This is a genomic window from Agrobacterium sp. MCAB5, from assembly GCF_052114365.1.
Taxonomy (GTDB): Bacteria; Pseudomonadota; Alphaproteobacteria; order Rhizobiales; family Rhizobiaceae; genus Agrobacterium; species Agrobacterium tumefaciens.
On record NZ_JBFREP010000004.1, the window covers coordinates 55738 to 113082 of the forward strand.

Here is a 57345-nt window from a genome sequence, read left to right on the forward strand (position 1 = left end):
AGCGGAGGCGACCATGTCGTCGATCAGGCGGTGCTCATAGATGATGCCGATTTCATCGAACTTCGCCTTGAACTCGGTCTGGTAGACTTCTTCGAAGATGTCCTTGAAGCGGCCGTCATAGGCCTTCAGGATGGTGTTCTTGGTGGACAGGTAAACCGGCCACTTGCGCATCAGGCCGTACATCATGGATGCGCGGGCGAATTCGCGGATGGATTCGTCAAGGTTGTACATTGCCAGCGCAACGCCTGCGCTCGGCGCGTCGAAGACGTCCTTTTCAATGACCTGACCGTCTTCACCGACGAACTTGATCGTCARCTTGCCCTTGCCGGGGAACTTGAAATCGGTTGCCTTGTACTGGTCGCCGAAGGCGTGGCGGCCGACGACGATCGGCTTCGTCCAGCCAGGAACGAGGCGGGGAACGTTCTTGCAGATGATCGGCTCGCGGAAGATGACGCCGCCCAGAATGTTGCGGATCGTGCCGTTCGGGCTCTTCCACATCTGCTTCAGGCCGAATTCCTCGACGCGCTGCTCGTCCGGCGTGATCGTCGCGCACTTGATGCCGACGCCGTGCTTCTTGATGGCRTGTGCCGCATCGACGGTTACCTGGTCGTTGGTAGCATCGCGGTTTTCGACCGAGAGGTCATAATATTCGATGTCGAGATCGAGGTATGGCAGGATCAGCTTGTCCTTGATGAGCTGCCAGATGATACGGGTCATTTCGTCGCCGTCGAGATCGACGACTGGATTGGCTACCTTGATCTTTGCCATGAATTCCTCACCTTCGAAGCTGTGGCGCCTGGTGACGCCGGTATTCGGAAAAATATCCGGTGCGGCTATAGCATCGCGCGCGCCTGAGGCAAAGCCATGGGGGGCGCTTTTTTGGCGCGGTGCAATAACGCTTTGCGCATTGCCAAACCATATTGCCGGAATACAGTCAGGCGAATCGCTTCGCCCGCGCGTCGGGCCTACCTCCGGGATCACATCATGCGGAATATTCTGCTTCTGACTGCCGCCGTCCTCTTTTCCCACAGCGCCCTTGCGGCCGGCCCTGCCGATCCCGTCCAGAAGGTGATGGACATTACCGTCAAGAACTGGTCCGGCGATGCGGAAAACTGGAAATACATCTTCGACGAGGACATGCTGACCAGCCTGTTCAGCAAGGACTTCGTTGCCCAATACCGCGAAGCTTCCAAGAAGCCGGCTTACGAGGCGGAAAGCGGCGAGACCGGCGATCCCTTCGGCTACGATGTGGTGACCAACTCGCAGGATGGCTGTCCGCTGGTGGATGTTTCGGTAACGCCCGGTGAGGTGAAGGACGGCGTGACTGACGTGACGGCGAAGTTCAAGCTCTGGGCCTGCATGGATGAGGCAGAGATGAAGGCAACGGTCGATGAGGTGCATTTCGATGTCATCGAGGAAAACGGCCAGCCTGTCATCAGCGACATTCACCGGGTTGGAGACGAGGGCAGGGATTCGCTGCGCGCAGAGATGGCGGCGATCATCAAGGGCGAATAACAGGGCGTTCTGCCTGCCCCGGCTTTGATTTTGGCGCCGATCTGTGCCAGTGAAGCGCGCTTTAGAGCATTTTCAGGAAAAGCGGCGACCGGTTTTCAGTCTGGAAATGCGCGAAAACCATAAAACGCATCGGCCTGAAAATCGATGCGGCGCTTCAGAAACTGGAAAACGACGATGGCAGGCACAAACAGCGAGCTTGAACTTGTGGCGGAAGGCCCGGCGATCATTCTGGTCGAACCGCAGCTCGGCGAAAATATCGGCATGGTGGCACGGGCAATGGCCAATTTCGGTCTTGCCGAACTTCGCCTCGTCAAGCCGCGTGACGGCTGGCCGAACGAGAAGGCGCGCGCCGCCGCTTCCAAGGCCGATCATGTCATCGACGGGACGAAGGTGTTCGAGACGCTGGAAGAGGCGATCAAGGATCTCAATTTCGTCTATGCCACGACCGCGCGGGAGCGTTACGGTTTCAAACCGGTTCGTGCCCCCGTCACCGCAGCCGGCACGCTGCGCGCGAAGTTCAAGGCGGGTGAAAGAACCGGCATCCTGTTCGGGCGTGAGCGCTGGGGCCTTACCAATGAAGAAGTGGCGCTGGCCGATGAGATCGTGACATTTCCGGTCAACCCCGCCTTCGCCTCGCTCAACATCGCGCAGGCCGTTCTTTTGATGTCCTATGAGTGGATGAAATCCGGCATGGACGATCTGGACGAGACGCTTTTCCAGCCTATCGAGCAGCGGCCCTCGACCAAGGAACAGGTCTTCGGCCTGTTCGAACACATCGAGGAGGCGCTCGATGCGCGCGGATATTTTCATCCGCCCGAAAAAAAGCCGAAAATGGTGGACAATCTGCGTGCGGTGCTGTCGAGACGCGGCTTTTCCGAGCAGGAAATCAGTGTTTTCCGTGGCGTGATCAGGTCACTCGATCGTTTTCCCCGGCAGTGGCCTAAGCAGGCAGGCCGGGCCGGAACGGCGGAGGGACCATTGTCGGAGAGGGCTGGGGAGAATGCTGAAGACGACTGAGGCTCTGGCCGATGTTCTCAAACCGGTGCTGGTATTCGATTCCGGCATTGGCGGGCTCACGGTACTGCGCGAGGCGCGCGTGCTGATGCCCGAGCGCGGCTTCATCTATGTGGCCGACGACGCCGGTTTCCCCTATGGCGGCTGGGAAGAGGAGGCGCTGAAAGCGCGCATTCTTTCGCTCTTCGAAAAGCTGCTTGAAGACTATAGCCCTGAAGTCTGCATCATTGCCTGCAACACCGCCTTCACACTGGCAGGCGCCGATCTTCGGGCGCGCTTTCCTGATATGACTTTCGTCGGCACCGTTCCAGCTATCAAGCCTGCGGCCGAACGCACCCGCTCCGGTCTCGTTTCCGTGCTGGCAACCCCCGGCACCGTCAAGCGCGCCTATACGCGCGATCTCATCCAGTCATTCGCCACGCAATGCCATGTTCGCCTCGTGGGATCGGAAAATCTGGCGCGTATGGCCGAAAGCTGGATCAGGGGCGAACCGATCTCCGATGAAGCCGTGCTGGCGGAAATCGAGCCCTGCTTCATCGATAACGACGGCAAGCGCACCGATATCGTTGTTCTCGCCTGCACTCATTATCCCTTCATGGCCAATGTGTTTCGCCGGCTGGCGCCATGGCCGGTGGACTGGCTCGATCCGGCGGAAGCGATTGCCCGTCGCGCGCGCCACCTGGTGCCGCTGCCGCAGGATGCGGAGCATCCAGATGGTTTCGATTTCGCCGTCTTCACTTCCGGCAAGCCGGATTTCGCCACACGGCGGCTGATGCAGGGTTTTGGCCTCAGCGTCTCGCTGAGCTGAACAGCTTGTTGCATTTTTGCATCTATTCTGCCKGACTTTTGCAATTCGAGATTGCGACCTCTTGTCGCGTCCGGCATCTCGTGTAAGATGCATCTTGTCTGTAACCGCTATAAAAAGGAGGCGTGGAATGACTGACTATATGAATATGCGCCTTACCGGCATGTCTGGCTTTTCCGGCATGGTCATTGGCGGTTACATGTCCCGAGGCATCGACCTCCGATAAGGCTTCCTGCCTGATTTCCCCGCCGTTTGGCATCTTCACTTCGTCTGACAGCTGAATTGTGCGTCCGCGCTACCGCGTGTTGCGCCCGCCGTTCCTGCATGTCGTTTTATCATCGATAAAGGACCTGGCTGCTTCGCCGCGCCGGGACGGATTYCCCATGCAGAAAAATCAACCATTGGTAGCATATGCGCTGCCGGATGCGGTCGACCGCCTGTTCGTCACATTCGGCGTCTGGAAAACCCTGAAAGCGGTTCTCGTMGCGGCAATGGTGCCGCGCCCGCCGCCGACCGATCTTTCCGATCTGCCGGAGCGTCTTCTGGAYGATATCGGCCTGGAGCCGTCCGACCGCAAAATGCGGCGGGAGTGGGCSCCTCCTTACTGGGCGCCGCGGTTTTGATGGCGACAGTCTCTCCGGCGAGAAAATGCCGGGGAGGCTCCGTYGTCCGTTTCACACTTCTAATGATGTTCGAAATGCGCGCCTCCRTCATGCSGGACTYGACCCGTCGTCCACCCACGGCGCGTCTGTGAGGAGTTCATTGCCGCACTTCAGTTTTCCGTAACGGAAGCTGCGGAAAGGCCTGGCATATAGCGCGTTGCACTATTCTCGGGAACGTCCGGGCGGGCGATACCCCTGATCTTGCCCTGCGGCTGGAGCGGGCAGGGGGCAGCGCGGCGCGGCATGGCTTGCCATGCCGTCAAATTACGATCTTGCTCAGGCGATGAAGCGGCGGCAGCAGCCTGTTCGTCCGCGGATGACAAAGCGGCATAGTCTCCGAAAATTTGGCTTGATACCGGGCGCTTTTGGTGGCTTGCTCCAAAGACCGAACGGGGGAGATTGCATCATGCCACTGGAGAACTGGCTGGCCTTCGTGGCCGCATCCGCCATCATGCTTGCCATTCCGGGGCCGACGATCCTGCTGGTGATTTCTTATGCTCTGGGGCATGGCCGYAAGGCGAGCACCGCGACGGTGACGGGTGTGGCGCTTGGTGATTTCACTGCGATGACGGCCTCCATGCTGGGGCTCGGCGCGCTGCTTGCSACATCGGCGGCCCTTTTTACCGGTCTGAAATGGATCGGCGCGGCTTACCTCATCTATCTCGGCATCAAGCTGTGGCGTTCGCCGGTTGGCGTTGAAGGTGGTGAAGCCGCAGGCGTGACCGGCCGTGAGCGGCCGCTCAAAATCTTCCTGCATGCCTATGTCGTCACGGCGCTGAACCCCAAGAGCATTGTCTTCTTCGTCGCCTTCCTGCCGCAGTTTTTGGTGCCGACKCTGCCTTTCTGGCCGCAGGTGCTGATTTTCGAAGCGACATTCCTTGTGCTTGCCAGCTGCAATGCGGCCCTTTATGGACTTCTGGCAAGTGCCGCMCGCAATACGATCCGCAAACCCARGGTTCAGCGCATCGTCAACCGCACGGGCGGCGGTCTCCTGATCGGCGCCGGTCTCATTACATTTGGCTGGAAGAGGGCGGTTTCGGCGTAAAGCGCCCGTCGATCGCCTGAAATTCGGACATAACAAAATGGCGTTGCCGCATATTCTTCTTGCCCTGATCACCGTGTTTTTGTGGGGCTTCAACTTCGTTGCCATCAAGATCGGCGTCGCCGACATGCCGCCTCTGTTTCTGACGGGGGTGCGCTATCTGTTTGCAGCCGTGCCGTTGGTGTTCTTCTTGCCCAAACCCAATGTGCCGTGGCGGCATATGATCGTTTACGGCATGGCGATGGGTTTCGTGCAATTCGGCCTGCTTTACCCGGCCATCAAGCTCGGCCTGCCGGCTGGGCTTGCTTCGCTCGTCATGCAGTCGCAGGCCTTCTTCACGCTGGCGCTGGCCGTGGTGTTTCTCGGCGAGCGGCCGTTGCCGTCACAGATCGTCGGCGCAATCGTTGCCTTTGGCGGGCTSGCGGTCATCGGCGTGGAGCGCATGACGGCTGCAGCGTTGATACCGCTGCTGATGGGCGTCGGCTCGGCYATTGCCTGGGCCTGCGGCAACATCGTCAATCGCCGCATCGGCCAGGTGAATGCGGTCTCCTTTGTCGCATGGACGAGCCTTGTTCCCGTTCTGCCGTTGGTCCTGCTTTCGCTGGTGGTGGAGGGACCTGATGCGATTGCGGAAGGGCTGCACAATGCGACGCCTACGATGGCTCTCGTGGTGATCTACATGGCCTATGGTGCGACCATCGTCGGCGCGGGTATCTGGAGTTACCTGCTTCTGCGTTACCCGGCCGGAACGGTGGCGCCGTTTTCGCTGCTGGTGCCGATTGTCGGTTTCGTCAGCGCCTATCTCGCTTTTGCGGAGCATATTACCGTCTTCGAAGTGGTCGGTGCCGCATTGGTCATCATCGGGCTGATGCTGAATGTGTTCGGCAGGCGGCTATCATTTTCGCGCGTCTCGTCCGGGGCCGCATAGATGTGGCGCAATTGCCTGTGCATTATCGGCACGGGGCAGACGCAATCGGTGATTTTTTGGTAAAGAGCATGTTCGGCCGCCGTTACGGGAATCGGCCGGATGACATGCAGCACGAGGAACGGAACATTGCAGGTCGGCATCGACATGGGAACCCTATCGGGCGGGCAGCAGGCCAAGCTCGATATTGAGGAATTGCTTGCAACGCGTTTGCTGGTGCAGGGCAATTCCGGGTCCGGCAAGTCACACCTCCTGCGCCGGCTCCTGGAGCAATCGGCGCAATGGGTGCAGCAGGTCATTATCGATCCCGAGGGTGATTTCGTCACGCTGTCCGACAAGTTCGGCCATGTGGTGGTGGATGGAGAGCGCACGGAAGCCGAGCTTGCGGGCATTGCCAACCGCATCCGCCAGCACCGCGTTTCCTGCGTGCTGACGCTTGAAGGTCTTGATATCGAACAGCAGATGCGGGCCGCTGCCGCTTTCCTCAAYGGCCTGTTCGATGCGGATCGCGAATTCTGGTATCCCGTGCTTGTCGTTGTGGATGAGGCGCAGATGTTTGCGCCCTCCGTCGGCGGCGAGGTGACCGAGGATGCGCGCAAGGCGTCGCTGGGCGCCATGACCAATCTGATGTGCCGTGGGCGTAAACGCGGGCTTGCGGGCGTTATCGCCACGCAGCGCCTTGCCAAGCTTGCCAAGAACGTAGCGGCGGAAGCCTCGAACTTTTTGATGGGCCGCACTTTTCTCGATATCGATATGGCGCGCGCTGCCGATCTGCTCGGCATGGACCGGCGGCAGGCGGAAATGTTCCGCGATCTGCAGCGCGGCAATTTCGTGGCGCTTGGACCGGCGCTGTCGCGCCGCCCGTTGCCCATCGTCATCGGTGCGGTGGAAACCTCGGCGCGGTCTTCCTCGCCGAAGCTCATGCCGCTGCCGGATGCACCGCAGGATGTGGAGGATCTGATCTTCACGCCGGACCCGGAAGAGTTCACGCGACCCGCCACGCGCCGCACGCCGCCAGCGCCGCGCCCTACAACCGATATTCTCGCTGAACTCTCCCGCTCCACCCCCGCCGCCGCCGGTCCTTCACCGGAGCAGTCGGCGCGTGCAGGTCAGCCGGAGCTGACACCGGAGGAGCGCGAAGAGAAGATCGCGGCAGTGCTGGTCGAAATTCTCGACGATCCGCAATCGGCCTATCGCACGGACGCCGTGCTGTACCAGGATTTTCTGGTGCGCGCGCGCATGCGCCGTATTCCCGGCACGCCGATGACGCTGGCGGATTTCCGCCGGCAGGTGGCGATTGCCCGCTCCGGCGTGGATGCGGCAATGGCGGCCAGCGAAGGCTGGGAGAAGGCGCTGGAATTGTCGWTGTCGGTCTCCGACGATCTGCAGGGGGTTTTCCTGCTGTTGGTCAAGGCGGCGCTCAATGAGGAGCCTTGCCCATCCGACGCCCGTATTGCCCGCGCTTACGGTACCCATTCCGCCCGCCGTGCGCGCCGTCTTCTCGGTTATTTCGAGGAGAAGGAGCTTGTGGTGGTACACGCCGATTTCTCCGGCAAGCGCATCGTGGCGTTCCCCGATCTCGACGCGAAGACCGCACCCGGYGATGCGGATGCGGCTGAGGATGATGCGAGGCTGGCGGCGGAGTAATCGCTATTCAGTCAAAGTCCGCACCGCAAAACTGATCGTCGTGTAGAGACCACTGAGGCTCAGAGCCAGTACGCAAACAATAACGGCTATAAACAGTGCCGAGGTCAATCGATGCGGCCGTTGATAGGGGCGGGTGCTGACATGTGTTTGCAAGGGGGCGAGCCGGGAGAGCTGGGTCGCTGTCCATCCGTCACGTTCGAATTCCGGCGAAGCGATAAATTCAGCAAGATGCCGTTGTCGTCTAATGGAAGAAGGCAATTGCGCCAGAAAGCGTTGCGGTTCACGCCTGTTGCTTCTCGACAGGAATATAGTGATCGCTTCCCTGAAACGCTCGTCGCGTGCACCTGAGCAGAACAACATCCGTCCCGCTTCAATGAGATCGTTCATCTCAAGCAGCACTTCACCGTATTTTTGAAGGAGTGCCAGATCGACGTCGGGATGGCTGAGCCTGCCCTGAAGGATTTCCTTCGCTCGCCAAAGTTTCTTTTCTGAGATTGCCTGATCAACGGTTTCAAAAGTCATTTTTGCGATGAATTGGACATTTGTTTTAATATTGAGAAAATAGATTTCGGTCTAGCTAACAATAATACAGATTATATATTTCATCATCAAAAAAGAAAGAGGAGGCGTAATCGCCTCCTCCTTGCTCATCATTACTCGATAGCCTTTGTTTCCTTGCGCGTTGCAATCAGCGAACCGATGATGCCGGTTGCGAGGATGGCGACGGTGACGCCGAGCGAGACGGCGGGCGGGATCTTGGCGATGCCCAGCATATCCGCGACGAAAATCTTCGAGCCGACGAAGACCAGAACTGCGGCCAGCGCATATTTCAGATAGGCGAAGCGGTGGATCAGGGCGGCAAGTGCGAAATAGAGGGCGCGCAGGCCGAGGATCGCGAAGATGTTAGAGGTATAGACGATAAACGGATCGGTGGTGATCGCGAAGATCGCCGGGATCGAATCGACCGCGAAGATGAGGTCGGCGATTTCGACCATGATGAGGGCCAGAAACAGCGGCGTCACAAAGGTCTTCAGCTTGCCTGTGGCAGCATCGGTCTCCTTGACGAAGAATTTCTCGCCATGCAGCTTCTCCGTTACCGGAAGGCGGCTGCGCAGGAATTTCAGGATGCGGTTATTGCCGATGTCGTTCTCGTCATGGTCGGATGAAAACAGCATCTTGAGGCCCGTGAAGACGAGGAAGGCCGCAAAGAGATAAAGCACCCAGTGGAAGTTTTCGACAATGGCGGCGCCGCCGGCAATCATGATGCCGCGCAGAACGATCACGCCGAGGATGCCCCATAGCAGCACGCGGTGCTGATATTGGCGGGGAATGGCGAAATAGGAGAAGATCATCGCGATGATGAAGATATTGTCCATGGCGAGGCTTTTTTCGACCACGAAGCCGGTGACATATTCCATCGCTGACTGTTCACCGGACTGGTACCAGATCCATCCGCCGAAGGCCAAGCCGATGGCGATATAAAAGCCGGACATCAGCAAGCTTTCACGGATGCCGATTTCCTTGGAATTCTTGTGCAGCACGCCGAGATCGAGCGCCAAGAGGCCAAGGACGAGAGAAATGAAGACCGCCCACATCCATGTGGGGGTACCGAGAAAATCGTTGAGGAGGAACTCCATCAGTCAACCTTTAGCCGGACGAGGTTGGCTTTGCGGATGGGGACGCGTATCAGGAATAAACGTGGGCCCCAACCTTCAAGAGACTCGACATCGCGTGTTGTCCGGTAACACGCCAGAGGGGCCCGAGTCCTGATTACGGCTTAGAAGTGGGTGGGCCTTCCAGCTTTTCAAGGGGTGGTTCGAGAAAAAAGCGGCGGGCTTTGTTTGACAAATTTGTAAAACGTGTTTAGAAGCCGCTCCAACGCCGGGCAGTCATGTCCGGTGTGTTTCGTTGACTGCCTTGCAGTTTATAAGCTGACGTTCGGCGGTCAACATCACCGACATGTCCCGTGGTCTCTCCATTCGCATGTGAGAAACCTGTCAGAGGTCCTGAAACGGGCTTCAGAGGAGGGCGTGTTTCCTCAAACCGGTTTGGCAACAAACCGGCATAACCTATTGAGAAGGAAATACGATGAGCAAGCGCGAATCGGCTAAGTATAAAATTGACCGCCGTATGGGCGAAAACATCTGGGGCCGTCCGAAGTCCCCGGTAAACCGCCGCGAATACGGCCCGGGCCAGCACGGTCAGCGCCGCAAGGGCAAGATGAGCGACTTCGGCACGCAGCTGCGCGCCAAGCAGAAGCTCAAGGGCTACTACGGTGAACTGCGCGAAAAGCAGTTCCGCGCCACCTACGACGAAGCAAACCGTCGCAAGGGCGATACCTCCGAGAACCTGATCGGCCTGCTCGAGTCGCGTCTGGACGCCATCGTCTACCGCGCCAAGTTCGTTCCGACCGTTTTCGCATCGCGTCAGTTCATCAACCATGGCCACGTCACGGTTAACGGCGTTCGCGTCAACATCGGTTCTTACCGTTGCAAGCCGGGCGACGTTATCGAAGTTCGCCAGAAGTCCAAGCAGCTGGTGACCGTTCTCGAAGCTGTTCAGCTCGCAGAACGCGACGTTCCTGATTACATCGAAGTCGATCACAACAAGATGGTTGCGACCTATGCTCGCATCCCGGCTCTGTCTGACGTTCCGTACCCGGTCGTCATGGAACCGCATCTGGTCGTCGAATTCTACTCGCGTTAATCGGCGCGTTTCAGTATTGAGAAAGCCGCCCCTCGGGGCGGCTTTTTTGTTTGCTGGGGAAGGCTTTGCATGCAGGACATTCAGGCGATCGTCGATTCCATTTACGACAGCATGGTGCCGCGCCTGGGCGAGGGCAAAGTTGCGGATTACATTCCGGAACTCGCCAAGGTCGATCCGAACCAGTTCGGTATCGCCATCACCACTGTCGACGGAACCACCTATACGGCCGGCAATGCGCTCACGCCGTTTTCGATCCAGAGCATCTCCAAGGTCTTCATGCTGACGCTGGCGCTCGGCAAGGCGGGCGAGACGGTATGGAACCGGGTGGGGCGTGAGCCGTCGGGGTCGTCCTTCAACTCCATCGTCCAGCTGGAGCATGAGCACGGCATTCCGCGCAATCCCTTCGTCAATGCCGGTGCCATCGTGGTGACGGATATCGTTCTTTCCGGCCACCAGCCGCGCGAGGCGATTGGCGAGCTTCTGCGTTTCGTCCGTTATCTCGCTGACGATGACACGATCAGCATTGATGACACCGTGGCGAAATCCGAGCAGGCGACGGGTTTCCGCAATTTCGCACTTGCCAATTTCATGCGGTCCTTCGGCAATCTGCATCACCCCGTTGAATATACGCTGGGCGTCTATTTTCATCAGTGCGCGCTGTCCATGACCTGCGCGCAGCTTTCACGGGCCGGTCTTTTCCTTGCCAATCGCGGCCGCAATCCGCTGAGTGGTCATACGGTTGTGTCAGACCGACGCGCGCGGCGCATCAATGCGCTGATGCTGACCTGCGGCCATTATGACGGATCGGGCGATTTCGCCTATCATGTCGGCCTGCCGGGCAAGAGCGGCGTGGGCGGCGGCATCATGGCAGTGGCGCCAGGCAAGGCGTCGATTGCGGTCTGGTCGCCGGGTCTGAACAAGGTCGGCAATTCGGCGCTTGGGTCGCATGCRCTGGAAATGCTGGCGACGAAAACCGGCTGGTCGGTATTCGGGGCTTGATATTGCGGGCGGATGCGGGCATTTCCTGCATTGAAAATGGCTGAACGCCAGAGCGGGCTAATCATGAACATTGTCACCAGCATCGCAGATGAGGTCGAGGCCGATCAGGACCTGGCCGGAGAAAATGGCGCTTCGCATCCGCTGTTCGACGCGGCGCCCCGTTCCGTCTCCTTCAACAAGCTGCGCAAGCGGCTGTTGCGCAATGTACGTCAGGCCTTCGGTGATTTTGGCATGCTGAACGGCCAAAAGCGCTGGCTGGTAGGCCTTTCCGGCGGCAAGGACAGCTACGGTCTTCTGGCRCTGCTGCTTGAYYTGAAGTGGCGCGGCCTTTTGCCCGTGGAACTCATTGCCTGCAATCTGGATCAGGGCCAGCCGAATTTCCCAAAGCACGTCCTGCCGGAATATCTGGCGAARATCGGCGTCGCACATCGCATCGAATATCGCGACACTTATTCCGTTGTGAAGGAAAAGGTGCCGGCGGGTGGCACCTATTGTTCGCTCTGTTCGCGGCTGCGGCGCGGCAATCTCTACCGTATTGCGCGGGAAGAGGGCTGCGACGCGCTCGTGCTCGGCCATCACCGSGAGGATATTCTCGAGACCTTCTTCATGAACTTCTTCCATGGCGGCCGTCTGGCTGGCATGCCGGCAAAGCTGATGAACGACGAGGGCGACCTGATGGTGCTGCGCCCGCTTGCCTATTGCGCCGAAGAGGATATGGCGAAATTCGCGGCGGCGATGGAATTCCCGATCATTCCCTGTGACCTCTGCGGCTCGCAGGACGGGCTTCAGCGCAATGCCATGAAGGAGATGCTGGCTGACATCGAAAGGCGTATGCCGGGCCGCAAGGACGTGATGCTGCGGGCGCTTGCCCATGTCAATCCATCGCATCTGCTCGACCCGAAGCTTTTTGATTTCTCGGCGCTTTGTGTCACCGGGGCGTCACCTGAAGAGCGTACGGAGGCCAGCCCTCCCTTATGAAGAAGTGCCCTTAGCGATGACCCTTTCCGATAAAGATATCGACTTTCTGATTTCCACCGTTGCCGCTGCCGGCCGCCAGGAAATCATGCCCCGCTTCCGCAATCTCGACGCAGGCGCGATTTCCGAAAAGACCTCTGCGGTCGATCTCGTCACCGAGGCGGATATTCTGACGGAAAAGGCGATAACCGCCGCTCTTCTGCAACGGTTTCCGAAGGCCCATATTGTCGGCGAAGAGGCCTATGACGCGGATCAATCCGTTATTCCTGCCCTTGCCGATGCACCATTTGCCTTCGTGATCGATCCAATCGACGGCACTTTCAACTATGCTTCCGGTTTTCCAGCTTTCGGCACGCTGCTCGCCGTCACCGTCAAGGGTGAGACGGTCGCAGGCATCATCCACGATCCTGTCATGGGTGATACCATCCTTGCTCTCAAAGGCGAGGGCGCTTATCTCCACCGCAAGGACGGCTCACAGGCAAGGCTCAAGGTTGCCGATCCCCTGCCATTGTCTGAAATGGTCGGCATATTTTCCTGGGGTCACAGCCATGAGGATCGCCGCCCGGTGATCGCCGCCAATATGGCCAAGATCAAGATGGCGCTTTCAATCAATTGCTCGGCTCATGAATATTGGCTTGCCTCGACTGGCAAGCTGCACTTCATCGGCCACGAAAAGCTGATGCCCTGGGATCATCTCGCCGGCGTTCTCATTCATCAGGAAGCGGGCGGCTACACGGCCCGTTTCGACAATACGCCCTACCGGCCAGGACAGACGACAGGCGGCATCCTGTCGGCACCCGACAAGGAAAGCTGGAAGATGCTGCGCCGGGAAATCGTGGCCTTATAATATTGATGCTTAAATAGAAGGATATCGCCCATGGCTATCGAACTCGACATCGCCTCTCTCGCCAATGCGCTTCAGGAGGCGGCGGCAGTGGAAATCCTGCCGAGGTTCCGTAATCTGGGTGAGGGCGACGTCAGGATAAAGAGCGAGGCGATAGACCTCGTAACCGAGGCTGACGAGGCTGCTGAGCGGCTGATCCGCGCCCGCGTGCAGGAAATCATGCCGCAGGCGCTGTTCATCGGTGAAGAGGCGGTTGCGGCGGATGCCTCGCTGCTTGGCAAGCTTGCGGATGCGGATCTTGCCGTGGTGGTCGATCCGATCGATGGCACCTACAACTTCGCGTCGGGCCTGCCGCTGTTTGGCGTGATGATGAGCGTCATCTCCAAGGGCGAGACCGTTGCCGGTCTCATYTTCGATCCGATGGGCAATGACTGGGCGATTGCCGAAAAGGGTTCCGGCGCATGGCTTTGTGCCGCCGATGGTTCGCAGACGCAGATGTCCGTCGTGCCCGCACCGGCACTGTCGCAGATGGTCGGCATCGCCAACACCGGTTATTTTGACGTGGAGACCCGCCGCAAGATTCTCATGAACCTCGCGGATGTGCGGCTCTTCACCAGCTACCGTTGTGCTGCGCATGAATACCGCGTGTTCTGCGGCGGCCACATGCATTTCCTGATGTACAACAAGCTGATGCCCTGGGATCATCTCGCTGGCACCCTGCTTTCGCAGGAAGCGGGCGCCTACGCCGCCCGTTTCGACGGCTCGCCTTACCTGCCGCGCCACCTTGAGGGTGGCCTGCTGCTTGCTCCTGATCAGGAGACATGGGAATTGCTGCGCGAGAAGATTTTCACGGTTTGAGTGAAGTTCGGCTTTGATCAACAAAAAAGGGCGCGGAACCGAGTTCCGCGCCCTTTTTATTTGTCTGTCCGCCCTTAGTGCGTCGGCTTGTTGTGGGCCTGAAACAGCACGCCCTTTTCTCCGATCAGCACGAAGACGAGGCCGATAATGGAGACGGCGAAGAAGCCGGCTACCATTGGCAGCGCCGTGCCATCGAAAGCCTGACCGATAACRGCACCGATCAGCGAACCGCCGACGGTTCCCATGAAGCCAATGACGGACGAGGCCGTGCCGGCGACATGGCCAAGCGGCTCCATGGCGAGCGAGTTGAAGTTCGAGCCGATCCAGCCGAACTGGAACATGGCAAGCGCGAAGAACACGATGAAGATCGCAAAGGGCATCGGTTCCGGCCCAACCATCTGTACCACCAGCCACACGAAGGTGATGGCGATGAAGCCGAGCAGCGACCCGTGCGACAGCTTGCGCATGCCAAACCTGCCGACAAGCCTTGCATTGATGAAGGACGAGAAGGCCATGAACAGGGCGACGCCCGCAAAAGCGGCCGCAAACCATGCGCCCAGCCCGTAGATGCCCTTATAGACCTGTTCGGCGGAATTGATGAAGCCGAACAGCGCACCGAAGATGAATGTGCTGGAGAGCGTGTAGCAGAGCGCGATACGGTTGGTGAGCACGATCTTGAAGCCACCGAGGATCGAACGAACCGTGAAAGGCCTGACGTCATCGGCATGCAGGGTTTCCGGCAGGCGGAAATACATCCAGGCGGTCACGACGGCGGCAATTCCGGCCATGAAGGCGAAGATAAGGTGCCAATCACCGAAAAACAGCACGATCTGGCCAGTGCCGGGTGCGATGACCGGAACGACCATGAATACCATCATGATCAGCGACATGACTTCCGCCATCTGACGTCCGCCATAGATGTCGCGCACGATCGAAATGGTGATGACGCGCGTCGCCGCAGAGCCGATGCCCTGAATGAAGCGCAGAACCAGCAGGCCAGTGAATGACGGTACGAAGACGACGGCAATGGCCGAGACGATGTAGATTGCCAGCCCGACGAGCATCGGCTTGCGGCGCCCGAAACGGTCCGAGATCGGTCCGTACAGAAGCTGGGCAATGCCGAARCCTAGAAGATAGCTGGAAATGACGTATTGACGGTGGTTTTCATTCACGACGCCAAGTGACGCGCCGATTTCCTGAAGGCCGGGAAGCATGATGTCGATGGCAAGCGCATTCAGCGCCATCAGCATCGCGGCAAGCGCGATGAATTCCGTGCGCCCCATCGAAACGGCGCGCGAAGTGGTGGATTGTGAAAGTTCTGTCACAGGATTGCCCCAAAAAGAACGGCAAAGGCGTTGCATGAAGCAACGCCTGGCATAAGTTTTCTGACAATCAGGGTGGGCCGGATGAACCGGCCGAAATCAGGCCGCGCCGCGGACGCTGATACCCTGTTCTTGGAAGTGATTTTGAAGTTCACCGGACTGGAACATCTCTCTTACGATGTCACAGCCGCCGACGAATTCGCCCTTGACGTAGAGCTGCGGGATGGTCGGCCAGTTGGAATAATCCTTGATGCCCTGACGGATGTCGGCATCGGCGAGCACATTGACGCCCTTGTAGTCGACGCCGAGATAATCGAGGATCTGTACGACCTGACCGGAAAAACCGCACTGCGGGAATTGCGGGGTGCCCTTCATGAAAAGAACGATGTCGTTGCTCTTCACTTCGCTGTCGATCATATCGTGAATGCCGCTCATAGGCCTATTCCTTTCACATGCGGTTCAAGGCCGCTGCTTTGACTTTGTCCCTAAATAACATGTCGCGGCGCGATTTCCACCCGGGAAGCGTAAAAAATGCGCTGGTGTGGTATCGCTAAGTGAAGGTCGCAACCCCGCTACCAGCGCGTCGTCCCGGGCGGGTAAGAAAAGTTGAGCATTATCTTCCCGATAGGCTCCCGCCGCCTGAAGACTGATTTTATTATCGGGCCTGATCTGCCGTTATAAATATTGAGTTCCTGTTTGTTGTCGAACGTCATGGTTTCGTGCCCGCTATTCAGTGAGCAGTCATCCTTGCACTTGATTTCGATCTCGCTAGAGAAGCGACCCGCTTTGATATCGATAATTAGTTTTGGACTTTTCTGGTCCACCAGGCGGCAGGTGTTGCCGGTTTTGCAGAAGGCTGTGCCGGATATCCGATCAGCACCATCAAGCTCCACGACGAAGCCGATCTTGATCTCTTTGCTGCTCTTAACCTCTGCGGCACCTTGTAGCGGCCCCGAAATCGCCAACACTAAAAAGGTGGGAAGCASGCKGAGGTGATGCATCATCGAAGCCGCTGTCTGCTGCGGGCGGCGGCGGTGCGTCTTTTGCTCACCTGTTTTTTGGCCGGCTTGGGTTTGACGGCTGCTTTGATTGCCGCTTCCAGCACGGAGCCGACGATGCCGCCTGCGAGGGACGTGTTGCTTTTGGTCCGGCGGCGGATGCGGCGGGTTTTGCGAAGACCTGTCTTGGCGAGGACTTCGGACAGAGCGCCTTTGACGACGCCGTTTAGCAATTGATCGACGATCCCAGACAAAATTCCCTCGCAACAAATAAATCATATTTCCGTCGCGTTTTTTACTATACGTGCATCGCCCACTGTATCAAGCGATCCTTTCGGGTGTCTCCAGCCCGAGGGTTTATGCATGCCGACCGTCAAGTCACGACTTGTTCTTTATTTCCCGGGCTTCGATCCGCTCGATGCGGCTGCGCATCATCTGCGCTATCAGCGGGCGGCAGCGCTTGCTGGCAAGACGTGGGATGTCAATTATGCCGTGGGTGCGCTGGAGAACTCTCCGGCTGGCGAAACATTCTCGGTTGAGGCCTCGGCCGGCGACTGGCGGACGCGTTCCACGATCTTCGTCTACGACCACAATGCGGTGATATCGCGCCTGCGGGATGCGCCACTCTGGCGGCAGATCGCACTAGGCTTTGCGGCTGCGGCCGGTATCGTCGCGGAAGGTGGGGCAGGGCGTTACCTCCGTCATGCCTGGCGTTTCGGCCTGTTCTTCATTTTCCCGTTTCTGCTGATGCTGGTGGGTGGTGCGCTTGCGGCGGGGATCGCGCTCTCGCCATGGCTGTTCGGTTTGCCGCTCTGGTTGCTTGCGATCAGTCTTCCCGCTGCGGTCTTGTTCTTCGTGAAGGCGTTTCTGCCTTTCGCCGAGTGGTTTCATACGTTGCATCTTTATGCCGATTGGCGCTTTGCGCTGGCCGTAGGGCGCGATCAGCCGATTGCCCGCAACTGGATCGAAGAGAAGGCAGCCCTCGTTCTCAAGGCGCTGGAGCAGCCGTCTGAGGAGGTTCTGGTCGTGTCGCATAGCATGGGCGCCAGCCTGGCGCTCGCCGTGATAGGCCGTGTGCTGGAACTGCGGCCAGATGCGCTGGATGGCCGGAAGCTGTCCTTTGCGACGCTCGGTGGCGCTGCGCTGCAATGCGCGCTGCTGTCGAGTGCGGACAGGCTTCGCCAGAGCGTCGGCGTGATTGCGCGTCACCCTGAAGTGACATGGTTCGATATCCAGTGCCTGACGGATCCGATCCACCTCTACCGCTGCAACACCGTGGCGCTGACCGGGCACAAGGATGCGCCGCAGCCGAAGATCGTGCCGATCCGTTTCAAGCACTCGCTTTCACCCGATCGCTACAAAAAGAACAAGCGCAACTTCCTGCGCATGCACCGGCAATATGTTCTGGGGCCGGACCGCAAGTCCGGTTACGATTTTACCCTGCTGACGGCTGGGCCGTTGCCGGCTGCCTCCTTTGCCGATCTGGAATCGCAGCAGCCACCTGTTTTGTAAGCGGCACGCGCCATTTGCCGGAAAAGAAAAGGCCCGCGTGACAGTCTCACGCGGGCCTTTTTCAATCCATGGCTTCAAGCGTTACCGCGGCAAGGACAGTGAAACCGTCCTGCCGGAGACGCTTTTCCGGGCGCAGTCATTCGGGAGCCGAGGTCTGCAGGGCAAGGGCGTGCAGAACACCGCCCATATTGCCCTTCAGCGCGTCATAGACCATCTGGTGCTGCTGCACGCGGGTCTTGCCCTTGAAAGCATCCGCGACGACTTCCGCCGCGTAATGATCGCCATCACCGGCCAGATCGCGGATCGTGACCTTTGCCCCGGGAATTCCCGCCTTAATCATGTCTTCAATGTCGCCGGGTTTCATGGGCATGGTGTATCTCCTTAATTCATTCTGTGGCGATTAGAGTTTCGCCATCCATGAATTGAGGGAACCACGATTCATAGGCCAAGTGCAATTCTTTAATCTCGATAGCGCGTGCCGTGCCCAGCTTTACGCTTGAGCCGCCGGTGACGCCGATCGCCGGGCAGGAAACGCCCGCTGCCTTCGCTGCCGCGCGCACTTCATCCAGATCGCTCTTCTTGACGGTCAGCACATAACGTCCCTGATCTTCGCCATAGAAGGTGAGGACGGGGTTATGGCCCTCGACCGCGTCGATCGTCGCGCCGATGCCGGAGGAAATTGCCATTTCGGCAACCGCGAGAGCCAGGCCGCCCGAGGAGCAATCGTGAACCGCTGTGGCAAGACCGTCTGCGATAAGGGCGCGGACGAAATCGCCATTTCTCTTTTCAGCTTCCAGATCGACATGCGGTGCCGGGCCATCGATGCGGCCATGCACGTCGCGCATGTARACGGACTGGGCAATATGGGTGCCAAGACCGGCAGGCGCGCCCGCCAGCAGCACGACTTCGTCCGMGGCGGCAAAGCGGATGCGCGCCATACGGCCCCAGTCCTTCAGCAGGCCAACGCCGCCGATGGTGGGGGTGGGCAGGATCGCCTGACCGTTGGTCTCGTTGTAGAGCGAGACGTTGCCGGAAACGATCGGGAATTCCAGTACGCGGCAGGCTTCGCCGATGCCCTTGATGGCATGGACGAGCTGGCTCATGATCTCGGGCTTTTCCGGATTGCCGAAATTGAGGTTGTCGGTGGCCGCGAGCGGCAAAGCGCCGGTTGCGGTGATGTTGCGCCAGCATTCGGCCACGGCCTGCTTGCCGCCTTCAAAGGCGTCTGCCTCGACATAACGCGGTGTCACGTCGGAGGAGAAGGCCAGCGCCTTCTTGTCATGGCCTTCAACGCGGACAACGCCGGCATCGCCACCCGGCAGCTGCAGGGAATTGCCCTGGATCAGCGTGTCATACTGCTCGTAGACCCAGCGGCGCGAGGAGTTGTTGGCAGAACCGACCAGCGACACCAATGCGTCGGCAATGTCTGCATCAGGAACGTCGTTCTCCGCAAGCGGAGCCTGAACCCTGGCGGGCGTCCACGGGCGGTCGTATTCCGGAGCCTGATCACCGAGATCCTTGATCGGAAGGTTGGCGACTTCCTCGCCATTGTGCAGCACCCGGAAACGCAGGTCGTCGGTGGTCTTGCCGACGATGGCGAAGTCCAGGCCCCATTTGACGAAGATCGCCTTGGCGACTTCTTCCTTGGAGGGCTCGAGAACCATGAGCATGCGCTCCTGGCTTTCCGATAGCATCATTTCGTAGGCCGTCATGCGCTCTTCGCGCACCGGTACGGCGTTGAGATCGAGTTCGATACCGAGATCGCCCTTGGCGCCCATTTCGACGGCCGAGCAGGTAAGGCCGGCGGCACCCATGTCCTGAATGGCGATGACCGCACCTGTTTTCATCAGCTCGAGGCAGGCTTCCAGCAGGCACTTTTCGGTGAAGGGGTCGCCGACCTGAACGGTTGGGCGCTTTTCTTCGATCGACTCATCAAATTCGGCAGAGGCCATGGTCGCGCCGCCGACGCCGTCGCGGCCGGTCTTCGCACCGAGATACACCACCGGCAGGCCGACGCCCTTGGCTTCCGAAAGGAAGATCGCATCGGACTTGGCAAGTCCGGCGGCAAAGGCGTTGACGAGGATGTTGCCGTTATAGCGGGGATCGAATTCCACTTCGCCGCCGACGGTCGGCACGCCGAAGGAGTTGCCGTAGCCGCCGACACCGGCGACGACGCCAGCCACGAGGTGGCGGGTCTTCGGATGGTCGGGTGCGCCGAAACGTAGCGCATTCATGGCTGCGATCGGGCGTGCGCCCATGGTGAAGACATCGCGCAGGATGCCGCCCACGCCGGTTGCCGCACCCTGATAGGGCTCGATGTAGGACGGATGGTTGTGGCTTTCCATCTTGAAGACGACGCAGTCGCCATCATCGATATCCACCACGCCGGCATTTTCGCCRGGGCCTTGAATGACGCGCGGGCCCGTGGTGGGCAGGGTCTTCAGCCATTTCTTGGAGGACTTGTAGGAGCAGTGCTCGTTCCACATGGCCGAGAAAATGCCAAGCTCGGTAAAGCTCGGCTCCCGTCCGATCAGGTCGAGGATACGCTGGTATTCGTCGGGCTTTAGCCCGTGGGATGCAACGAGTTCCGGGGTGATCTTGATGGAGTTTGGAATCGACATAGGTCTCACGCGGTTCGAGCCGAGGAAAGTTTCCGGTTCTTTAGCGCAAGAGGCCTCTCCGTGCGACAGGAAAATGCGCAGTTTTGCCAGCAAAACGCTGCTTTGTTGGGTTATTCAGAACTTGTAGCCGACCATAAGTCCGACACGCGTCAGCCCGTCATTGGGGCCGTCGCACAGATTGGCATGGGAGGCATGTTCGATCTGGGTCGAAATATTCCAGTTGCTGTTGAAGCGATATCCGATGGCGGCATATTCATGAAAAAGCACGCGGCAACCGAATTCCGCGCCAGTTTCGCCTGGACCGTTTCGCAGCCTGCCGTCATGCCACAGGCCGCCAAAGCCTAGGTCGACGAAAATCTTCGGATTGAGGTCGAAGGTCCAGTTGATACCGCCGTAAATGGTATTTGCTTCGCCCTCGGTGCCGATTTCCGCACCCAGATGCAGACGCGGTCGGGCAAGCTTTTCGCCAAAGGTGACGGCCGAGGCGCTCGCGAAAGGATCGAAATAGGCAGTGAAGGCCGGGAATACACCATCTTCGCCGCCACCACTGCGATCGGCGAGCGAGGTTGTGACCCCGAAACGCAATTCATCGAACACCGTGCCGTCTGCGGCGGCGGCCGGCGTCATGTCACTCAACACACATGCTGCGAAAACCATCGCGAGAGCAACAAATGCCCTGGCGGATATGGAACTGAATGCTGCCATCGAATCATTCCCCGCTCCGAAGTAGGGAAAGGATGGCAGATTCGTCGGCGTGGTAAATAATGAGTTACTGAATTAGGGGGCGTGTTGCAGGAAAGACTCGTTCCCGCTCACGCCTCGCTTTCGTAACCGGCTGAACCATTGTCGAGCAAATGCCGCAGGATACCCAGGGCATGCTTCAGTTCTTCCTGGTTTGACGGCCCGGAAAGGCTGATGCGGACACGGTGGTAAACCTTCTCCGTGCGCCCGGCCTTGAACTCGTCCTCGTCGTCTATCAGCACACCTTCCTTCATGGCRGCGCTGCGGAAGGTTCCAGACAGCCACGGTTCAGGCAGCCTCAGCCACAGAAAGGCGATGTCYGGCAGGGAGTTGAATTCCAGCCCSGCAAARATGCGTCTAGCGAGGGCCTCGCGCTGGTTGATCTCGGCGATACAGTCCTTGCGTATGTCGTCTGCGTCGCCGCTGTTGACGAGGCGTGCATTCAGTTCGGCGAGCATGAACGGTAGTCCGCCGGTTATCATCGAATGCGAAATGCGAATTCTCGAGGCGAATTGCGCCGGGCAGGCGACCCAGCCACCCCTGACGCCGGCGGAAACGGATTTCGACAGGCCGCCGACGACGAAAGTAAGATCGGGCGCGAATTCCGCAATGAGTGGGATCGCATCCCGCGTCATGGCGCCATAGAGATTGTCCTCCACGATCCATACGCCGTATCTGCGGGCGATATCGGCGATCGCCCGCCGCCGCTCCTCGGGCAGGGTGGCGCAGGTCGGGTTCTGGCCCGCCGACATCAGGAAGATCATTTTTGGATGCTGTTGGGCGCAAACGCGCTCGAAATCATCGGGGATGATGCCTTTCTCATCCACTTCCACCAGTGTTACCCGCCGTCCGGCAAGGGCGGCGCTGCGGCTGATATGGGAATAGGTGAGGGGTTCGAAAACGATACGGTCGCCCGGCGCGGTCATTGCCGTTACCACACTCATCACCGCAGCATGGGCGCCAAGCGTCGAAACGATGTTTTCCGGTTTCGGCGACCAGCCGTTCTGTGAAAGCCAGCGAACGCCCGCCATGCACCAGTTGTCGGGAAAGGAGCGGGTGTAGTTGGAAATTTCGAACGGATGCTCTCTCGTCACGGCCTCGACGTGTTTGCTGACCAGCGCGCTCTGCCCGACATCGGGAGCAGCCGTGGTGTTCAGGCGGAATTCGGCGCTGGTGTCCACCGCGTAGCGCGTGCCGCCGAATGCCGATGCCGTCGGTTCCACGCGTGATAACGGGGCGGCAGCCTTACGCTCGTTGACATAGGTGCCACGGCCGACTTCGCCGCTGACGAGGCCGCGTTCGTGGATGAGGGCATATGCCCGGCTGATTGTACCGATTGTAACGCCCAGATCGAAAGCGAGATTGCGTTGCGGCGGCAATTTCGACCCGGCCTGCAAGATGCCATCCGAAATTGCGCCTTCGATCTTGTCCGCGAGGCGAAGGTAGATGGGGCCGTTGCCCTCGGTGATATCAGGAAGCCAATTTGTCATGGTGACAATTTATGCATTGTATCTATCCGCAAGTCAATTGTATTTATCGGATGCAGTCAATGAGATCAAACGCACGGAGACAATAGGTGCAATATGCGCAAGATGGATCAATACCTTTCGACAGCGGATACGCTTTATCCTGACGGCTACGAACGGGAACGCGTGTTCCGCGATACCGGCGACATGGTCGCACCGTCGCCCTTTCCGGCCCGGATCGCTCACACGCTTATTGGCCGCCTGATTGCGGGATTGTCCAACTGGCATGGCAAACGTCAGGGACGGCTTGCCTTGCGGGAATTGTCCGACGATCTTCTGGACGATATCGGCGTTACGCGGGACGAGGCCTTGAAGGAGGCCGCGAGATCGCAGCTGTTTTCATGGCCGTCGCGGCCGCTTTGATTTTCTGCCGGAGAGCGGCGCCATCTTTCCCCGGTGCCTGAACAGCCATTCGGCAGGCCCGCCACGCCAGTCCCAACCGGCGTCGGCGGGTCTTTTTTGTATTTGGYMRGCTTTTAGCGCAGTTTTGCTCGATCAGCAGCCCTTKCCGCCATTCGCCCAGCGTTTGACGTCGGTTGCGATGCGCCCGGAGATGGCTTCGTTCATAACGGGGCCGAAGGCGTCGAGCTTTGCCGGGTTGCCTTCTGCCTGAATAACCAGCATCGGGCGCGATTCCGGGCTGTTGCGCGGTACGAGCAGAATGCGCGGACGGCCCGAGAAGGAGTTGAGTTCGGGCGCCAGGCGATAGGCCTTGAACGCCGGATCGCCCGATTTGAACCAGCAAGCATTGGCGCCAAGCGCGATTCGCTCCATCGTCGGTAATGCCGCACGGGATGCGGAGGACGATGCCGGCTGCGGCTTGGGCTGGCACGCAGCAAGCGCTGCTGCGGCGAGAAGCAATCCAGCGGCCTTCGGGCTGTGGGAACGGAGCAGGCGGTTCATCGCGTCATCCAAGGTAAGGGCCAAAAACTGGAGCCATAAAGAGCATCATCGGGAAGAGGGCAGGCGGATGGCCCGCCCGCTTGTCAGGCTGCGATAACGCCAAGCGCCGAGGCGAAGAGGCCACGGCCGTCATTGCCGCCATGGGCAGCTTCGATCAGGTTTTCCGGGTGCGGCATCATGCCGAGAACGTTGCCCTTGGCGTTGATGACGCCGGCAATGTCGTTCAGCGAACCGTTCGGATTGGTGCCATCTGCATAACGGAAAACGACCTGACCGTTGTCTTCGACGGACTTAAGCTCATCCGTATCGAGGAAATAGTTGCCGTCGTGGTGGGCGACGGGGCAGCGCAGAACCTGGCCCTTGTCATAGGCGCGGGTGAATTCGGTGTCGTTGTTGACGACTTCGAGTTTCACTTCGCGGCAGACGAATTTCAGCGAGGCGTTGCGCATCAGCGCGCCCGGCAGCATGCCCGCTTCGACCAAAATCTGGAAGCCGTTGCAGACGCCGAGAACCTTGACGCCCTGTTCAGCCTTTTCGCGAATGGCCTGCATGACCGGCATGCGTGCAGCAATYGCRCCGCAACGCAGATAGTCGCCATAGGAAAAGCCGCCCGGAATGACGATCAGGTCGACATCCGGGATAGTCGTCTCCGTCTGCCAGATGGTGACGGGCGCCTTGCCGGAGATTTTCGTGAGTGCCGCGATCATGTCGCGATCGCGGTTGAGGCCGGGAAGTTGGACGACAGCGGATTTCATGGTCGGCGGCTCCTGCGGCTTAGAGAATGGCGATAGAATAGTTTTCGATAACCGTATTGGCCAGGAGCTTTTCGCACATCGCCTTCAGGTCGGTCTCGGCCTTGGCCTTGTCTGCACCTTCCAGTTCCAGGTCGAAGACCTTGCCCTGACGGACATGGCCGACGCCACCGAAACCGAGGCTGCCGAGTGCGCCTTCGATTGCCTTGCCCTGCGGATCGAGAACGCCGTTCTTCAGCGTAACAGTCACCCGTGCCTTGATCACCTGATCTTCTCCTGATTTTACCTTGCTAGGCCGATATTATTTCACGAGGCCGAAATTACTTTACCAGGACAGGGCCGGTGCCGCGGATCGGTTCGTTTTCATTGATGATGCCGAGACGGCGTGCCACTTCGGAATAGGCTTCCACGAGGCCGCCCATGTCGCGGCGGAACAGGTCCTTGTCCATTTTTTTCTGGGTCTCGATGTCCCACAGGCGGCAGCTATCGGGCGAAATCTCGTCGGCGAGGATGATGCGCATCATGTCGCCTTCGAACAGGCGGCCGCATTCGATCTTGAAGTCGACCAGCTGGATGCCGACGCCCAAGAACAGGCCGGACAGGAAGTCGTTGACACGGATCGCCAGCGCCATGATGTCGTCAAGCTCGGCAGGGTTGGCCCAGCCGAAGGCCGTGATGTGCTCTTCGGAGACCATCGGGTCTTCAAGCTCGTCGGACTTGTAGTAGAACTCGATGATGGAGCGCGGCAGAACCACGCCTTCATCGATGCCGAGTCGCTTCGACAGCGAGCCGGCGGCGACATTGCGCACGACGATCTCGAGCGGGATCATCTCGACTTCCTTGATCAACTGCTCGCGCATGTTGAGGCGGCGRATGAAGTGTGTGGGAATGCCGATCTTGTTCAGATGCGTGAAGACATATTCACAAATCCGGTTGTTCAACACACCTTTGCCGTCGATGACTTCGTGTTTTTTCTTGTTGAAGGCAGTCGCATCGTCCTTGAAGAACTGGATAAGCGTGCCTGGCTCCGGACCTTCGTAGAGGATCTTGGCCTTGCCTTCGTAAATACGGCGGCGACGGTTCATAATGGCAGGTCTCTTGGTTCACGCCGATTCTGGTGGCGTTGCGTTTCTGTCTTTGAGCGGTCCCATAAAGGAAAAGAGTGCATTCTACAATGCGGCTCGCATATCTTCCCTTCAATTGTTGTGTCGGGCGGAAGAATGTTGCCCGGCCGAAAATCGACCGGCTTCAGCGGCTGGCCACGATGGTCAGGGCTCGTTCACCTTGAGGCGGCTCAGGAACTGGGCAAATACCATGCCACCCTCGGGCCAGGGGCCATGGCCAGACTCGGCGTTGATATGGCCGGACATGCCTGCATCCACCAACATCGCACCCCAGGCGGCGGCAATATCGTCGGCATGTTCGTAGGATCCGAAGGGATCGTTGCGGCTGGCAATTGTGATTGCCGGAAACGGCAATGGATCGCGCGGATAGGGACCGAAGGTCATCAGATGTTTCGGCCTGATATCGGGATTGGCGACATCCGGCGGCGCCACCAGAAGCGCGCCTGCAACCTTCTTGCCGATTTCCGGAAGGGCGTGGATGACGGTCGGCACACCCAGCGAATGAGCGACGATGACAACGGGCTTGGTCGAGGCGTTAACCTCTTCCACCAGCCGCGCGATCCAGTCTTCCTTCACCGGTTTTGACCATTCAGCCTGCTCGACGCGGCGCGCTGTCGAAAGCTTGCGCTCCCAGCGTGTCTGCCAGTGGTCAGGACCGGAATTGGTGTAACCCGGTACGATGAGAATATCTGCTTCTGAAACTTTCATGGGCCCATATCTGTGGTTTCATGCCGTCGCGATCAAGGTCGCGACGGCATTAACTTCGGGAGCCTCGCCTCAGGCGTTGCCGAAGACGCGGGCGAAGATCGTGTCGACATGCTTGGTGTGGTAACCGAGGTCGAATTTTTCGCGGATGACGCTTTCGGGAAGGGCGGCGCGCACTTCCTCGTCGCCCAGCAGTTCCTCAAGGAAATCCGCACCCTGTTCCCAGACCCTCATGGCGTTGCGCTGCACCAGACGGTAGGCGTCCTCGCGGGAAACGCCGGCCTGCGTCAGCGCCAGAAGAACGCGCTGCGAGTGCACGAGGCCGCGGAACTTGTTCATGTTCTTCAGCATGTTGTCGGGATAGATCACCAGCTTTTCGATGACGCCGGCAAGGCGGTTCAGCGCAAAATCGAGGGTGACTGTGGTGTCGGGGCCGATGGCGCGCTCCACGGARGAGTGGCTGATGTCACGCTCATGCCAGAGCGCCACGTTTTCAAGCGCGGGAACGACCGACATGCGCACCAGACGGGCAAGGCCCGTGAGGTTTTCGGTGAGAACCGGGTTACGCTTGTGCGGCATCGCCGACGAACCCTTCTGGCCGGGAGAGAAGAACTCTTCCGCTTCCAGAACCTCGGTGCGCTGCATGTGGCGGATTTCGATGGCGACGTTTTCAATCGACGAGGCGATGACGCCGAGGATGGCGAAGAACATGGCGTGGCGGTCACGCGGGATGACCTGCGTGGAGACCGGCTCGGGCACGAGGCCGAGCTTTGCGCAGACATGTTCCTCGACGCGCGGATCGATATTGGCGAAGGTGCCGACAGCACCGGAGATCGCGCCCGTGGCGATTTCCGCGCGCGCATTGACGAGACGCTCGCGGTTACGATGCATCTCGGCGTAGAAGCGGGCGAAGGTCAGGCCCATCGTGGTCGGCTCGGCGTGGATGCCGTGGCTKCGGCCGATGCGTACCGTGTTCTTGTGTTCGAAAGCGCGGGTCTTGAGCGCCGCCAGCACGCGGTCCATATCGGCCAGCAGCAGATCGGCGGCGCGGACGAGCTGGATGTTGAGGGTTGTGTCAAGCACGTCGGACGAGGTCATGCCCTGGTGGATGAAGCGGCTGTCGGGACCGACGAATTCCGCAAGGTGCGTCAGGAAGGCGATGACGTCGTGTTTGGTGACGGCCTCGATCTCGTCGATGCGGGCGACGTCGAAAGTCGCGCTGCCGCCTTTTTCCCARATGGTCTGTGCGGCCGATTTCGGAATGACGCCGAGYTCGGCCAGCGCGTCACAGGCATGCGCCTCGATCTCGAACCAGATGCGGAATTTTGTTTCCGGCGACCAGATGGCGACCATTTCCGGTCGGGAGTAACGAGGGATCATGGCAATGACTTTCTTTGTGGAGGAATTTTGCTGCCCGTTTAGCAAAGTGTTCCGCGAATCTCAATCTATCAAGCCTTCGCATCGGCTCGATGCGTACATTCAAAATGCTAGAGCGTCCGGTGTACGTCCGAACGGAYGCGTGGCGYTCTGTGCGCACGGCGGCAAAGGATGGCGCCTGCCAGCGCAAGCGGAATGGCGGCAAACGGAAAATAGAGGCCGAGGCCGAGAATGCAGAACTGGTAGATCGCGCCAAGCGAGGTGAAAAATTGCTGGAAAAACCAGATGCGGGAAAATGCCGGCGCGTGCCATTGCGCATAAAAGATGCGGTACTGGAGCGCGAAAAATGCCGCCGCGACCGCGATCGTGAAAAAAGCGATGGCAAGACAGCTTGCCGCAAAACGCAGCGGCAGGCTGGTGGATGCGGGCAGGAAGCGCAAGGCAACCATGGCCAGCGGCCAGCCCAGGAGACCGCCGAAGAAGAACAGCACGGCGATATCGGCGGCATGGTCGGTTTCCAGCCGGTTGCGGAGATAGAGGCCGAGGGTAGCGGTGGCTGCCGAGATGGCGGCCCAGACAAGCGGAGCGAGGAGCGAAAACAGCGCTGCCGGGATGACGTCGTGGAAATTCCGCCTGTCGCTGTTCATCAAAGCCCCCACCCAAACGYCCTGCCGTCCCGTCTCCGGTGTATCCGGCTGCTGTGGCGGGTCAGGACCGGGCGGCTTCCGACACCGAGCGCAACAACGAAACCGTCTTGCGATAGTCTGCGACACCATCGCCCTTGAAGACGGCCGAACCGGCCACSAGTGCGTTGGCACCGGCTGCGACGATGGCGCCGGCTGTCTCCGCCGTCACGCCGCCGTCCACTTCAAGTTCGATCGGCCGGTCGCCGATCATGGCCTTTGCCGCACGGATCTTGTCGAGCATGGCCGGAATGAATTTCTGTCCGCCGAAACCGGGATTGACGCTCATGATCAGCACGAGATCGACATCGTCAAGCACGTTTTCGATGACCGAAAGCGGCGTGGCGGGGTTGAGCGTCACGCCGGCCTTCCTGCCGAGCGTGCGGATGGTCTGGAGTGAGCGATGGAGATGCGGGCCTGCCTCCGCATGGACGGTAATGCCGTCGCAGCCGGCCTTGGCGAAGGCTTCGAGGTAGGGATCGACGGGGGCAATCATCAGGTGGCAGTCGAAAAAGGCATTGCTGTGCGGGCGGAGCGCCTTGATGACGTCAGGACCGAAGGAGATGTTTGGCACGAAATGGCCGTCCATGACATCGAGGTGGATCCAGTCTGCGCCCGCTTCCGTCACATCGGCGACTTCCTGTCCCAGCTTGGCGAAATTGGACGCCAGAATGGACGGTGCAATCCGGATGGGCAGGGACATGGGGCAAACTCCTCTCGACGCGTTGCGTAAGCTGCCTTTAGCATCAAGTATCAGGGTTTGAAACGGCTTGTCGCGCGGTTGCCGCCGGTTTTCAGCCGCAGCTTACTGAATTTCCAGCGATACCGGCTTCACCTATTGTCTTTCGGCCTTGTCCGCCTGTTCGAAACGCTGGCCGTTCCAGCGCTGCAGGCGATAGGGATTGTCTGCAAGCTCATGCGAAGGGTTGAAAGCGATATCGCCTAGCACGGTTTTGAAGACGGTACCGTTCGCCAGTATCTCCGGTGCGGGTTTCCCTTGGGATTGGGCTGCTTCGGCAAGCGCCGCAGTCAGTTCCGCAGCCGCATAGGAGGGCAGGACGTAACCTTCCGGCTCGATATTGGCGGCACGCAATTCGCCGGCGACGGCCTGTGCCGAAGGCAATGTGTCATAGGCCGGGCGCGTGACCGCTAGCACATTTGCCGCAAGTGGCACGGGGTTGTTTGCCGCATTCATGGCGTCGCCGCTCATGATGGTGAGCGGAATGTTTTCGGAGCCGGCGTCTCTGGCGACAATCGCGACGTCGTTGCGTTCCGCGCCGATGAACACATGGGTGATGCCGGTGCGCCCCAGCCGGCGCACAAGCGCCACCTGTTGCTCCTGTGCCGGGCGCAGCGTATCGGTGAGTGTCGGTTTCAGCCCGTTCTCCTCCAGCGCCGAACGGATGCGATCTACCAGATCGCGACTGAAGATCGTGCCATCATCCACGAGGCCAATGGAATGTCCCTTCCAGTCGCGCAGGATGATTTCTGAGGCCCGGTCCGATTCGGCTTTGTCCGATGGCGCTAGGCGGAAAAGCGGCCAGCTGTATTTCAGAGCGTCTTCCATCAGGATCGGGGCACGGCTGGAAAGCGTGATTGCTGGAATGGCGGCTGACTTCAGAGGCGGCAGAACGCCCTGAAGCGTTTCCGTGCACAAAAAACCGATTGCCGCGCTGACCTTGGCGGCCACGAGACCATCGGCAATCGCGCCGCCGCTGCCGTCTTCGCAGCTTTCATGGATTTCGACGACATCTAGCCCGAGCTTGGCGGCCGCGGCCTTCGCGCCCTGCCTGACCTGTTGCCCCAGCAGTTCGTATGGGCCGTTCTGTGGGGCAACGATGCCGATCGACGCCGCGCATGCTGAGCCCGCAAAGGCAAAACCGGCGATGATCGTTAGCAGGCGAAGTGAAAGCATGACGTGCGCGAAATCCTGTTGTCCCGGTTTGATGTTTATCGGCAACAACTGGTTTTCCAAAGGAAAAATCGCTGATACCCATCATAATCGCACATCATCGTTCACTGCACGGCGGTTTTGATCGCAACTCATCCAATTTGAAACAACAGTCTGCAATGACGCGTTATGGTTGTATATATTCAATGTGATCGCGCGCGATTGTTTTTTGCCGAGATTCATCTTTTTTAAGGTCGGCAATTCACTCTGTAATTTCATAARAGCGGAAGTACTGCTCGTCATGGTTTAGAGCATTTTTACTTTATAAAACTGTAACATGCAGTGCGTATAAGCACAGTTTTATAAGGGCGGGTTTGCGATTTTGCCTTTTATAGTGCACCCCAATAAAATGCACATTTTATTTCCACTCATCTAATTTATTGATATAAAAAGAGAATATACATATTTCTCTGCGCKTTATTTGTGCTTTGCCATGTTTTTTTCGCATTTGCGAGAAGATCTGCTTGACGAAAAGTAAATGGTTAGATTAGATATAGGTGTTTCAGGGGACGACTGAAATTGGCTGTAACAAGCCTCGGAAGTGTTCCGAACGTAAGCACTGCCAAACTATATTACATTCTATATTCTATTATTTTCATTACGTATAAACCGCTTCGGGCAACCGGGGCGGTTTTTTATGTGATGCTAATTTAAGCAATTTTAAATTGCATTCGAAAAGCTTCGCGAAAAGATATTCTTCCAGCATTGGGTTTTCCGAAAGCAAATCGCGCAGGAGCGTCGCGTCTGTCGCAGGCGAGGCCTGTTTTTAGTGTAGCTCAAGGCGCTGTTGAAAGCCGCGAAAAGCCTACGCCGGTCAGCGCTGATGCCGCTTCCGTTCGCTAGCGGCTTTATTTTGTCAGAGCAGCCAGCGCGTCTTTTGCAAAGGCAGAGATGGGTTCGGGAAGGTTATCGGGGTCGAACCAGCCGATATCGGAAAGCTTGTCCGGTTCTGTCAGTACCGGCTCACCCTGCGTGTCGTGGGTGACGAAGATCAGCGAGACCCAATGGTGACGGTCTGCGACATTGATATATTCGCTATGACAGAGAAATTCGACCTTGCCGATTGTCAGCCCGGTCTCTTCTTCAGCTTCTCGCCGTGCTGCGGCGAGGGATGATTCAAGGTGATCGACTTTGCCGCCCGGAATATTCCAGTAYCCGGCTTCCGGCGCTTTCAAGCGCCKGCATAAAAGCAGGCGGCCATCACGCAATATGGCAAGCCCAACGCCGACGCCTGGAAGATCTTGTCCTGGCTTGATCGTCGGCGTCATGCGTATTGTTTCCTGCGTCAGGCCGTCGGGGCTCAGCCCTTGGCGTTGGCCACGATCAGCATGAAAGCGGGAATGTCATCGCCGAAACCAACAGGCGTCGGGCCATCGTCATGGTCACGGTAATGGCGACGACGGTCGCGGTTGTCGTCATTGGCGTGCAGCGGGTTCAGGTTGCGGCTGTTGCGCTCGGAATTGCGCGGGGTCTTTTCCGGTCTGCGTTCTGCCTTCACCTTGTCTTCTCCGTGAGCCGCGATGTCCGTATCCACAGTGGTGGATTGTGCACCCTGATTGATGTTTTCGACCGGCGATGCAGGTGCATCGCGACGGTTTCTGTCGCGGCCTCTGCCGCCACGTTCCTTGGTGCCCCGGCGGCCGGTATTGCTTTCAAAGCTTTCCATGGGCGCGGGGAGGGAGGACAGGTCACCGTTCAGCCATTCGACCTTCTCGGTGATCAGCTTTTCGATCGCGTCGAGATATTTCGCATCGCTCTTGGTGACGAGGGTGAAGGCCTTGCCCGARCGGCCAGCACGACCGGTACGGCCAATGCGGTGGACATAGTCTTCGGCATGAATGGGAACGTCGAAGTTGAAGACGTGGCTGACATCGGGAATATCAAGACCGCGGGCTGCAACGTCGGAAGCGACCAGCAGCGTCAGCTGACCGTCCCGAAAGTTCTGCAGCATGGTCGTGCGCGAACGCTGGTCCATGTCGCCATGCAGCGCGCCAACGGAAAAGCCGTGACGATCCAGCGAACGGAAGAGGTCGGCAACGTCCTTTTTGCGATTGCAGAAAATGATCGCGTTCTTGAGTTCGGCTTCTTCGGCACGGACGAGATCGCGCAGGACAGCGCGCTTCTCATAGTCCTTGTTGTGCGAAGCGACGATGCGCTGGGTAACGGTCTTTGCCGTGGAGGAGGGCTTGGCAACCTCGATACGGGTCGGGTTCTGCAGGAACCTGTCGGCAAGCTTCTGGATTTCCGGCGGCATGGTGGCCGAGAAGAACAGGGTTTGCCGGGTAAAGGGAATCATCTTGGCGATGCGTTCGATATCGGGAATGAAGCCCATATCCAGCATGCGATCGGCTTCATCGATCACGAGGATTTCAACGCCGGTCATCAGGAGCTTGCCGCGCTCGCAATGGTCGAGAAGGCGGCCGGGCGTGCAGATGAGAACATCGGCGCCACGCTCAAGCTTGCGGTCCTGATCTTCAAAAGAAACGCCACCAATCAGAAGGGCGACGTTCAGCTTGTGATTCTTGCCGTATTTCTCGAAGTTTTCGGCTACCTGTGCCGCCAGTTCGCGGGTCGGCTCGAGGATCAGCGTGCGCGGCATTCTGGCGCGTGCGCGGCCTTTTTCCAGCAGTGTGAGCATCGGCAGAACGAAGGATGCGGTTTTCCCCGTGCCGGTCTGTGCGATACCGCAGATATCACGCTTTTCGAGAGCGGGCGGAATTGCGCCAGCCTGAATGGGTGTCGGCGTCGTGTAGCCGGCATCTGCAATAGCGGAAAGAACTTTTTGGCTCAGGCCAAGATCAGAGAATGTTGTCAAAGGAAGAACTTTTTCCGTTCTGGTTCGGTAAGAATACCTGCGTGCCGCTGCGACACTTGCAAAGACTTGGCGCGGGGATATGCCCAAATTGCCAGAAAGTCAAGGAAACAACCGGAAATGCGCGCGAAACGGCAAGACGTTGGCGAGGCTTTTGAGCCTTSGRCGCGGTTTCKGGCGATTTATCGCAAAAAGGGCGAAAAAAAGCGTTAAAATCGGACTGCTATTTGAGATAGGTTTTAAGCTCGGCCCCGGCGACCAGAAACCGCATCGGATCAACAGGCGTGTCGTTGCGGCGGACCTCGTAATGTACGTGCGGACCGGTGGAGCGGCCGGTGCTSCCRGCACGGCCAACGATGTCGCCGGCCTCCACCTTGTCGCCGGCTTTGACCAGAATGGTGGAGAGATGGCCGAATCGCGTCGATACGCCCTGGCCGTGATCGATCTCGACCATATTGCCGTAGCCGCCGGARTTTTCCGCAACCGTCACCTTTCCAGCGCCCGTCGCCTTGACGTCGGCGCCTGTTTCGGCGCGAAAATCGATGCCGGTATGTAAGGCAGGCCGTCCAAGGAAAGGGTCGAGCCGGTTTCCGAATCGGCTGGTGATCGCCCTGCCGGGAGCCGGATTGCCAAAGGGCAGGGCGGTTGCGGTTTCCTTGACGATATCCAGCCGGTTGAGCGCATTATCTAGATTGGTCAGAGACATATTGAAGGGATCGGTTTCATTCCCCTGCGGGTCCGCATAGGGGCCGCCGACACCGTCCGTGCCACTTTCGTCGATTTTCAGACCCGCCTGCCGGATGATATCCTGCATCGCGCTTGCCTTGTTCTCGGCGTCGCTGGTCAGTCTGGCGATCCGTGATATCTGCTGGCGTTCGATATCCTTCAACGACAGCGTGACCTTGGAAAACACGCGGTCGGCGCGGTCGGAAGGCGTTTCGCCGTTTTCGGGCACATAGGACGCCCGCTTGTCGGTTCCGGCTGGCTTTTCCGGCTGCGACGGGCGGGGCGCCATCAGATTTTCTATGGCGGAGAGGCCACCTGTCAGATCGGCGCGCTTTTCCGGYGCCATCGCGTTCGAGAGCGAGGAGGGCGCGGTTGGAATGGGTGCCGTGGYCGTGGAGGCGGCGATGCCGGAATTTTCCGCGCGCTCCAGCAATTCGCTCATSCGCCCGTGTCTGGACGTGAGTGCCGCCTGCTGTTGCAGCAGYTTTTCCACTTTCTTTTCAACCACCTGCTGGTCGAGCAATTGTCTTGAGGTAACGCGGTCCACCTGCGCCCTCAGCGCGGCGATACGGTCTTCGTAATCGTGCTGCATGCGGGTCTGGCGCGCCATGGTCGCGCCGATCAGGTCGTCACGCAGGATGAGATAGCCGGTGGCGCCCAGATAACCGAGCGAGAAAAGGCCGATCGTGCAGCCGGCAAGCGCCGTCATCCACGGCCGGATCGTCATGTGCCGGACCTTGTCACCGCTTGCCAGCACCAGAACGTGCTGCTGCCGCTTTTTGCCGAATACCCGGTTTTCCGCTGTATCAGTCAAAATCTCTCTCCGGACTGGCCGATTTCTCACAGGAAATCATACTTCGTTAAGGTTAACGAAGTTTTGCACCATGCGCCGGGCTGCGGGCGTCAGCCGCTGTTGCTGACAGCGGTGAGGGAGCGGTAAAAGGATGGCGTCAACCCGGCTTCGGCACGGGCGAGGTCGTTGAAGGGTGGTTTCAGCGGTCCGCGGAAATTGGCACGCACCAGTTGCCTGAAGGTTGCTGCCGGGTCCTTCTTTTCGCGGGCGCACAGGAAGCGAAACCATTTGGCGCCGATGGCGACATGACCCTTTTCGTCATTGTAGATGACATCGAGAACGGCGGCGCTTTCAAGGTCTCCGGTTTCGCGCATCTTCGCCTGCAGGGAGGGCGTCACGTCCAGTCCGCGCGCCTCGAGGATGAGCGGTACGACTGCGAGCCGCGCGGTGAGGTCGTTGCGGGTTGAATGCGCCGCCTGCCAGAGCCCGTCATGGGCGGGCAGATCGCCGTAATCCGCGCCGAGGTTTCGCAGCCTTTCCCGCACCAGCCGGAAATGTTTCGCCTCCTCGAAGGCAACCTGCATCCAGCCGTTGAAAAAGGAATGCGGCACCGGCTCGCTGGCATAACGGGGACGATGTCGAGCGCGAGGTCAACGGCGTTCAGCTCGATATGGGCGATGGCGTGCAACAGCGCTATGCGACCCTTGACGCTGTGGAGGGAGCGGCGCTCGACGGCGGTCGGCGGAACGAGTTCCGGTTTATCCGGCCTGCCCGGACGTTCGGGCAKGGGTGGATCTAGGGGGGAGCGCAGCGACAGGCGGTGCTCGAACCATCGTGTCGCCGTTTCCTGCGCCAGTGCGGTTTTTCTGTCGAGATCGGCGCAGGCAATCGCCTCGGTGGCGCCGCCGCGCAGCGAGATGATCCTGAAGGTGGGCGTCACGACAGGGGCGTCTCTCAGAGCTTCCGTGCGGCGTCGAGAACGGCCTGTGCGTGGCCCGGAACCTTCACCTTGTTCCAGATTTCCGCGATCGTACCGTCAGGTGCTACGAGGACGGTGGTGCGTTCGACACCCATGTATTTTTTGCCATACATGCTTTTTTCCTTCCAGACGCCGTAGGCCTCGAGCGCCTTCCGTTCCTCGTCGGCGGCCAGCATCACCGAAAGCTTGTGTTTTGCAGCAAACTTGTCGTGGCTTTTGACGCTATCAGGGGAAATGCCGATGACGACAGTATTGGCGGCCTCGAATTCCGCGCCAAGGGCACTGAAATCTATCGCTTCGGCGGTGCAGCCGGATGTGTCGTCCTTCGGGTAGAAATAGAGAACGACCGCCTTGCCTCGCAGGCCGGACAATGTCACCGTTCCTTCACCGTTGCGGGGCAAAGTAAAATCCGGGGCAGGGCTGCCAATCGTCAGTTCTGTCATAATCATCTTTCTTTCGCCGGGATGTTGAGTGAAAGTCGCCACATTCGATATATAGCGAAACCGGGCGTCGTCCAGTGTTGAGGCGAAACAAAAGCTATTCAGGGGCAAACACGGGCGTATGGCTGAAGTAAGGGGTGAAAAGGTCAAGTTCAGCAAGCGCGATATCGTTGCGCTGCATGATCTTCCTTCGGCGCAGGCCGAAGATCCTCTCATCGTGCATTGCCCGGCGCCGCGCTCCATGGCKCGTGCTCTCATCAAGATTTTCGCTGCTCTTTTCGTACTGGCCTTCCTGTCCATCGGCGGCATCATTGTCTCCGTCGAAACCGGATCGATCGACAATGCCCTTTCCAGCCAGGCGCAGCAGGCGCTCGAACGGGCGCTCGGACCCCACTACAGCGCGCGAATCGGTTCTTCGGCCATCAGGTTCTCGACCGGGCTGCGGCTTGCGCTGGTGGCGGAGGATGTGGATATCGTCGAGAAGGAATCCGGCCAGCATTTGAGCCGGGCAAGGGCTATCGGCATGGCGCTCGATCCGCTAGCGCTTTTGACCGGACGCGTCTCCGTGCAAAGCCTCGAGGCCGACGGGATGGAACTCGATACGGCCCTTTTGCCCAAGGGTAACGGTTTCGATCTCGCCAGCATCCGGCTGGACGCGGTGCCGCAGCAGTTGCAGGCGGCGTTTTCCCAGCTGGACAAATTGGCGCAGGCGTTTTTAAGCAGCGGAACAGAGGAAATCGATATTTCCAGCGTTTCGATCCACTTGCCGCCGAGCGAAGCCGGCAAGCCACGCGTCGTTGAAGTGCGTGAACTTTCGTTGACCCCTGACCAGCAGGGCGGATATTCGCTTGAGGGTGAAACGCTGTTTAACGGCGAAATCGCCAGCCTGTCGCTAAAGACATCGGGATCAGGCGGTGTGATCGACGGTTTTGACGCGCGCATCGACGGTTTCGACATCGGTCCTTTTCTGGAAAAATTCGATCCTGAAGGCAATCTTCATGAGGGGCTGAACGTCAAGACCGGTGTCAGCATCCTCGCCCGGCGTTCCATGCCCGGACATGAGCCGCGGCTGGAAATCTCGCTCGGCATGGGCAATGGAATGCTTCTTATCGGCGGCGAGGCTCAGCCCTTCACGGCCGGCACCGTCAATGCGCGCTACGATTTTCAGAAAAGCAGTCTTGTCATTGCGAATTCGCGGATCGATCTCGGCCGAACGGCTATTCCGGTCACTGGGGAAATCACGGATACCCAAGAGGGCTTCGGTCTTTCGCTGCGGATCGACAATGCGGTTGCCTCGGCTGAAGCCTCTGGCGAAGAACCCGTTCCTTTCAGCTTGAAGGCGGACGGGCAATTCAATGTCGCGACCAGGCAGCTTGAGGTTCCCTCRCTCTACGTTACCGGCCCGCTTGGAGACATGGCAGGCTCGCTGAAAATCCGCTTCGGCCAGGGCTCGCCTGAAATCAGTTTCGCCGGACAGATTCCCAAGATGGAGGCCACGGCGGTCAAGCAGCTCTGGCCGTTCTGGATGGCGCACAAGCCGCGCGAGTGGGTGGTCTCCAATCTTTATGGCGGCACGGTCACGAACGGCTCGATTGCGATCTTCATTCCTCAGGGACGGATGTGCGGTCCCGGTTGCCCGCTGGTGCTGGGCGAGAGCGAAATGCAGATCCGCTTCGATATCGACGGTACGCGTCTCAATACCACCGGCGACATTCCGCCGCTGCGCGACGTTGATGCGCATTTCAATCTCGTCGGCGGCCGGATGAATGTCGATCTCAAGAACGCGACATCCTATTTCGCCTCCAATCGGTCGCTTGCGCTGGAGGACAGCCGGTTCTCCATGTCCGACGTCTATGCAAAGCCCCTGCTTGGGAATCTCGAGTTGAACGTTTCGGGCTCGGCCGATGCCGTGGCGGAGCTTGCGACGCTGAAGCCCATCAATGCGCTCAAGGATACGCAGTTCAAGCCGGATGACTTCACCGGCGACGTGACGGCGAATGCAAAGCTGACCGTCGGCATGCTTTCCAGCCAAAATCCACCGCCGCCGGTGTGGACTGCCGATCTCGATCTGAAGAACCTGTCGCTGACAAAGCCGTTTGCCGGCCGCAAGGTGACCGCGCTTGACGGTTTCATGTCCATCAACGACCGGCAGCTCAAGCTTGAAGGCAAGGGCCGGGTGGACGATGTGCCGATGTCTATCGAGATGACGGAGCCGGTGCGCAAGAACAGCGACGTTGCTCCAACGCTGTCGCTGAGAGCAACCCTGAACGAGACGCAGGTCGCCAAGCTTGCACCGGAGCTTTCCACGGTTCTTGGCGGCACGACCGTTGTGGAAATCGATGGCGCGGATACGAAAAGTCAGGAGATACAGCTCGATCTGGCGAAGGCGTCTATCATTCTGCCGGGGCTTGGATGGAGCAAGGGCGTCGGTATTCCGGCAAAAGCGACCTTTACCCTGGAAACCAGCGATGGCCGCACGACGATCAGTGATTTCTCCCTAACCGGGGACGGCTTCGGCGCTGCCGGAGATGTCACCTTCACCAAGAACGGGCTGATTTCGGCCGATCTCAGCCGCGTGCAATTGTCACCTTCCGACAATTACGCCGTCGCCGTCAGTGCCTCCAAAAACGGATACAGCATCAACGCTTCGGGAAAATCTGCCGATCTCCGGCCTTTCCTCTCAAAGCTTCGCAGTTCCTCAGGGGCAGGTGATGGCACATCGCGTTCGCAGCCGTCCCTTGCCATCAAGGCGCAACTCGACAAGGTCTACGGCTTTAATGACGAGATCCTTTCCAATGTCAGTGCCGATGTCAGTGTGCGTGACGGCAAGGTCCGTTCGGTTGATTTTCGCGGCGTCACMGGCAGGGGCCAGGCGGTTGTGGCKCAGACGACCAATCGCGGCGCGACGGGAACCGTGACGCTTACCAGCAGCGAYGCCGGTTCTCTTGCCCGTTTCACCAATATCTACACCCGCATTCGCGGTGGTCTTCTCAATCTCGCACTCTCGACCGTCAACGGCAGCGACTGGAGCGGCTCGCTCGATCTGCGCAATTTCGCCGTCGTCAACGAAGCGAAGCTTCAGGATATCGTCGCCACGCCGACGGGCGATGACGGCCGGAGCCTCAACACGGCGGTCCGCCGCAATATCGATGTCAGCTCGGAGAAATTCCAGCGCGGTTTTGCCCGGCTCGTTTACGTCAACGGCTCGGTTGCGGTGGAAAACGGCGTGGTGCGCGGCGAACAGATCGGTGCGACCTTCCAGGGCCTGCTGAAAGACCAGAACGGCCGTATGGACATGACCGGCACCTTCATGCCCGCCTATGGCCTGAACCGGCTGTTCGGCGAGCTGCCCTTTATCGGCATCTTCCTCGGCAACGGCCGCGACCGGGGGCTGCTCGGCATCACCTTCAAGCTTTCCGGCCAGACGGACCAGCCGAAGCTGACTATAAACCCGCTGTCGCTGATAGCGCCCGGCGTCTTCAGGCAGATTTTCGAGTTTCAATAAAAAGGGCCGCTTCCGCGGCCCTTTATCTGATGATTTGCGCGGGTGTTACGCCGGGCGAACGAGAACGTGCTTCTTCTTGCCAACCGAAAGCTTGATGAGGCCATCGCCGGTGATCTCGGCGGAACCGATCATCTGGCGATCGTCGGATACGCCCTTGTCGTTGATCTTTACCGCGCCGCCCTGAACGTGACGGCGGGCTTCGCCATTCGAGCCGGCAAGGCCAGCSCGGACGATGAGCGACAGGACGCCGACGCCGGCATCGAGTTCGGATGCCGGAACCTCGATGGAGGGCAGGTTTTCAGCAAGCGCGCCTTCCTCGAAAGTCTTGCGCGCCGTTTCGGCAGCTTCTTCGGCAGCGGCACGGCCATGCAGRATRGCCGTCACTTCCGTTGCGAGGATTTTCTTCGCCTCGTTGATCTCAGATCCGCCAAGGGCGGCGATGCGTGCGATCTCATCCATCGGCAGCGTGGTGAAGAGCTTCGCGAAGCGAACCACGTCCGCGTCTTCCGTGTTGCGCCAGTATTGCCAGAAATCATAGACCGGCAGCAGGTCCTTGTTGAGCCAGACGGCACCGGACGCGGACTTGCCCATCTTCGCACCCGAAGACGTGGTCAAAAGCGGGGAGGTCAGCGCATAGAGCTGCGGTGTCCCCATGCGGTGACCGAGRTCGATGCCGTTGATGATGTTGCCCCAYTGGTCAGAGCCGCCCATCTGCAGGCGGCAGCCGGTACGCTGGTTCAGCTCCACGAAATCGTAGGCCTGGAGGATCATGTAATTGAATTCGAGGAAGGACAGCGACTGCTCGCGGTCGAGGCGCGTCTTCACGCTGTCGAAGGACAGCATGCGGTTGACCGAGAAGTGGCGGCCGACGTCGCGCAGGAATTCGAGGTAGTTGAGTCCACGCAGCCAGTCGGCATTGTTGATCATCAGYGCCGGATTTTCCGCGCGATCGTAATCGAGGTAGTTGGCGAAGACGTGCTTGAGCGAGGTGATGTTGTCCTCGATCATGTCGATTGTCATCAGCTTGCGGGCCTCCTCCTTGAAGGAGGGATCGCCAACCATGCCGGTGCCGCCGCCCATAAGCGAAATCGGCTGGTGACCGGTCTTCTGCATCCAGTGCAGCATCATGATCTGGGTGAGGTGGCCGACATGCAGGCTGGAGGCCGTCGGGTCATAGCCGATATAGGCGGTCACGGTTTCCTTGGCGAACAGTTCGTCGAGACCCGACTCGTCGGAGATCTGGTGAATGAAGCCGCGCTCATCGAGCGTGCGGAGGAAATCGGACTTGAACCTGGACATAACCTTTTTCTTTCTGGTTGGACCTTTGCCGTCATTGTCTGTCAATGAACGCGGGGGGCTTTACCATTGTTTTTTGAAAAGTGCACCCGTTTCGGCCATGAATAACGGCGATTCATCTCCGCATGATTCGATATTGAAAGGGAGCAGCGCGTGGGCGAGGTCAAAACTGCAATCGGGCTGATGAGCGGGACGTCGATGGACGGCATCGATATCGCCCTGTTGCGCACGGATGGCGAAAACGTGGTCCGGCATGGGCCGAGCGGTTATTTCCCCTATGATCCGGGCCTGCGCGCCACGTGGCAGAAGGCGCTGGTTACGGCCAAAGCCATTCGCGAACGGCACGAGCGTCCGGGTGACCTCGCGGATGCGGAACGCAAGCTGACGCTTGCCCATGCGGCGGCRGTCAAATCCTTCCTCCACCGCCACCGGCTTGAAGCCAGCGATATAGACGTGATCGGTTTTCATGGCCAGACGGTGCTGCATCGGCCGGATGAGGCGTTGACCGTGCAGATCGGCAACGGCGCGCTTCTGGCCGAGGAAACCGGTATCGATGTGGTGTACGACATGCGTGCCAACGACATGGTGCATGGCGGGCAGGGCGCACCGCTCATTCCTGCGTACCACATGGCGCTCTCCGCCAATCTGCCTGATGGCTTCGAAACGCCCGCCGTCTTCGTCAATATCGGCGGCATATCCAATCTCACCTATATCGGCGAGGCAGGGCGGCTTGCGGCTTTCGATAGCGGTCCCGGCAATATGCTGATCGACCAGTGGATCGAGGCGCATACGGGCAAAGCCTTCGACAAGGGCGGCAGGACGGCGGCGGGCGGCAGCGTCGTWGCCTCGCTCGTCACGCGCTACATGGAAAGYCCGTTCTTCTCGGCCAATATCCGCCGCTCGCTTGACCGCAGCGATTTCGTGCCGCCGCRAAAGGGCGAGGTTTCGCTRGCGGACGGCGCACGCACGCTRTCGCATCTGACGGGTGCCGCGATCCTCAAATCGGCGAGCTATCTGCCGGAAGCGGCTAAGACCTATGTGATCTGCGGCGGCGGGCGGCTCAATCCTGTTATCATGGAAGAGTTTGCGAGCCTTGCTGCCAAGCAGGGTGCGCGGGTAATCGCGGCGGAAGAGGCGGGGTTCGACGGCGGGGCGATGGAGGCGGAGGCCTGGGCCTATCTGGCGGTGCGATCGCTGAAGGGGCTGCCGCTAACATATCCGGGGACGACCGGTGTGAATGAGCCGGTTACGGGTGGGGTTTTGGTCAGGGCGTAATAGACGACGGCGAGCCAAGCCCGCCGTCGATCATTGTAGGTAGATCAACAATGACCTAAGCTGCGCTCCTAAATCACCGAATGCGCTTCGCTGCCGGTTCCGGAACCAGTTCGCCATTCAGGCGGCGGTCGAGGTAGTCCTCACATTCGCTCATCAGCTCATCAACCTTGCCGTTGAAGAAGTGGTTGGCGCCGGGAAGGGTGCGGTGGGTGATGAGGATGCCCTTCTGGGTCTTCAGCTTTTCGACCAGACCGTTGACATCCTTCTCAGGCGCGACCTTGTCGGCGTCGCCATTGATGATGAGGCCGGAAGACGGGCAGGGGGCGAGGAAAGAGAAGTCGTAGGTGTTGGGCTGCGGCGCAATCGACATGAAACCTTCGATTTCCGGGCGACGCATCAGAAGCTGCATGCCGATCCAGGCGCCGAAGGAATAACCGGCGACCCAGCAGCTTTTCGAATCGGGATGCAGGCTCTGCACCCAGTCGAGAGCGGACGCGGCATCGGAAAGCTCGCCGGCGCCATGGTCAAACTCGCCCTGGCTGCGGCCGATGGAGCGAAAGTTGAACCGGAGCGTCGTGAAACCGCGCTTCTGGAAAAGATAGAAGAGCTGATAAACGATCTGGTTGTTCATCGTGCCGCCGAACTGCGGGTGCGGATGAAGGATGATCGCTATCGGCGCGCTCTTTTCCTTGGAGGGTTGATAACGGCCTTCGAGGCGACCCGCAGGGCCGTTAAAAATGACTTCGGGCATTGGTACTCCGGTCGTGTTTTTTCATTCTCCAACCGCATTCTTCCGACGAGAAGACTTGACGAACTGTGTCATCTTTTCTAGAACGCAGTTTAGAATAATTCGAAACTTTGCGTGTGCTTAAGCACTCGGACCGTGTCATAAGGCAAGCGCAACTGTAATTTCAAGAAAAATGCGTTTTGGCGCATGGAAGATTGAGCGAAGCTTTTCCGCGATGACGGTTTTGACGCGCACATATATGGACTGGAACGCCACGGCGCCGCTTTTGCCTGCCGTGCGGGATGCTCTTGTCCACGCTCTCGATATCACGGGTAATCCGTCCTCCGTACACCGGGAAGGGCGCGCAGCCCGTGCGGCCGTCGAGGCCGCGCGTCGTGACGTTGCTGTGGTCTGCGGCGCCCAGGCGTCGCATGTGACCTTTACGAGCGGTGCGACCGAAGCGGCCAATCTGGTGCTTTCGCCTGAATTCAAGATGGGGCGCGCTCCCGTACGCTATGGTCGTCTTTACGTTTCGGCGATCGAACACCCGGCTTTTCGCGAAGGGGGCCGGTTCGACAAGGCTGACGTTACGGAAATTCCCGTTACGTCAGCGGGTGTCATCGATCTTGCGGCCCTTGATGCGCTGCTGTCAGCGCACGACAAGTCCACTGGTCTGCCGATGGTCGCCTGCATGCTGGTCAATAATGAGACCGGCATTCTTCAGCCGGTGGCTGAAGCGGCGCGGCTTGCACATGCAGCTGGGGGATTGATGGTCGTCGATGCCGTGCAGGCTGCCGGCCGCGTTCCGCTCGATATCAATGCATTGGAGGCCGATTTCCTTGTGATCTCGTCCCACAAGCTTGGTGGCCCGAAGGGTGCTGGGGCGCTGGTGTCCCGCGGCGAGGTGATGATGCCGAAGCCGCTGATTCATGGTGGCGGTCAGGAAAAGGGACATCGTTCCGGTACTGAAAATACCCTGTCGGTCATCGGTTTCGGTGCCGCCGCCGCTATTGCTGCGCAAAACCTCGAGACCGAAGCGACGCGTCTTGCAGCGCTGCGCGCAAGGCTGGAAGACGGCATGCGGGCAGTCGCGCCTGACGTGATCATCTACGGTGAGGATGTCGGCCGTGTCGGCAATACCACGTTTTTCACCTTGCCCGGTTTGAAGGCGGAAACGGGCCAGATTGCATTCGATATCGAAGGCATTGCGCTYTCGGCCGGTTCGGCCTGCTCTTCCGGCAAGGTGGGTGAAAGCCATGTGCTGACGGCGATGGGACGCGATCCCAAGCTTGGCGCACTCAGGATTTCCCTTGGTCATGCGACTGATGAGGCGGATATCGAGCACGCGCTCGCAGCCTTTACGAAAATTGCCGGGCGGCGCAGGCTGACCGGTCAGGCCGCTTAAAATGCGGCAAAGAATTGCGGAATAGCAATTTTCCGCTTGCCGGGATGTGTGAAAAGCGCCATCCCGCACTTACATGGGTATAAGCTCCGCCCCGTTTATACGGGCCCGGATTATTTGCCCGAAGATGGATGAAGGCGGCTATCCGCCTTGATACGTTGACAAGCCACCGGACCTTGGCTCCGGCGAGATTGGAGAACGACATGGCAGCGGTTCAGGAAACGATCGATCAGGTTCGCCAGATCGATGTGGACCAGTATAAATACGGCTTCGAAACCGAAATTGAAGTCGACAAGGCCCCGAAGGGCCTTTCGGAAGAGGTGATCCGCTTCATCTCGGCCAAGAAGCAGGAGCCGGAATGGATGCTGGAATGGCGTCTTGAGGCTTACAAGCGCTGGCTGACGATGGAAGAGCCGACATGGGCGCGCGTCAGCTACCCCAAGATCGACTTCAACGATCTCTATTATTATGCCGCACCGAAAAGCACGCCCGGCCCGAAGTCGCTGGACGAAGTCGATCCGGAGCTGCTGAAGGTTTACGAGAAGCTGGGTATCCCGCTGAAGGAACAGGAAATCCTGGCCGGCGTGGAAAACCGTCGTGTGGCCGTGGATGCGGTGTTCGACAGCGTCTCCGTTGTCACCACCTTCAAGGCGGAACTGGCAAAGGCCGGCGTGATCTTCATGTCGATCTCCGAAGCCGTGCGCGAATATCCTGATCTGGTGAAGAAATATCTCGGTTCGGTCGTGCCGCAGACGGACAATTTCTACGCAACGCTGAACTCGGCCGTCTTTACCGATGGTTCCTTCGTGTTCGTGCCGAAGGGCGTGCGGTGCCCGATGGAGCTTTCCACCTATTTTCGCATCAACGAAAAGAACACCGGACAGTTCGAGCGCACGCTGATCATCGCYGAAGARGGCGCCTACGTCTCCTATCTGGAAGGCTGCACGGCACCTCAGCGCGACGAGAACCAGCTTCACGCCGCCGTGGTGGAACTSGTGGCACTCGACGATGCCGAAATCAAATATTCCACAGTCCAGAACTGGTATCCGGGCGACAAGGACGGCAAGGGCGGCATCTACAACTTCGTGACCAAGCGCGGCGATTGCCGTGGCAACCGTTCGAAGATTTCGTGGACGCAGGTTGAAACCGGTTCTGCCATCACCTGGAAATACCCGTCCTGCATTTTGCGCGGCGACGACAGCCGTGGCGAATTCTATTCGATTGCGGTTTCCAACGGCCATCAGCAGATCGACAGTGGCACCAAGATGATCCATCTCGGCAAGAATACGTCGAGCCGCATCATCGCCAAGGGCATTGCCGCCGGTTTCTCGGAAAACGTCTATCGCGGACAGGTCTCGGCTCACCGCAAGGCGACCAACACGCGCAACTTCACGCAGTGCGACTCGCTTCTGATCGGTGACAAGTGCGGCGCGCATACCGTGCCCTATATCGAGGCGAAGAACTCGTCTGCTCATTTCGAGCATGAGGCGACCACGTCSAAGATTTCCGAAGACCAGCTGTTCTATTGCCTGCARCGCGGCATTCCCGAGGAGTCGGCCATCGCACTGATCGTCAACGGCTTCGTGAAGGATGTCATCCAGCAGCTGCCGATGGAGTTTGCGGTTGAAGCGCAGAAGCTGATCGGCATTTCGCTGGAAGGTTCGGTCGGCTGATCGTCATACGAATACGCACTTTGAGTGCGCGGTTTCGCGCACCTTCGCTCACACTATTCTTAGGATAAAACCATGCTTGAAATCATCGACCTGCACGCAAAGATCGCCGATACCGAAACCGAGATCATCAAGGGCCTCAACCTGAAGGTTGCTGCCGGTGAAGTTGCGGCCATCATGGGCCCGAACGGTTCCGGCAAGTCGACGCTGTCCTACATCCTGTCGGGCCGCGAAGATTACGAAGTCACCTCCGGTGACATCCTCTATAACGGCGAAAGCATTCTGGAACTGGATGCCGCCGAGCGCGCTGCCAAGGGTATTTTCCTGGCCTTCCAGTATCCGGTCGAAATTCCGGGTGTTGCCACCATGCAGTTCCTCAAGGTTGCTATGAACGAGCAACGCAAGGCGCGCGGCGAGGCCGAGCTGACGACGCCGGACTTTATCCGTCGCGTCAAGGAAGCTGCCGGCGATCTGAAGATCGACATGGACATGCTGAAGCGTCCGCTTAACGTTGGTTTCTCCGGCGGTGAAAAGAAGCGCGCCGAAATCCTGCAGATGGCGCTGCTGGAGCCGAAGCTGTGCGTTCTCGACGAAACCGATAGCGGCCTCGACATCGACGCGCTGAAGATCGTGGCTGATGGCGTCAACGCGCTGAAGTCGCCGGATCGCGCCACTGTCGTCATCACCCACTACCAGCGCCTGCTCGATTACATCGTGCCTGATAGCGTTCACGTTCTTTACAAGGGCAAGATCATCCGTTCGGGCGACAAGGCCCTGGCGCTGGAGCTGGAAAACAATGGTTACGCCGACATCATCGGTGAAGCGGCCTAAGCCAGAGGCCAGGAGGTGATGTCCATGAACATTCAAACGACCAATCGGCTGACGCCAGCGGAAACCGCGCTGATCGACGCCTATACCGCCAAGTTCAGCGAATTGCCGGGCAATGGTGCGGTTGTCGCCGCCCGTGACGTGCTGTTCGACGATCTGAAGACCGGCGGTCTTCCGACCCGCCGCATCGAGGCGTGGCACTATACCGATCTCAAGAGCCTGTTGCGTGCCATTCCCGAGGACCAGCCCGCACCTGTTATCGACGAGCAGGCGTCTGTTGTCGCCGGCTCGTCCGTCGCCTACGTGCTGCATGGCACGGCCAATGTCGGCAAGATCGAAGACATCGGCGTTTCCAGCTTTGCCGAGAGCCTGCTTGACGGCTCGGCCGCCACAGGCCTTGCGGAAGCCAGCAAGGACGACGTGATCGGCCGTATCAACGGCAGCTTCGTGCGCGACGGYCTGAYGCTCGACATTCCCGCYGATGCCGAGATCGAAAAGCCGATCGAATTGCAGGCGATCCATGGCGCAGGTCAGGTTCACAGCCGCTTCCCGGTGCGCTTCGGCAAGGGTTCCAAGGCGACCGTCATCGAGCGTCACCTTTCGGTGACTTCGGATGCCGCCCTGGTTTCCTCCGTCACCGACATCGTTGTCGAAGACGGTGCGGAAGTGACCTGGATCATCCTGCAGCAACAGGGTGCGGCCGATATTCATCTTGGCCAGCTGCGCATGAAAATCGGTGCGGACGCCAAGATTCGTCTATTCGTCATCAATGCCGGCGGTAAGCTGGTGCGGCAGGAACTGCGCATCGACGTGGACGGCGAGGGTACTGACCTCATCGTTCGCGGCGTCAACCTGTTGGGCGGCGAAACCCATACCGACGTGACGATGGTTCTTGGCCACAACGTGCCGAACACGACCTCGACRGAAGTGTTCCGCAACGTGGTCTTCGACCGTGCAAAGGGCATTTTCCAGGGCATGATCCGGGTTGCCCCCGATGCCCAGAAGACCGATGCGAAGATGGCGTGTAATACGCTGCTGATGTCTGACGATGGCGAGTTCTCGGCAAAGCCGGAGCTTGAAATCTTCGCCGACGACGTTCAGTGCGGTCACGGTGCGACGGTTGCCGATATTGACGACAACCATCTCTATTATCTTATGGCGCGCGGCGTGCCGCGGGCAAAAGCGCGGGCGATGCTCGTCAATGCCTTCGTCGCTGAGATCGCCGAGGAACTGGAAGAAGAAAATCTGGTAGAGGCGCTGGAGACTATCATCTCCGGCTGGCTGGAACATCATGCCTGAGAGCGAACGCGCCGCATTGGCGGCCCCTTATGACGTTGAAGCCGTGCGGAAGRATTTCCCGATCCTGTCGCGCGAGGTCTATGGCAAGCCGCTGGTCTATCTCGACAACGGCGCGTCCGCTCAAAAACCGCAGGTGGTGATCGACGCCGTTTCGCATGCYTATTCCAATGAATAYGCGAATGTGCATCGTGGCCTGCATTTCCTCTCCAATGCCGCAACCGACGCCTATGAGGCGGCGCGCGAAAAGGTGCGCCGTTTCCTGAATGCCGGTTCGGTGGACGAGATCGTCTTCACCAAATCCTCCACCGAGGCGATCAATACGGTTGCTTACGGTTACGGCATGCCAAAGATCGGCGAGGGCGACGAGATCGTCATCTCGATCATGGAACATCACTCCAACATCGTGCCGTGGCATTTCATTCGCGAGCGGCAGGGCGCGAAGCTCGTCTGGGTGCCTGTCGATGACGACGGCGCGTTCCATATCGAGGCTTTCGAAAAAAGCCTGACGGAGCGCACCAAGCTCGTTGCCATCACCCATATGTCGAATGCGCTGGGCACCATCGTGCCAGTCAAGGAAATCTGCCGCATCGCCCATGAGCGCGGCATTCCGGTGCTTGTCGATGGCTCTCAGGGCGCGGTTCACATGCCGGTCGACGTGCGCGATATCGATTGCGACTGGTACGTCATGACCGGCCACAAGCTTTACGGTCCCTCGGGCATCGGCGTGCTCTACGGCAAGGCTGACCGCCTGAGCGAGATGCGGCCGTTCCAGGGCGGCGGCGAGATGATCCTCGACGTGTCCGAAGACAATGTGACCTATAACGAGCCGCCGCATCGTTTCGAAGCGGGAACGCCGCCCATCGTGCAGGCTATCGGTCTTGGCTATGCGCTTGATTATATGGACAATCTCGGCCGTGCCGCGATTGCAGCCCACGAGGCTGATCTTGCGGCCTATGCTGCCGAGCGGCTGCGCGAGGTCAACTCACTGCGAATCATCGGCAATGCGCCTGATAAGGGCGGTATCTTCTCCTTCGAACTCGAGGGCATCCATGCCCATGACGTGTCGATGGTGATAGACCGGCGCGGCGTTGCCGTGCGTGCCGGCACCCATTGTGCCATGCCGCTCTTGAAACGGTTCGGCGTCACCTCCACATGCCGGGCATCGTTCGGCCTTTACAATACCCGCGCCGAAGTAGATCGTCTTGTCGAGGCGCTTGAYTATGCGCGCAAATTTTTCGCCTGATATCAGGATTGAGGTTCAGGACCATGACTGCCGAAGCCACTGCAAAGACMCATGATGTGACCGAAGACGCTGCAAAGCCGTCTTCCATTGCGCCCGACGAACTGGCGCGTCTTAGCGACGACGTGATCGCGGCGCTGAAAACCGTGTACGATCCGGAAATTCCGGCCGATATTTTCGAACTCGGTCTCGTTTACAAGATCGACATCGAGGACGACCGGATGGTCAAGATCGTCATGACGCTGACAGCRCCSGGCTGCCCGGTGGCCGGCGAAATGCCGGGCTGGGTGGAAAAYGCCGTCGGCGCKGTCGAAGGTGTTTCCGGTGTCGAAGTGTCGATGACCTTCGATCCGCCGTGGACGCCGGACCGCATGTCGGAAGAGGCTCAGGTCGCCGTCGGCTGGTATTGAGACTGACGTGATTTTGACAGGCGTCATCCCTTGATGGCGCCTTCAAGCGCTATTAAATTGAAATCCATAAACATCGAGCCTTGAACTCGATTGTCGAAGGAGAATTAAGCCCATGGGCTTTGCGATCATGACCATGACCGGCGCTGCTGCCTCGCGCGTTAAAGCAATCGTCGAGAATTCCGGCCCGGACGCCAAGGGTGTRCGCRTCGGCATCAAGAAGGGCGGCTGCGCGGGCATGGAATATACCATCGACCTCGTGACGGAAGCGGATGCGAAGGACGATCTGGTCGAATTCGATGGAGCCAAGGTGTGGGTTCAGCCCTCCGCCGTGCTCTATCTGCTCGGCACCCAGATGGATTTTGAAGTGACCAAGATGCGCTCCGGCTTCACCTTCAACAACCCGAACCAGACGTCCGCTTGCGGCTGCGGTGAGTCGGTGGAACTGAAGCCTGCCGATCTGGCGGCGCTGGCGAAGCAGCGCGAGGCTGAAGCCAGCGTTTGATTGGCTGCGCCATTTTTCCGATCAGCGGGATGTTTGCTGTTTCAACGTATCGATAAAATCCGCCAGCGGATGAATCGATGGCGTCGTTGTCAAAAGCGGCTCGAGAGCTGCTGCAATCTTCCCGCAATCCTCCTCGGCAAGTGGTCGAAGGCTGGAGCTGACTTTGTTGTAGTCGGGCGTTCCGCGTGACGCGAGGGAGCGATTGATCACAAACAGTTCCGTTTGTCCGTCAATTCGTTCCACGAAGAGCGCAAGCGAACCGCCGTCTGCAGCAGCGGCGCTATCCGATACCGATTTGAACATCGAAACTCTCCGTAAATCATGAACCTATTCGGTCGAGGCCGTTGCAGCCTCGACGGCTCGTTTCACTCGTGTCGCAGCGCCTCGATCGGGCTCAAACTCGCTGCCCGCCGCGCCGGGAAATAGCCGAAAATCACGCCGATGGCAGCCGAGAAGGCGAAGGCGAGGAAGATGATCGACGGGCTGGTGACGAAGGGCACGTTGAGGAAGCTGACGACGCCATAGGCAAGGCCAAGGCCCGTTAATATGCCGACCGTGCCGCCCAGGGCAGAGAGCATGACGGCTTCCACCAGAAACTGCGTCAGTACCTGTTTTTCCAGTGCGCCGATGGCGAGGCGAATGCCGATCTCRCGGGTGCGCTCGGTTACCGAAACCAGCATGATGTTCATGATGCCGATGCCGCCGACCAGCAGGCTGACGGCTGCAACCGCACCCAGRAGCCCGGTGAGCAGCGTCGTCGTGCCGGTCATGGCAGAGGCGATCTGCGTCATGTCGTTGACGGTGAAATCATCCTCGCGGCCAATGTTGATGCGCCGCCGTTCCCGCAGCAGGTTCTGCAGGTCGCTTTGCACCTTGGCGGTGGAAACGCCGTCCTGCGCGGAGACCATGATGGAGGAAATGGTGGTGGTGCCGCCGATGCGCCGCTGRTGGATTTTGAGCGGCATGATGATCGTGTCATCCTGATCGTCGCCGAGGCCGGATTGGCCTTTTCGGGCGAGAACACCGATGACGGGGCAGGAGATGTTGCTGACGCGGATCGTCTGGCCGACAGGGTTTTCCGCACCGAACAGTTCCTGCCGCACCGTTTCGCCGATGATGCAGCCTATCTGCCCGCCGCGATCTTCGGCCGGCTGGAAGTCACGGCCCAGCGCAAGCGTCCAGTCCTGTGCCACAAGATAATCATTGGTGGTGCCGATGACGCTTGTCTGGTGGTTCTTGCCGCCGAAAATGACCGTTGCGGCGGAGCTGCGGTTTTGAGGAGCAACGGCGCGCAGGCCGCTGATCTGGTTGCGGATCGCCTCAACATCGCGATCATCGAAACGTTTGGCTTCCGTGCTGGCGCGGCCGGGCCCGAACTGGCCGGGGCGCACGAACAGCATGTTGGTGCCGAGCCGCGACAATTCCGATTTCACCTGTTCAGTCGTGCCGTTGCCGATGGTTACCATGGCGATGACGGCGGCAACACCGATGACGACGCCGAGCACGGTGAGGAAGGAGCGGAGCAGGTTGCGGCTGATGGCACGCAGCGCAAGACGCGACGTTTCAAAGAACATCGGAAGTCTCCTTGTTTTCCGCTGCGCTGTCGGAGGCGAGATGGCCGTCCACGAAACGCAGGAGGCGTCCTGCATGGGCAGCGATATCCTCTTCATGCGTGACCATGACGACCGTAATGCCCTTGTCGCGGTTGAGCGTGGTGATCAGCTCCATGATCTCGGCGCTGGTTTTGGTGTCGAGGTTGCCTGTGGGTTCGTCGGCCAGAAGCAGAGCGGGGCGGGTGACGATGGCCCGTGCAATGGCCACACGCTGCTGCTGACCGCCGGAAAGCTCCTGCGTCGTGTGGTGCTCGCGGCCCTTCAGACCCACCTGTGCAAGCGCCTCCATGGCGCGCGCGCGCCGTTCCGAGGCTTTCATGCCCCGGTACACGAGCGGCAGCTCGACATTTTCCACCGCCGAGGTCCGCGACAGGAGGTTGAAGCCCTGAAACACGAAACCCAGCATGTGGCGGCGCAGCAGCGTCAGATGTTCATTGTCGAAACCGCTGGTCGGCACGCCCTGAAACAGATATTCGCCCGATGTCGGCACATCCAGGCAGCCGATGATGTTCATCGAGGTGGATTTGCCGGAGCCGGATGGCCCCATGATGGCGACGAATTCCTTCTCGTGGATCGACAGGCTGACGCCGTCAAGCGCGCGGATCGTCGCTTCGCCCCGGCCATATTGCTTGACGACATCGCGGAATTCTATGAGCGGCGGCTGTTGCATGCGGTTTTCCTCCGTCAGCCGGCGTTGCGGGCTGAGGCGTCGGTAATCACCAGRTCGTCGGCCTTCAACTCGCCCGATTTTACCACGGTATGCTGGCCATCGGTGGAGCCGGTTTCGATCGAAACCGAGACGGGCGTGTTGTTACGCAGCACCCACACCGTTCTTTTGCCTGTCGCGGCTGGACCGGCATCGCGGTTCTGTGACCGGCCCATGCGGGGCGGGCGGAACAGGCTCATCAAGCCACCGCCACGGGAGGCGGATTCGCGCGGCGGCGTATATCGGAGCGCGGAATTCGGCACCAGCAGCGTATTCTTGATCTCCTCGACGACGATATTGGCGGTTGCCGTCATGCCGGGGCGCAGCAGCAATTCCTCATTGTCCACCGTCAATATGCCCTTGTAGGTCACTACGTTAGACACGGTCTCGGAGGCGAAACGCACGGTCTCTATTTCAGCCGGGAAGCTACGGTCGGGATAAGCATCGACGTTGAAGGTGGCCTTCTGCCCGGTTTCAACCTTGCCGACATCCGCCTCATCCACCGACACCTGCAATTCCATATGGCGCAGATCGCCAGCAATGGTGAACAGAACGGGAGCGTTGAGCGAGGAGGCAACGGTGGCGCCGGGATCGACACTGCGGGTGAGGATGACACCATCGATGGGCGAGACGATCTTCGCCTTGCCGAGATTGACCTCGGCCAGTCGCAAATCCGCTTCCGCCGAAAGCACGGTCGCCTCATTGACCTGTAGCGTGGCGCCGGCGGCATCGTGGTTGAACTGCGCGGCATCCAGATCCTGCTGGCTGGAGACCCGGCTCTGGACGAGGGACCGCAGACGCTCCATCGATGTTTTTGCCGAGCCGAGATCGGCGCGCGCCTTCAGTACATTGGCCTTGGCGGAGGCAAGCTTGGCGCGGGCGCTCTGCACGTCGGCCTCCAGCTTGTTGGTGTCCAGTTCCGCCAGAATATCGCCTGATTTGACCGGGCTGTTATAGGTAACGTTGACCTTGCGAATGGTGCCGGACAATTCGCTCGATATGTCGACCTGATCGGTCGGCTGGACTGAGCCGGTGGAGGTTACGATGACGGAAAGGTCGCCCTGTCTCGCCGCTTCCGTGGTGTAGGTATAGGCGACGCCTGCGGCACGCGACTGGTAATAATAACCAAGGCCCCCGCCGATCAGCACCACGGCTGCTGCGGCATAGAGATAGCGGCGCGACTTCTTCTTTCTACCTGACCTGCTGGTACCCAGAATGTCCCGCAGATCGGGCTGGCTGTTTTCCGTGTCGCGGCCATTGGTGTTGGCGTCATTCATTTTCGTCACCCGCAAAATTCAAAATACCACAGAGGATTGTTTCCAACCCCTGTTTCCGGTCCGTCTGTCGCTGTTTGTATTCCTCTGATTGTGGGAAGTGACATAGCTTGCCTAAAGGGGGAAGTGAAAACTTGGTAATATTTATGATAGCTCTGGTCTGCTAGAGATAAATCCGAAAAGGCCGATGCCATTGATGTGGCGCCGGTTTCAGCAGCGACATGCAGGACGATGATATAATGAACGACAATGTGGTGAAGTTCCGCAAACCGGCGCCCCCGAAAAAGCCGCGCCAGCCGCTTGGGCCAAAATCGAAAAAAGCCCTGACGATCGCCGCCATCATCGCTTTTTTYGCCGCCGCCTGGGGGTATTTTACGCTGTTCGGGCAGGGGTGACGCTCTGAAAGCCGTATTGGGTATAGACGCCGCATGGACTGTTACCCAGCCAAGCGGGGTCGCCTTGGTCATCAACGATGGAACAGGCTGGACGCTGCGTGCCGCCGCATCTTCCTACGTTGGCTTCCTTGCCTGTGGAACCGATATCCCGGTTCTCGCTGATCGCCCCAGGGGATCAGTTGCCGAAGCATCGGCGCTTCTGGCGGCCGCAGAAGCCCTTACGGGATGCAAGATCGATCTCGTTACGATTGATATGCCGCTCTCGCATCAACCGATTACTGCCCGCCGTGCTTCGGACAATCTGGTGTCTTCCGCCTATGGTTCCCGGCAATGCGGCACCCACACCCCAAATGCAATCAGGCCCGGCAAGGTCAGTGATGACCTCAAAATGGGGTTTGAACTTGCGGGATATCCGTTATTAACCAGGGAAATCAGCAGTCCCGGTCTGCTCGAAGTCTACCCGCACCCTGCGCTCGTTGAACTGACCAACGCCGCGAAACGGCTTCCGTATAAGCAGGGAAAAGTCGGCAGCTACTGGCGGTCGGATACGTCCGCAGACCGTCGCGCCAAACTCCTCGAGGTCTGGTCTTTCATCATCGCACATCTGGATCGACGGATAGGTGGTGTTGCCGATGCACTCATCATTCCCGCGACGAACGCAAAGGGATGGGAGATGAAGGCTTTTGAGGACAAGATGGATGCCGTCGTGTGCGCYTGGGTCGGGATTTGTGCTTTGGAGAGTGARGCASTGCCGTATGGCGACGACATTTCCGCGATCTGGATCCCGAAAGCGGCAGTTTAGATGGAGATGGCGACCCCTGCAGGATTCGAACCTGCGACATTCGACTTAGAAGGTCGACGCTCTATCCAGCTGAGCTAAGGGGCCGTCGTGCCGGACTATTATTGCTCCGGCTGAAAATCGTTCAGTGCGTCTTCTTCAATGCGTCCAGGGCTGGGTGCGGTTGAAGCGGAAATTATCCGTGTAGGATACAACCTTGCGGGTTGCTTCCTTTGGCTGGATGACGCGGTATTCGATGCCCTTGCGCTGCGCATAGGCTTCGGCCTGTTCCTGCGTCTCGAATGTCAGCTTGACCTGCTGCTTCATGTCGGATGTCGAGGTGTATCCCATGATCGGATCGATCTTGCGCGGGACCTCAGCGTCGAATTCCAGAACCCAGACATTGGTTTTCGCCTTGCCGGATTGCATGGCGGTCTTTGCAGGGCGGTAAATCTTCGCAGACATGTCGAAACTGCTCCGGTTGGGCGGTGGGGCATGCGCCCCGGATTACTATTCACGTACCTGAATAGAATAACCAAATCGTGTCAGGAACGCTGAATTTGAAATGGACCGACTCCATGTGAGAGTCAAGACGATTATCCCTTGCGGCCTCTTAACGGTCCCACCGCGTTGCATGAGTTTTCAACAATCGAGGCAATGGGCTCAACAAAGATGAATTTCCCTGTTGCGGACTGCGGGTGAACCGTGTATTCCCCAGCCATCGCCTCGGCGGAGTGTAGCGCAGTCTGGTAGCGCATCTGGTTTGGGACCAGAGGGTCGGGAGTTCGAATCTCTCCACTCCGACCATTTAAAGCRAAACATTCGCTTGTCGGTGTAACCCTTTCAAATAATAGCTTCCGTTCAGTCCGCTGAAGGTCCGGCCAATGTGCTTTCGGCCGTGCCGATCGTCATGACATTGCCGCGCCATGCAACCGCGCTGCCGATCCAGCTGCGTACCCAGACGAATGGCATGATGACATCCCGCGCGACCATTGCCGGAAGGGTATAGAGTGATACCGGCCACCGGTTGAGAGCTGCGAGCGCCAGTTCCGGGCCGTACATGATGGCGAGTACGGCAATCGCGGTGACGGCAAGGTTCGCATCCGCGGCAACCGCGGCAGCGAGYGCGAAGAGGAGCGGSGGAAGCGCGCCGGTGAGGATTTCCGGGGCGAAATATTGCGGGAAGGTGACGCGCCGCAGCCGCGCCCAGCGGGTCTGCCGCGACCAGATCTCACCGGCATGGCGATGTCCGAGCGGCTGCTCGAACGGGGCCGACACCAAGTGTACCTTGCGACCGGCGTTTCTGACCAGCTTCGTGGAAGCGGCATCTTCGGCGATTTCGGCGGCGAGCGCGCGGATGCCGCCGCGCTCTTCCAGGAATGGCTTGTTCCACAACATCGATTTGCCCTGCGCGAAGCCCATGCCGATGGCTTCCGCCGCATATTGCCAGCGGCCTTGCGAGCCGTTGAGGAAGGCGCATTCCACATGCGCCCAGAAGCCATCCGGCCGGGAGCCGAGTGGCGGCGAGCAGACCAGTCCGCTATCCGGCCGCCAGGCCGACATCATGGTTTCGATATAGGATTGCGGCATCAAAACATTGGAATCGGCCAGAATGACCCATTCGTGCCGGGCAGCACGCCAGCCCTTGACGCAATTGTTCAGTTTGGGATTGGCGCTGATGCGATCATCGCCGATGAGCAATTGCGCTGAAACTGCGGGGAAGGCCGCGCTTGCCTTGCGCACTTCCTCGATCACGGGATCGAACTCGTCGGCGACACAGAACAGCAGCTCATAGTCCGGCCAGTTGAGCTGGAAGGCGCGCGACAGCGTCAGCGGCGTGAAAGTTTCGATGCCGCGCAGCGGCACCACCAGCGATACCGGCGGTTTCTGCCGGACAAGTGCGTTGTCCGTATCGCGTCTTTTCAGCCGCCAGCCTGCCAGAACGACGCCGAGAAGATTGAAGGCGAGGAGCAGAATTGCGCAAAGGGCAAAAACAGTTTCCATGCTGGCCAGTTTCACTCCCAAGCTTTCAGCGGTTTACCCGCCAACCGATTCCATGGAATTCGTCATTGCGGATTATAACGTTTGCATGACAGTTACATGTCATGTTCCGCAGGCAGGATCCGACTTCGGTCGTTCATGCGCCTCTGACGCACGGGTCGATGCCGCGTTTGTTACTGAGAAAGCGTGAACGGTTTTTGCAGACTACCTCTTCACTAGGGGAGACGGTCGTTTGCCTGGTTGAATGCCATAACGACGAAGCGGGCGTGTCGCGCTATCAGGAATAGTCATGTCGAAACACCGATTGTAAGACAGAAATTTATCCGAGTATTGACTGCCGGTGCATGGGGAAAATTAAGACGGTGTATCTCACAGCAACCTCCCGATCCCTGTTCGCCCGGCCATTTGAATAGGACGAAGCTCAGGCTTCAATCAAACGGGCGATCCACGCAGGTGGATTGCCCGTT

General features: G+C 59.0%; 57 protein-coding genes, 2 tRNA genes and 1 pseudogene (1 of these 60 only partly in view). 26 read left to right on the forward strand and 34 right to left on the reverse strand.

The window, feature by feature from the left end; translation table 11 throughout:
- Positions 1 to 768, reverse strand: the 5' portion of a protein-coding gene (locus tag AB4Z23_RS10940) for an NADP-dependent isocitrate dehydrogenase (protein ID WP_003516051.1). It extends 447 nt beyond the left edge of the window; 768 of the gene's 1215 nt are visible here — the first part of the coding sequence; it begins with the start codon at positions 766 to 768; its stop codon lies off the left edge, out of view.
- A gap of 216 nt (positions 769 to 984) precedes the next feature.
- Here AB4Z23_RS10940 and AB4Z23_RS10945 point away from each other — a divergent pair, with 216 nt between their 5' ends.
- From AB4Z23_RS10945 to AB4Z23_RS10975, 7 genes are all read left to right on the forward strand, one after another.
- The gene (locus tag AB4Z23_RS10945) at positions 985 to 1515 is read left to right on the forward strand and encodes a hypothetical protein (protein WP_003516050.1); all 531 of its coding nucleotides are present in this window, start codon (positions 985 to 987) and stop codon (positions 1513 to 1515) included.
- A 174-nt stretch (positions 1516 to 1689) separates the two neighbouring features.
- Positions 1690 to 2532: an RNA methyltransferase gene (locus AB4Z23_RS10950; protein ID WP_003516049.1), complete on the forward strand. Its 843-nt coding sequence runs from the start codon at positions 1690 to 1692 to the stop codon at positions 2530 to 2532.
- The gene (murI, locus tag AB4Z23_RS10955; protein WP_065702410.1) at positions 2516 to 3337 is read left to right on the forward strand and encodes a glutamate racemase; all 822 of its coding nucleotides are present in this window, start codon (positions 2516 to 2518) and stop codon (positions 3335 to 3337) included. The genes AB4Z23_RS10950 and murI overlap by 17 nt, the downstream gene beginning before the upstream one ends.
- 380 nt (positions 3338 to 3717) lie before the next feature.
- Positions 3718 to 3957 (forward strand): DUF1127 domain-containing protein, encoded by a 240-nt coding sequence (locus AB4Z23_RS10960; RefSeq protein ID WP_013636401.1) that lies wholly within the window; start codon positions 3718 to 3720, stop codon positions 3955 to 3957.
- A gap of 445 nt (positions 3958 to 4402) precedes the next feature.
- Positions 4403 to 5041: a LysE family translocator gene (locus AB4Z23_RS10965; RefSeq protein WP_441360107.1), complete on the forward strand. Its 639-nt coding sequence runs from the start codon at positions 4403 to 4405 to the stop codon at positions 5039 to 5041.
- A 37-nt stretch (positions 5042 to 5078) separates the two neighbouring features.
- Entirely contained in the window at positions 5079 to 5966 is an 888-nt protein-coding gene (locus tag AB4Z23_RS10970) for an O-acetylserine/cysteine exporter (RefSeq protein ID WP_013636398.1), read from the forward strand.
- 126 nt (positions 5967 to 6092) lie between these two features.
- A complete protein-coding gene (locus AB4Z23_RS10975) occupies positions 6093 to 7610 on the forward strand; it encodes a helicase HerA domain-containing protein (protein ID WP_441360273.1) in 1518 nt (505 codons plus the stop codon).
- Between the two features lie 3 nt (positions 7611 to 7613).
- Here the strand turns inward: AB4Z23_RS10975 and AB4Z23_RS10980 are convergent, their stop codons facing one another.
- Both AB4Z23_RS10980 and AB4Z23_RS10985 read right to left on the reverse strand, forming a co-directional pair.
- Complete coding sequence (locus AB4Z23_RS10980) at positions 7614 to 8132, reverse strand: hypothetical protein (RefSeq protein WP_421477602.1); 519 nt, start codon at positions 8130 to 8132, stop codon at positions 7614 to 7616.
- 131 nt (positions 8133 to 8263) lie between these two features.
- Positions 8264 to 9247, reverse strand: coding sequence for a TerC family protein (locus tag AB4Z23_RS10985; RefSeq protein ID WP_003516041.1), 984 nt, complete (start codon positions 9245 to 9247; stop codon positions 8264 to 8266).
- 451 nt (positions 9248 to 9698) lie between these two features.
- Here AB4Z23_RS10985 and rpsD point away from each other — a divergent pair, with 451 nt between their 5' ends.
- From rpsD to AB4Z23_RS11010, 5 genes are all read left to right on the forward strand, one after another.
- On the forward strand, positions 9699 to 10316 hold the full coding sequence (rpsD, locus tag AB4Z23_RS10990) for a 30S ribosomal protein S4 (RefSeq protein WP_003516040.1): 618 nt from the start codon (positions 9699 to 9701) through the stop codon (positions 10314 to 10316).
- A 69-nt stretch (positions 10317 to 10385) separates the two neighbouring features.
- A complete protein-coding gene (locus AB4Z23_RS10995; protein WP_003495341.1) occupies positions 10386 to 11315 on the forward strand; it encodes a glutaminase in 930 nt (309 codons plus the stop codon).
- A gap of 63 nt (positions 11316 to 11378) precedes the next feature.
- Positions 11379 to 12293, forward strand: coding sequence for a tRNA 2-thiocytidine(32) synthetase TtcA (gene ttcA, locus AB4Z23_RS11000; RefSeq protein WP_421477604.1), 915 nt, complete (start codon positions 11379 to 11381; stop codon positions 12291 to 12293).
- A gap of 16 nt (positions 12294 to 12309) precedes the next feature.
- Positions 12310 to 13137: an inositol monophosphatase family protein gene (locus tag AB4Z23_RS11005; protein WP_003516037.1), complete on the forward strand. Its 828-nt coding sequence runs from the start codon at positions 12310 to 12312 to the stop codon at positions 13135 to 13137.
- Between the two features lie 30 nt (positions 13138 to 13167).
- Positions 13168 to 13992, forward strand: coding sequence for an inositol monophosphatase family protein (locus tag AB4Z23_RS11010; protein ID WP_003516036.1), 825 nt, complete (start codon positions 13168 to 13170; stop codon positions 13990 to 13992).
- Between the two features lie 74 nt (positions 13993 to 14066).
- Here the strand turns inward: AB4Z23_RS11010 and AB4Z23_RS11015 are convergent, their stop codons facing one another.
- The 4 genes from AB4Z23_RS11015 to AB4Z23_RS11030 form a co-directional block, all read right to left on the reverse strand.
- Entirely contained in the window at positions 14067 to 15275 is a 1209-nt protein-coding gene (locus tag AB4Z23_RS11015) for a multidrug effflux MFS transporter (RefSeq protein WP_026331057.1), read from the reverse strand.
- A 138-nt stretch (positions 15276 to 15413) separates the two neighbouring features.
- Positions 15414 to 15749 carry a Grx4 family monothiol glutaredoxin gene (gene grxD, locus AB4Z23_RS11020; RefSeq protein WP_003516034.1) on the reverse strand — a complete coding sequence of 112 codons (336 nt, stop codon included), beginning with the start codon at positions 15747 to 15749 and terminating at the stop codon, positions 15414 to 15416.
- A gap of 137 nt (positions 15750 to 15886) precedes the next feature.
- On the reverse strand, positions 15887 to 16318 hold the full coding sequence (locus AB4Z23_RS11025; protein WP_441360108.1) for a hypothetical protein: 432 nt from the start codon (positions 16316 to 16318) through the stop codon (positions 15887 to 15889).
- Positions 16315 to 16566 carry a hypothetical protein gene (locus AB4Z23_RS11030; RefSeq protein WP_013636391.1) on the reverse strand — a complete coding sequence of 84 codons (252 nt, stop codon included), beginning with the start codon at positions 16564 to 16566 and terminating at the stop codon, positions 16315 to 16317. The genes AB4Z23_RS11025 and AB4Z23_RS11030 overlap by 4 nt, the downstream gene beginning before the upstream one ends.
- A gap of 109 nt (positions 16567 to 16675) precedes the next feature.
- Here AB4Z23_RS11030 and AB4Z23_RS11035 point away from each other — a divergent pair, with 109 nt between their 5' ends.
- The gene (locus tag AB4Z23_RS11035) at positions 16676 to 17824 is read left to right on the forward strand and encodes a hypothetical protein (protein ID WP_441360109.1); all 1149 of its coding nucleotides are present in this window, start codon (positions 16676 to 16678) and stop codon (positions 17822 to 17824) included.
- A gap of 136 nt (positions 17825 to 17960) precedes the next feature.
- Here the strand turns inward: AB4Z23_RS11035 and AB4Z23_RS11040 are convergent, their stop codons facing one another.
- The 4 genes from AB4Z23_RS11040 to AB4Z23_RS11055 form a co-directional block, all read right to left on the reverse strand.
- Positions 17961 to 18194, reverse strand: coding sequence for a BolA family protein (locus AB4Z23_RS11040; RefSeq protein WP_003516012.1), 234 nt, complete (start codon positions 18192 to 18194; stop codon positions 17961 to 17963).
- A gap of 16 nt (positions 18195 to 18210) precedes the next feature.
- Entirely contained in the window at positions 18211 to 20445 is a 2235-nt protein-coding gene (purL, locus tag AB4Z23_RS11045) for a phosphoribosylformylglycinamidine synthase subunit PurL (RefSeq protein ID WP_441360110.1), read from the reverse strand.
- 114 nt (positions 20446 to 20559) lie between these two features.
- Positions 20560 to 21150 carry an acyloxyacyl hydrolase gene (locus tag AB4Z23_RS11050; protein ID WP_421477608.1) on the reverse strand — a complete coding sequence of 197 codons (591 nt, stop codon included), beginning with the start codon at positions 21148 to 21150 and terminating at the stop codon, positions 20560 to 20562.
- 107 nt (positions 21151 to 21257) lie between these two features.
- Complete coding sequence (locus AB4Z23_RS11055; protein ID WP_003516009.1) at positions 21258 to 22676, reverse strand: aminotransferase-like domain-containing protein; 1419 nt, start codon at positions 22674 to 22676, stop codon at positions 21258 to 21260.
- 93 nt (positions 22677 to 22769) lie between these two features.
- Between AB4Z23_RS11055 and AB4Z23_RS11060 the strand changes: the two genes are divergently transcribed.
- Positions 22770 to 23075, forward strand: coding sequence for a DUF1127 domain-containing protein (locus AB4Z23_RS11060; protein ID WP_003516008.1), 306 nt, complete (start codon positions 22770 to 22772; stop codon positions 23073 to 23075).
- 132 nt (positions 23076 to 23207) lie between these two features.
- Here the strand turns inward: AB4Z23_RS11060 and AB4Z23_RS11065 are convergent, their stop codons facing one another.
- The 14 genes and pseudogenes from AB4Z23_RS11065 to AB4Z23_RS11130 form a co-directional block, all read right to left on the reverse strand.
- Positions 23208 to 23615, reverse strand: coding sequence for a hypothetical protein (locus AB4Z23_RS11065; RefSeq protein WP_441360111.1), 408 nt, complete (start codon positions 23613 to 23615; stop codon positions 23208 to 23210).
- 83 nt (positions 23616 to 23698) lie between these two features.
- Positions 23699 to 24370 (reverse strand): phosphoribosylformylglycinamidine synthase subunit PurQ, encoded by a 672-nt coding sequence (gene purQ, locus AB4Z23_RS11070; RefSeq protein WP_003516005.1) that lies wholly within the window; start codon positions 24368 to 24370, stop codon positions 23699 to 23701.
- Positions 24371 to 24389: 19 nt separating this feature from the next.
- Positions 24390 to 24632 (reverse strand): phosphoribosylformylglycinamidine synthase subunit PurS, encoded by a 243-nt coding sequence (gene purS / locus AB4Z23_RS11075; RefSeq protein ID WP_003495372.1) that lies wholly within the window; start codon positions 24630 to 24632, stop codon positions 24390 to 24392.
- Between the two features lie 55 nt (positions 24633 to 24687).
- Positions 24688 to 25452, reverse strand: coding sequence for a phosphoribosylaminoimidazolesuccinocarboxamide synthase (gene purC, locus AB4Z23_RS11080; RefSeq protein WP_003516002.1), 765 nt, complete (start codon positions 25450 to 25452; stop codon positions 24688 to 24690).
- Between the two features lie 183 nt (positions 25453 to 25635).
- A complete protein-coding gene (locus AB4Z23_RS11085) occupies positions 25636 to 26199 on the reverse strand; it encodes an alpha/beta hydrolase (RefSeq protein WP_003516000.1) in 564 nt (187 codons plus the stop codon).
- Between the two features lie 69 nt (positions 26200 to 26268).
- On the reverse strand, positions 26269 to 27576 hold the full coding sequence (gene purB / locus AB4Z23_RS11090) for an adenylosuccinate lyase (protein ID WP_025593893.1): 1308 nt from the start codon (positions 27574 to 27576) through the stop codon (positions 26269 to 26271).
- Between the two features lie 107 nt (positions 27577 to 27683).
- The gene (locus tag AB4Z23_RS11095) at positions 27684 to 28220 is read right to left on the reverse strand and encodes a hypothetical protein (protein WP_441360112.1); all 537 of its coding nucleotides are present in this window, start codon (positions 28218 to 28220) and stop codon (positions 27684 to 27686) included.
- A 61-nt stretch (positions 28221 to 28281) separates the two neighbouring features.
- On the reverse strand, positions 28282 to 28959 hold the full coding sequence (rpe, locus tag AB4Z23_RS11100; RefSeq protein ID WP_003515995.1) for a ribulose-phosphate 3-epimerase: 678 nt from the start codon (positions 28957 to 28959) through the stop codon (positions 28282 to 28284).
- Positions 28960 to 29091: 132 nt separating this feature from the next.
- Positions 29092 to 30171 (reverse strand): ABC transporter substrate-binding protein, encoded by a 1080-nt coding sequence (locus tag AB4Z23_RS11105; RefSeq protein WP_065687399.1) that lies wholly within the window; start codon positions 30169 to 30171, stop codon positions 29092 to 29094.
- A gap of 884 nt (positions 30172 to 31055) precedes the next feature.
- Positions 31056 to 31475: an NUDIX domain-containing protein gene (locus AB4Z23_RS11110; RefSeq protein ID WP_421477610.1), complete on the reverse strand. Its 420-nt coding sequence runs from the start codon at positions 31473 to 31475 to the stop codon at positions 31056 to 31058.
- A gap of 32 nt (positions 31476 to 31507) precedes the next feature.
- Positions 31508 to 33022, reverse strand: coding sequence for a DEAD/DEAH box helicase (locus AB4Z23_RS11115; protein WP_019567097.1), 1515 nt, complete (start codon positions 33020 to 33022; stop codon positions 31508 to 31510).
- Positions 33023 to 33242: 220 nt separating this feature from the next.
- On the reverse strand, positions 33243 to 34559 hold the full coding sequence (locus AB4Z23_RS11120) for a peptidoglycan DD-metalloendopeptidase family protein (RefSeq protein ID WP_441360113.1): 1317 nt from the start codon (positions 34557 to 34559) through the stop codon (positions 33243 to 33245).
- Positions 34560 to 34648: 89 nt separating this feature from the next.
- Positions 34649 to 35478, reverse strand: a pseudogene (locus AB4Z23_RS11125) (ferritin-like domain-containing protein).
- A gap of 14 nt (positions 35479 to 35492) precedes the next feature.
- Entirely contained in the window at positions 35493 to 35960 is a 468-nt protein-coding gene (locus AB4Z23_RS11130; RefSeq protein WP_013636380.1) for a peroxiredoxin, read from the reverse strand.
- 118 nt (positions 35961 to 36078) lie between these two features.
- Here AB4Z23_RS11130 and AB4Z23_RS11135 point away from each other — a divergent pair, with 118 nt between their 5' ends.
- Complete coding sequence (locus AB4Z23_RS11135) at positions 36079 to 39462, forward strand: YhdP family protein (RefSeq protein ID WP_421477616.1); 3384 nt, start codon at positions 36079 to 36081, stop codon at positions 39460 to 39462.
- 45 nt (positions 39463 to 39507) lie between these two features.
- On the opposite strand, the gene tyrS is transcribed toward AB4Z23_RS11135, so the two are convergent.
- Entirely contained in the window at positions 39508 to 40761 is a 1254-nt protein-coding gene (gene tyrS, locus AB4Z23_RS11140) for a tyrosine--tRNA ligase (protein WP_441360114.1), read from the reverse strand.
- Positions 40762 to 40911: 150 nt separating this feature from the next.
- Here tyrS and AB4Z23_RS11145 point away from each other — a divergent pair, with 150 nt between their 5' ends.
- Complete coding sequence (locus AB4Z23_RS11145; protein ID WP_441360115.1) at positions 40912 to 42033, forward strand: anhydro-N-acetylmuramic acid kinase; 1122 nt, start codon at positions 40912 to 40914, stop codon at positions 42031 to 42033.
- Between the two features lie 73 nt (positions 42034 to 42106).
- Here AB4Z23_RS11145 and AB4Z23_RS11150 read toward each other — a convergent pair whose 3' ends face one another.
- Positions 42107 to 42784 (reverse strand): alpha/beta hydrolase, encoded by a 678-nt coding sequence (locus tag AB4Z23_RS11150; protein WP_003507952.1) that lies wholly within the window; start codon positions 42782 to 42784, stop codon positions 42107 to 42109.
- A 211-nt stretch (positions 42785 to 42995) separates the two neighbouring features.
- Here AB4Z23_RS11150 and AB4Z23_RS11155 point away from each other — a divergent pair, with 211 nt between their 5' ends.
- From AB4Z23_RS11155 to sufA, 7 genes are all read left to right on the forward strand, one after another.
- Positions 42996 to 44165 (forward strand): cysteine desulfurase family protein, encoded by a 1170-nt coding sequence (locus tag AB4Z23_RS11155; RefSeq protein ID WP_421477620.1) that lies wholly within the window; start codon positions 42996 to 42998, stop codon positions 44163 to 44165.
- Positions 44166 to 44365: 200 nt separating this feature from the next.
- On the forward strand, positions 44366 to 45835 hold the full coding sequence (gene sufB, locus AB4Z23_RS11160) for a Fe-S cluster assembly protein SufB (RefSeq protein WP_003507956.1): 1470 nt from the start codon (positions 44366 to 44368) through the stop codon (positions 45833 to 45835).
- Between the two features lie 72 nt (positions 45836 to 45907).
- Positions 45908 to 46663 (forward strand): Fe-S cluster assembly ATPase SufC, encoded by a 756-nt coding sequence (gene sufC / locus AB4Z23_RS11165; RefSeq protein WP_003507958.1) that lies wholly within the window; start codon positions 45908 to 45910, stop codon positions 46661 to 46663.
- 24 nt (positions 46664 to 46687) lie between these two features.
- Positions 46688 to 47959, forward strand: a complete 1272-nt coding sequence (gene sufD, locus AB4Z23_RS11170) for a Fe-S cluster assembly protein SufD (protein WP_441360116.1) — start codon at positions 46688 to 46690, stop codon at positions 47957 to 47959.
- A complete protein-coding gene (locus AB4Z23_RS11175; protein WP_441360117.1) occupies positions 47952 to 49202 on the forward strand; it encodes a cysteine desulfurase in 1251 nt (416 codons plus the stop codon). Before sufD ends, AB4Z23_RS11175 begins: the two co-directional genes overlap by 8 nt.
- A 23-nt stretch (positions 49203 to 49225) precedes the next feature.
- Positions 49226 to 49609 carry an SUF system Fe-S cluster assembly protein gene (locus AB4Z23_RS11180; RefSeq protein WP_003515972.1) on the forward strand — a complete coding sequence of 128 codons (384 nt, stop codon included), beginning with the start codon at positions 49226 to 49228 and terminating at the stop codon, positions 49607 to 49609.
- A gap of 112 nt (positions 49610 to 49721) precedes the next feature.
- Positions 49722 to 50111: a Fe-S cluster assembly scaffold SufA gene (sufA, locus tag AB4Z23_RS11185; RefSeq protein ID WP_441360118.1), complete on the forward strand. Its 390-nt coding sequence runs from the start codon at positions 49722 to 49724 to the stop codon at positions 50109 to 50111.
- A gap of 21 nt (positions 50112 to 50132) precedes the next feature.
- On the opposite strand, the gene AB4Z23_RS11190 is transcribed toward sufA, so the two are convergent.
- The 4 genes from AB4Z23_RS11190 to AB4Z23_RS11205 form a co-directional block, all read right to left on the reverse strand.
- Positions 50133 to 50414 carry a hypothetical protein gene (locus AB4Z23_RS11190; RefSeq protein WP_019567106.1) on the reverse strand — a complete coding sequence of 94 codons (282 nt, stop codon included), beginning with the start codon at positions 50412 to 50414 and terminating at the stop codon, positions 50133 to 50135.
- 62 nt (positions 50415 to 50476) lie between these two features.
- The gene (locus AB4Z23_RS11195; protein WP_003515968.1) at positions 50477 to 51685 is read right to left on the reverse strand and encodes an ABC transporter permease; all 1209 of its coding nucleotides are present in this window, start codon (positions 51683 to 51685) and stop codon (positions 50477 to 50479) included.
- Positions 51675 to 52394 carry an ABC transporter ATP-binding protein gene (locus AB4Z23_RS11200; protein WP_038491350.1) on the reverse strand — a complete coding sequence of 240 codons (720 nt, stop codon included), beginning with the start codon at positions 52392 to 52394 and terminating at the stop codon, positions 51675 to 51677. The genes AB4Z23_RS11195 and AB4Z23_RS11200 overlap by 11 nt, the downstream gene beginning before the upstream one ends.
- A gap of 14 nt (positions 52395 to 52408) precedes the next feature.
- Positions 52409 to 53707, reverse strand: coding sequence for an efflux RND transporter periplasmic adaptor subunit (locus AB4Z23_RS11205; protein ID WP_306625590.1), 1299 nt, complete (start codon positions 53705 to 53707; stop codon positions 52409 to 52411).
- Between the two features lie 236 nt (positions 53708 to 53943).
- Between AB4Z23_RS11205 and AB4Z23_RS11210 the strand changes: the two genes are divergently transcribed.
- Together AB4Z23_RS11210 and AB4Z23_RS11215 are read left to right on the forward strand one after the other, a co-directional pair.
- Entirely contained in the window at positions 53944 to 54099 is a 156-nt protein-coding gene (locus tag AB4Z23_RS11210) for a hypothetical protein (protein WP_003515963.1), read from the forward strand.
- A gap of 16 nt (positions 54100 to 54115) precedes the next feature.
- Entirely contained in the window at positions 54116 to 54901 is a 786-nt protein-coding gene (locus tag AB4Z23_RS11215) for a DUF429 domain-containing protein (protein WP_441360119.1), read from the forward strand.
- A gap of 7 nt (positions 54902 to 54908) precedes the next feature.
- Here the strand turns inward: AB4Z23_RS11215 and AB4Z23_RS11220 are convergent.
- Positions 54909 to 54985, reverse strand: a tRNA-Arg gene (locus AB4Z23_RS11220).
- Positions 54986 to 55036: 51 nt separating this feature from the next.
- On the reverse strand, positions 55037 to 55342 hold the full coding sequence (locus AB4Z23_RS11225) for an ETC complex I subunit (RefSeq protein WP_003495468.1): 306 nt from the start codon (positions 55340 to 55342) through the stop codon (positions 55037 to 55039).
- Between the two features lie 265 nt (positions 55343 to 55607).
- Between AB4Z23_RS11225 and AB4Z23_RS11230 the strand changes: the two genes are divergently transcribed.
- A tRNA-Pro gene (locus tag AB4Z23_RS11230) sits at positions 55608 to 55684 on the forward strand.
- 54 nt (positions 55685 to 55738) lie between these two features.
- Here the strand turns inward: AB4Z23_RS11230 and AB4Z23_RS11235 are convergent.
- On the reverse strand, positions 55739 to 56881 hold the full coding sequence (locus tag AB4Z23_RS11235; protein WP_421477730.1) for a ceramide glucosyltransferase: 1143 nt from the start codon (positions 56879 to 56881) through the stop codon (positions 55739 to 55741).
- Positions 56882 to 57345: the final 464 nt, after the last annotated feature.

Bases quoted from the DNA above. Each gene is read 5' to 3' on its own strand.
- AB4Z23_RS10945 (WP_003516050.1), top strand. From the start codon at position 985: ATGCGGAATATTCTGCTTCTGACTGCCGCCGTCCTCTTTTCCCACAGC.
- AB4Z23_RS10950 (WP_003516049.1), top strand. From the start codon at position 1,690: ATGGCAGGCACAAACAGCGAGCTTGAACTTGTGGCGGAAGGCCCGGCG.
- murI (WP_065702410.1), top strand. From the start codon at position 2,516: ATGCTGAAGACGACTGAGGCTCTGGCCGATGTTCTCAAACCGGTGCTG.
- AB4Z23_RS10980 (WP_421477602.1), bottom strand. From the start codon at position 8,132: ATGACTTTTGAAACCGTTGATCAGGCAATCTCAGAAAAGAAACTTTGG.
- AB4Z23_RS10985 (WP_003516041.1), bottom strand. From the start codon at position 9,247: ATGGAGTTCCTCCTCAACGATTTTCTCGGTACCCCCACATGGATGTGG.
- rpsD (WP_003516040.1), top strand. From the start codon at position 9,699: ATGAGCAAGCGCGAATCGGCTAAGTATAAAATTGACCGCCGTATGGGC.
- AB4Z23_RS11005 (WP_003516037.1), top strand. From the start codon at position 12,310: ATGACCCTTTCCGATAAAGATATCGACTTTCTGATTTCCACCGTTGCC.
- grxD (WP_003516034.1), bottom strand. From the start codon at position 15,749: ATGAGCGGCATTCACGATATGATCGACAGCGAAGTGAAGAGCAACGAC.
- AB4Z23_RS11035 (WP_441360109.1), top strand. From the start codon at position 16,676: ATGCCGACCGTCAAGTCACGACTTGTTCTTTATTTCCCGGGCTTCGAT.
- AB4Z23_RS11040 (WP_003516012.1), bottom strand. From the start codon at position 18,194: ATGCCCATGAAACCCGGCGACATTGAAGACATGATTAAGGCGGGAATT.
- AB4Z23_RS11050 (WP_421477608.1), bottom strand. From the start codon at position 21,150: ATGGCAGCATTCAGTTCCATATCCGCCAGGGCATTTGTTGCTCTCGCG.
- AB4Z23_RS11060 (WP_003516008.1), top strand. From the start codon at position 22,770: ATGCGCAAGATGGATCAATACCTTTCGACAGCGGATACGCTTTATCCT.
- AB4Z23_RS11085 (WP_003516000.1), bottom strand. From the start codon at position 26,199: ATGAAAGTTTCAGAAGCAGATATTCTCATCGTACCGGGTTACACCAAT.
- AB4Z23_RS11105 (WP_065687399.1), bottom strand. From the start codon at position 30,171: ATGCTTTCACTTCGCCTGCTAACGATCATCGCCGGTTTTGCCTTTGCG.
- AB4Z23_RS11130 (WP_013636380.1), bottom strand. From the start codon at position 35,960: ATGACAGAACTGACGATTGGCAGCCCTGCCCCGGATTTTACTTTGCCC.
- AB4Z23_RS11150 (WP_003507952.1), bottom strand. From the start codon at position 42,784: ATGCCCGAAGTCATTTTTAACGGCCCTGCGGGTCGCCTCGAAGGCCGT.
- sufC (WP_003507958.1), top strand. From the start codon at position 45,908: ATGCTTGAAATCATCGACCTGCACGCAAAGATCGCCGATACCGAAACC.
- AB4Z23_RS11190 (WP_019567106.1), bottom strand. From the start codon at position 50,414: ATGTTCAAATCGGTATCGGATAGCGCCGCTGCTGCAGACGGCGGTTCG.
- AB4Z23_RS11200 (WP_038491350.1), bottom strand. From the start codon at position 52,394: ATGCAACAGCCGCCGCTCATAGAATTCCGCGATGTCGTCAAGCAATAT.
- AB4Z23_RS11225 (WP_003495468.1), bottom strand. From the start codon at position 55,342: ATGTCTGCGAAGATTTACCGCCCTGCAAAGACCGCCATGCAATCCGGC.